Source organism: Streptomyces sp. NPDC019531 (assembly GCF_044903305.1).
In the GTDB taxonomy this organism is placed as follows: domain Bacteria; phylum Actinomycetota; class Actinomycetes; order Streptomycetales; family Streptomycetaceae; genus Streptomyces.
This window is the reverse complement of the sequence record NZ_JBJDQL010000004.1, coordinates 55,858-113,041: the sequence shown is the minus strand read 5'-3', so window position 1 is coordinate 113,041 and position 57,184 is coordinate 55,858. Positions and strand designations below refer to the sequence as shown.

At 70.8% G+C, this 57,184-nt stretch carries 48 protein-coding genes and 1 pseudogene (1 of these 49 cut by a window edge); 31 read left to right on the top strand and 18 right to left on the bottom strand.

Translation table 11 applies throughout. The features are described from left to right. Positions 1-593, top strand: partial view of an ABC transporter permease gene (locus ACI2L1_RS06745; RefSeq protein ID WP_404738227.1) — the 3' portion only. The gene continues 193 nt to the left of window position 1, outside the view; only the last 593 of its 786 coding nucleotides appear in the window; its start codon lies off the left edge, out of view; the stop codon is at positions 591-593. 91 nt (positions 594-684) lie between these two features. On the opposite strand, the gene ACI2L1_RS06740 is transcribed toward ACI2L1_RS06745, so the two are convergent. Together ACI2L1_RS06740 and ACI2L1_RS06735 are read right to left on the bottom strand one after the other, a co-directional pair. Beyond that, complete coding sequence (locus ACI2L1_RS06740; protein WP_404738450.1) at positions 685-1,602, bottom strand: NADP-dependent oxidoreductase; 918 nt, start codon at positions 1,600-1,602, stop codon at positions 685-687. 116 nt (positions 1,603-1,718) lie between these two features. Continuing rightward, complete coding sequence (locus ACI2L1_RS06735) at positions 1,719-2,399, bottom strand: GDSL-type esterase/lipase family protein (protein ID WP_404738226.1); 681 nt, start codon at positions 2,397-2,399, stop codon at positions 1,719-1,721. A gap of 132 nt (positions 2,400-2,531) precedes the next feature. Between ACI2L1_RS06735 and ACI2L1_RS06730 the strand changes: the two genes are divergently transcribed. Further along, positions 2,532-3,518: a WD40 repeat domain-containing protein gene (locus ACI2L1_RS06730; RefSeq protein WP_404738225.1), complete on the top strand. Its 987-nt coding sequence runs from the start codon at positions 2,532-2,534 to the stop codon at positions 3,516-3,518. On the opposite strand, the gene ACI2L1_RS06725 is transcribed toward ACI2L1_RS06730, so the two are convergent. Beyond that, entirely contained in the window at positions 3,498-4,283 is a 786-nt protein-coding gene (locus ACI2L1_RS06725; RefSeq protein WP_404738224.1) for a TetR/AcrR family transcriptional regulator, read from the bottom strand. The two genes, ACI2L1_RS06730 and ACI2L1_RS06725, sit on opposite strands and share 21 nt — an antisense overlap. Before the next feature lie 88 nt (positions 4,284-4,371). Here ACI2L1_RS06725 and ACI2L1_RS06720 point away from each other — a divergent pair, with 88 nt between their 5' ends. The 5 genes and pseudogenes from ACI2L1_RS06720 (at position 4,372) to ACI2L1_RS06700 (ending at position 9,792) form a co-directional block, all read left to right on the top strand. Then, the gene (locus ACI2L1_RS06720; RefSeq protein ID WP_404738223.1) at positions 4,372-5,340 is read left to right on the top strand and encodes an ATP-binding cassette domain-containing protein; all 969 of its coding nucleotides are present in this window, start codon (positions 4,372-4,374) and stop codon (positions 5,338-5,340) included. Next, positions 5,337-6,146 (top strand): ABC transporter permease, encoded by an 810-nt coding sequence (locus ACI2L1_RS06715; RefSeq protein ID WP_404738222.1) that lies wholly within the window; start codon positions 5,337-5,339, stop codon positions 6,144-6,146. Before ACI2L1_RS06720 ends, ACI2L1_RS06715 begins: the two co-directional genes overlap by 4 nt. A gap of 129 nt (positions 6,147-6,275) precedes the next feature. After that, positions 6,276-7,796: a cellulase family glycosylhydrolase gene (locus tag ACI2L1_RS06710; protein WP_404738221.1), complete on the top strand. Its 1,521-nt coding sequence runs from the start codon at positions 6,276-6,278 to the stop codon at positions 7,794-7,796. Between the two features lie 15 nt (positions 7,797-7,811). Then, positions 7,812-8,021 (top strand): annotated as a pseudogene (locus tag ACI2L1_RS06705) (SAM-dependent methyltransferase); the annotation flags it as partial. Positions 8,022-8,181: 160 nt separating this feature from the next. Then, entirely contained in the window at positions 8,182-9,792 is a 1,611-nt protein-coding gene (locus ACI2L1_RS06700) for an alpha/beta hydrolase (RefSeq protein ID WP_404738220.1), read from the top strand. A gap of 80 nt (positions 9,793-9,872) precedes the next feature. On the opposite strand, the gene serC is transcribed toward ACI2L1_RS06700, so the two are convergent. Then, positions 9,873-10,991, bottom strand: coding sequence for a phosphoserine transaminase (gene serC / locus ACI2L1_RS06695; protein ID WP_404738219.1), 1,119 nt, complete (start codon positions 10,989-10,991; stop codon positions 9,873-9,875). An 80-nt stretch (positions 10,992-11,071) separates the two neighbouring features. On the opposite strand from serC, the gene ACI2L1_RS06690 reads away from it, so the two are divergent. From ACI2L1_RS06690 to ACI2L1_RS06675, 4 genes are all read left to right on the top strand, one after another. Further along, entirely contained in the window at positions 11,072-14,014 is a 2,943-nt protein-coding gene (locus ACI2L1_RS06690; protein ID WP_404738218.1) for an FAD-binding and (Fe-S)-binding domain-containing protein, read from the top strand. Between the two features lie 44 nt (positions 14,015-14,058). Further along, entirely contained in the window at positions 14,059-14,535 is a 477-nt protein-coding gene (locus ACI2L1_RS06685; protein WP_404738449.1) for a GNAT family N-acetyltransferase, read from the top strand. A gap of 192 nt (positions 14,536-14,727) precedes the next feature. Continuing rightward, entirely contained in the window at positions 14,728-15,657 is a 930-nt protein-coding gene (locus ACI2L1_RS06680; protein WP_404738217.1) for an EamA family transporter, read from the top strand. Positions 15,658-16,158: 501 nt separating this feature from the next. Beyond that, positions 16,159-17,883, top strand: coding sequence for an ABC transporter ATP-binding protein (locus tag ACI2L1_RS06675; protein ID WP_404738216.1), 1,725 nt, complete (start codon positions 16,159-16,161; stop codon positions 17,881-17,883). Here ACI2L1_RS06675 and ACI2L1_RS06670 read toward each other — a convergent pair whose 3' ends face one another. The 3 genes from ACI2L1_RS06670 to ACI2L1_RS06660 form a co-directional block, all read right to left on the bottom strand. Next, complete coding sequence (locus tag ACI2L1_RS06670; protein WP_404738215.1) at positions 17,884-18,624, bottom strand: class I SAM-dependent DNA methyltransferase; 741 nt, start codon at positions 18,622-18,624, stop codon at positions 17,884-17,886. Positions 18,625-18,703: 79 nt separating this feature from the next. Then, positions 18,704-19,372, bottom strand: coding sequence for a response regulator (locus tag ACI2L1_RS06665; protein WP_404738214.1), 669 nt, complete (start codon positions 19,370-19,372; stop codon positions 18,704-18,706). Continuing rightward, the gene (locus tag ACI2L1_RS06660; RefSeq protein ID WP_404738213.1) at positions 19,369-20,544 is read right to left on the bottom strand and encodes a sensor histidine kinase; all 1,176 of its coding nucleotides are present in this window, start codon (positions 20,542-20,544) and stop codon (positions 19,369-19,371) included. Before ACI2L1_RS06660 ends, ACI2L1_RS06665 begins: the two co-directional genes overlap by 4 nt. 199 nt (positions 20,545-20,743) lie before the next feature. Between ACI2L1_RS06660 and ACI2L1_RS06655 the strand changes: the two genes are divergently transcribed. The 9 genes from ACI2L1_RS06655 (at position 20,744) to ACI2L1_RS06615 (ending at position 31,852) form a co-directional block, all read left to right on the top strand. Next, a complete protein-coding gene (locus tag ACI2L1_RS06655; protein WP_404738212.1) occupies positions 20,744-21,634 on the top strand; it encodes an FG-GAP repeat domain-containing protein in 891 nt (296 codons plus the stop codon). Positions 21,635-21,807: 173 nt separating this feature from the next. Next, positions 21,808-22,599: a TIGR03084 family metal-binding protein gene (locus tag ACI2L1_RS06650; RefSeq protein ID WP_404738211.1), complete on the top strand. Its 792-nt coding sequence runs from the start codon at positions 21,808-21,810 to the stop codon at positions 22,597-22,599. Then, positions 22,596-24,272, top strand: coding sequence for an acyclic terpene utilization AtuA family protein (locus tag ACI2L1_RS06645; RefSeq protein WP_404738448.1), 1,677 nt, complete (start codon positions 22,596-22,598; stop codon positions 24,270-24,272). Before ACI2L1_RS06650 ends, ACI2L1_RS06645 begins: the two co-directional genes overlap by 4 nt. Beyond that, on the top strand, positions 24,269-25,867 hold the full coding sequence (locus tag ACI2L1_RS06640; RefSeq protein WP_404738210.1) for an acyl-CoA carboxylase subunit beta: 1,599 nt from the start codon (positions 24,269-24,271) through the stop codon (positions 25,865-25,867). Before ACI2L1_RS06645 ends, ACI2L1_RS06640 begins: the two co-directional genes overlap by 4 nt. Before the next feature lie 9 nt (positions 25,868-25,876). After that, on the top strand, positions 25,877-27,718 hold the full coding sequence (locus ACI2L1_RS06635; protein ID WP_404738209.1) for a biotin carboxylase N-terminal domain-containing protein: 1,842 nt from the start codon (positions 25,877-25,879) through the stop codon (positions 27,716-27,718). Between the two features lie 68 nt (positions 27,719-27,786). Beyond that, positions 27,787-28,917, top strand: a complete 1,131-nt coding sequence (locus tag ACI2L1_RS06630) for an acyl-CoA dehydrogenase family protein (protein ID WP_404738208.1) — start codon at positions 27,787-27,789, stop codon at positions 28,915-28,917. A 33-nt stretch (positions 28,918-28,950) separates the two neighbouring features. Next, positions 28,951-30,519: a 4-coumarate--CoA ligase family protein gene (locus ACI2L1_RS06625; protein WP_404738207.1), complete on the top strand. Its 1,569-nt coding sequence runs from the start codon at positions 28,951-28,953 to the stop codon at positions 30,517-30,519. Next, a complete protein-coding gene (locus ACI2L1_RS06620) occupies positions 30,516-31,250 on the top strand; it encodes an enoyl-CoA hydratase family protein (RefSeq protein ID WP_404738206.1) in 735 nt (244 codons plus the stop codon). The genes ACI2L1_RS06625 and ACI2L1_RS06620 overlap by 4 nt, the downstream gene beginning before the upstream one ends. Next, entirely contained in the window at positions 31,238-31,852 is a 615-nt protein-coding gene (locus ACI2L1_RS06615; protein WP_404738205.1) for a TetR/AcrR family transcriptional regulator, read from the top strand. The genes ACI2L1_RS06620 and ACI2L1_RS06615 overlap by 13 nt, the downstream gene beginning before the upstream one ends. 100 nt (positions 31,853-31,952) lie before the next feature. On the opposite strand, the gene ACI2L1_RS06610 is transcribed toward ACI2L1_RS06615, so the two are convergent. Then, entirely contained in the window at positions 31,953-33,089 is a 1,137-nt protein-coding gene (locus ACI2L1_RS06610) for a citrate synthase 2 (RefSeq protein ID WP_404738204.1), read from the bottom strand. 126 nt (positions 33,090-33,215) lie between these two features. Between ACI2L1_RS06610 and pdxH the strand changes: the two genes are divergently transcribed. After that, positions 33,216-33,887 (top strand): pyridoxamine 5'-phosphate oxidase, encoded by a 672-nt coding sequence (gene pdxH, locus ACI2L1_RS06605; RefSeq protein ID WP_404738203.1) that lies wholly within the window; start codon positions 33,216-33,218, stop codon positions 33,885-33,887. Between the two features lie 177 nt (positions 33,888-34,064). On the opposite strand, the gene ACI2L1_RS06600 is transcribed toward pdxH, so the two are convergent. The 3 genes from ACI2L1_RS06600 to ACI2L1_RS06590 all read right to left on the bottom strand — a co-directional run bounded on the left by ACI2L1_RS06600 (position 34,065) and on the right by ACI2L1_RS06590 (position 37,281). Next, the gene (locus ACI2L1_RS06600; protein ID WP_404738202.1) at positions 34,065-35,474 is read right to left on the bottom strand and encodes a PAS domain-containing protein; all 1,410 of its coding nucleotides are present in this window, start codon (positions 35,472-35,474) and stop codon (positions 34,065-34,067) included. Between the two features lie 121 nt (positions 35,475-35,595). Then, on the bottom strand, positions 35,596-36,063 hold the full coding sequence (locus tag ACI2L1_RS06595; RefSeq protein ID WP_404738201.1) for a GNAT family N-acetyltransferase: 468 nt from the start codon (positions 36,061-36,063) through the stop codon (positions 35,596-35,598). Between the two features lie 444 nt (positions 36,064-36,507). Further along, positions 36,508-37,281 (bottom strand): SIS domain-containing protein, encoded by a 774-nt coding sequence (locus tag ACI2L1_RS06590; protein ID WP_404738200.1) that lies wholly within the window; start codon positions 37,279-37,281, stop codon positions 36,508-36,510. A 205-nt stretch (positions 37,282-37,486) separates the two neighbouring features. On the opposite strand from ACI2L1_RS06590, the gene ACI2L1_RS06585 reads away from it, so the two are divergent. Then, the gene (locus ACI2L1_RS06585; RefSeq protein WP_057608532.1) at positions 37,487-38,179 is read left to right on the top strand and encodes a metal-dependent transcriptional regulator; all 693 of its coding nucleotides are present in this window, start codon (positions 37,487-37,489) and stop codon (positions 38,177-38,179) included. A 565-nt stretch (positions 38,180-38,744) separates the two neighbouring features. Beyond that, the gene (locus tag ACI2L1_RS06580; protein WP_404738199.1) at positions 38,745-39,668 is read left to right on the top strand and encodes an alpha/beta fold hydrolase; all 924 of its coding nucleotides are present in this window, start codon (positions 38,745-38,747) and stop codon (positions 39,666-39,668) included. 212 nt (positions 39,669-39,880) lie between these two features. Here the strand turns inward: ACI2L1_RS06580 and ACI2L1_RS06575 are convergent, their stop codons facing one another. From ACI2L1_RS06575 to ACI2L1_RS06565, 3 genes are read right to left on the bottom strand one after another with little or no spacing between them, the layout of a single operon-like run. Then, a complete protein-coding gene (locus ACI2L1_RS06575; protein ID WP_404738198.1) occupies positions 39,881-41,470 on the bottom strand; it encodes a transporter in 1,590 nt (529 codons plus the stop codon). A 20-nt stretch (positions 41,471-41,490) separates the two neighbouring features. Beyond that, positions 41,491-42,261, bottom strand: coding sequence for an ABC transporter ATP-binding protein (locus ACI2L1_RS06570; RefSeq protein WP_404738197.1), 771 nt, complete (start codon positions 42,259-42,261; stop codon positions 41,491-41,493). A gap of 24 nt (positions 42,262-42,285) precedes the next feature. Beyond that, positions 42,286-42,948, bottom strand: coding sequence for a bifunctional DNA primase/polymerase (locus ACI2L1_RS06565; RefSeq protein ID WP_404738196.1), 663 nt, complete (start codon positions 42,946-42,948; stop codon positions 42,286-42,288). A 306-nt stretch (positions 42,949-43,254) separates the two neighbouring features. Between ACI2L1_RS06565 and ACI2L1_RS06560 the strand changes: the two genes are divergently transcribed. After that, positions 43,255-44,640 (top strand): transcriptional regulator, encoded by a 1,386-nt coding sequence (locus tag ACI2L1_RS06560; RefSeq protein WP_404738195.1) that lies wholly within the window; start codon positions 43,255-43,257, stop codon positions 44,638-44,640. Positions 44,641-44,810: 170 nt separating this feature from the next. Next, a complete protein-coding gene (locus tag ACI2L1_RS06555) occupies positions 44,811-46,715 on the top strand; it encodes a hypothetical protein (protein WP_404738194.1) in 1,905 nt (634 codons plus the stop codon). A gap of 45 nt (positions 46,716-46,760) precedes the next feature. Here ACI2L1_RS06555 and ACI2L1_RS06550 read toward each other — a convergent pair whose 3' ends face one another. Then, on the bottom strand, positions 46,761-48,095 hold the full coding sequence (locus ACI2L1_RS06550; RefSeq protein WP_404738193.1) for an ABC transporter substrate-binding protein: 1,335 nt from the start codon (positions 48,093-48,095) through the stop codon (positions 46,761-46,763). A gap of 118 nt (positions 48,096-48,213) precedes the next feature. Here ACI2L1_RS06550 and ACI2L1_RS06545 point away from each other — a divergent pair, with 118 nt between their 5' ends. Together ACI2L1_RS06545 and purU are read left to right on the top strand one after the other, a co-directional pair. Continuing rightward, on the top strand, positions 48,214-48,714 hold the full coding sequence (locus tag ACI2L1_RS06545) for a hypothetical protein (protein WP_404738192.1): 501 nt from the start codon (positions 48,214-48,216) through the stop codon (positions 48,712-48,714). 47 nt (positions 48,715-48,761) lie between these two features. After that, on the top strand, positions 48,762-49,631 hold the full coding sequence (gene purU, locus ACI2L1_RS06540; protein ID WP_404738191.1) for a formyltetrahydrofolate deformylase: 870 nt from the start codon (positions 48,762-48,764) through the stop codon (positions 49,629-49,631). A 228-nt stretch (positions 49,632-49,859) separates the two neighbouring features. Here the strand turns inward: purU and ACI2L1_RS06535 are convergent, their stop codons facing one another. After that, the gene (locus ACI2L1_RS06535; protein WP_404738447.1) at positions 49,860-51,227 is read right to left on the bottom strand and encodes an MDMPI N domain containing protein; all 1,368 of its coding nucleotides are present in this window, start codon (positions 51,225-51,227) and stop codon (positions 49,860-49,862) included. Between the two features lie 164 nt (positions 51,228-51,391). Further along, positions 51,392-51,973: a sigma-70 family RNA polymerase sigma factor gene (locus tag ACI2L1_RS06530; protein ID WP_404738190.1), complete on the bottom strand. Its 582-nt coding sequence runs from the start codon at positions 51,971-51,973 to the stop codon at positions 51,392-51,394. Between the two features lie 325 nt (positions 51,974-52,298). Between ACI2L1_RS06530 and ACI2L1_RS06525 the strand changes: the two genes are divergently transcribed. Together ACI2L1_RS06525 and ACI2L1_RS06520 are read left to right on the top strand one after the other, a co-directional pair. After that, positions 52,299-52,679, top strand: a complete 381-nt coding sequence (locus tag ACI2L1_RS06525; protein WP_404738189.1) for an STAS domain-containing protein — start codon at positions 52,299-52,301, stop codon at positions 52,677-52,679. 184 nt (positions 52,680-52,863) lie between these two features. Beyond that, positions 52,864-53,376: an EF-hand domain-containing protein gene (locus ACI2L1_RS06520; protein ID WP_404738188.1), complete on the top strand. Its 513-nt coding sequence runs from the start codon at positions 52,864-52,866 to the stop codon at positions 53,374-53,376. On the opposite strand, the gene ACI2L1_RS06515 is transcribed toward ACI2L1_RS06520, so the two are convergent. After that, on the bottom strand, positions 53,355-54,863 hold the full coding sequence (locus ACI2L1_RS06515) for a class I adenylate-forming enzyme family protein (protein ID WP_404738187.1): 1,509 nt from the start codon (positions 54,861-54,863) through the stop codon (positions 53,355-53,357). The genes ACI2L1_RS06520 and ACI2L1_RS06515 overlap by 22 nt on opposite strands. 139 nt (positions 54,864-55,002) lie before the next feature. Between ACI2L1_RS06515 and ACI2L1_RS06510 the strand changes: the two genes are divergently transcribed. Beyond that, the gene (locus ACI2L1_RS06510; RefSeq protein ID WP_404738186.1) at positions 55,003-56,136 is read left to right on the top strand and encodes an acyl-CoA dehydrogenase family protein; all 1,134 of its coding nucleotides are present in this window, start codon (positions 55,003-55,005) and stop codon (positions 56,134-56,136) included. 61 nt (positions 56,137-56,197) lie between these two features. After that, entirely contained in the window at positions 56,198-57,070 is an 873-nt protein-coding gene (locus tag ACI2L1_RS06505) for an acyl-CoA dehydrogenase family protein (RefSeq protein ID WP_404738185.1), read from the top strand. Positions 57,071-57,184 lie beyond the last annotated feature (114 nt).

The window sequence follows — 57,184 nt, the reverse complement described above, 5'->3', positions numbered from 1 at the left end:
CGTATCTCGTCCCGGGCCTGCTGCTGATGACCATCGGCAGCACCACCATCGGGACGGCGGTCTCCGTCTCCAACGACATGACCGAGGGCATCATCGCCCGCTTCCGGACGATGGCGATCCACCGGGGATCGGTGCTCGTCGGACACGTCGTCGGCAGCGTGCTCCAGTCGATCATCAGCGTGGTCCTCGTAGGCGCCGTCGGCGTGGCCATCGGCTTCCGCTCCACCGACGCCACCGCCCTGGAGTGGCTCGCGGCCTTCGGACTGCTCGTGCTCTTCGCCACGGCACTCACCTGGATCGCCGTCGGCATGGGCCTGGTCAGCCCCAACGCCGAGGCCGCGAGCAACAACGCGATGCCCCTGATCTTCCTGCCGCTCATCTCCAGCACGTTCGTCCCGGTCGACGCGATGCCGGGCTGGTTCCAGCCGATCGCCGAGTACCAGCCCTTCACCCCGGCCATCGAGACCCTGCGCGGACTGCTCCTCGGCACGGAGATCGGCCACAACGGCTGGCTCGCCGTCGCCTGGTGCCTCGGCCTCGCGGTCCTCGGCTACCGCTGGTCGACCGCGAGGTTCAACGCCGACCCGAGGTAACCGCCATGACGGCGCGGGCCGGCTCCCACCCCCAGGGCGGCGTACATCGACAACTCGTCGGAGTGCGCCGCCCGTTCCACGTGCGGTGATGTCATGGCCGGAGCACGATCTTGCCGTGGGTGTGGCCGCGCTCCAGTGCACGGAACGCCTCCCGCACCTCCGCCAGCGGGTGGACAAGGGAGACCGGCACCTCCAGCTCCCCGCGTGCGACGAGCCGGGCGAGTTCGCTGACCACGACCGCGCAGGCTGCCGAGCCCTCCCCGTAGGTCCGCGCACCGACCCTGGCCGCGGTCCGCCAGTCGCGGATCGTGTTGATCCGCTCGGGCCGCACACCCAACTCCAGCGCCAGCTCCACATAGCCGTCGCCGAAGGTGTCGACGAACGCGTCGACGTTCCCGCCCGCGGCCCTCCTGATCCGCTCGGCCACGCCCTCCCCGTACTCGACCGGGACGACACCGCGCTCCTTCAGCCAGGCGTGGTTGCGCCCGCTCGCCAGCCCGATCACCGTGGCGCCGCGCCGCCGCGCGAGCTGCACCGCGAGCGACCCGACACCACCCGCCGCACCGGACACCACGACCGTGTCACCGGGTACGGGGTCCACGGCGAACACGCTCGCGTAGGCGGTCGTACCGGCCACGTACAGGGACCCGGCCACCTCCCAGGGCAGGCCCGGCGGACGGGAGACCAGGTTCACGTCATCGGCCACGACGAACTCGGCGTGGCTCGCCCGCTGGTGGGTGAAGCCCAGCACCTCGTCGCCCACCGCGAACCCGCGCACCTGCGGGCCCGTCTCCACCACCACACCGGCCAGATCACTGCCCTGCCCGGAGGGAAACGTCGCCGGCCAGCGGTCGTGCCGTGCGCCCTCGCGGATCATCACCTCGCCGGGCTGGATCCCGGCCGCCCGCACCTCGACCAGCACCTGCCCGGGTCCTGGCGAGGGCCGCGCCACCTCCTCGACCCGCAGCACATCGATCCCGCCGTACTCGTGGAACCGCACCGCCTTCATCACGAGCTCACCGCGCTTCCTCACGGGGACAGGGCGGCGCCTTCAACGGCCCCGGGGCGGACCGGTATTCCCTCAGAGCGTGTGTCAAAGGCTCTCGGAGCCCGTGTCACACGCTCTCAGCCCGCCGCCTCGTACGGCCCGCCCAGATCCCACGCCTGGTGCATCGCCTCCGCGAAGGCCGCCGCGATCTTGTGCTCGCCGCTCGCGTTCGGGTGGGTGCCGTCGTAGGTGTCGTGGTTGATGTCGTACGACGACGGGGGCGAGCCCTGCAGCAGCGGGGAGCGGGGTTCGTCGAGGTCCGCGATCGCCTTGGCCAGCAGCTCGTTGAAGCGGCTGACCTCGGTCGCGAAGGGCGCGTCCGACTCGGCCCGGATGTTGGGGATCACGGGGAGGACGGTCATCCGGATCCGCGGGTTGGCCCGGCGGGCCTCGGCGACGAAGGCGCGTACGTTCTCCGCCGTCTGCTCGGCGTTGGTGTAGAAACCGAGGTCGATCAGGCCCAGCGACACCAGGAGCACATCCGCGCGGTGCGCCCGGACCGCCTCGCCGATCAGCGGGGTCATGTGCAGCCAGCCCTCGCCCCAGCCGGCCAGGTGGGCCCGCGGGAAGTCGGGGTCGGCGTACTCGTACGACGTGGGCGCGTCGGCCGCCTTGTCGTACAGCGTCTCGCGCGGGCCCACCACGGCGAACGGACCGCCGTACGTGTCGCGCAGGTGCTGCCACATCCGGTAACGCCAGGTGTGCTCGCCCGCGCTGCCGATGGTCATGGAGTCGCCGACGGGCATGAATCGCAGCATGCGCTCATCATCGGTGATTCTTACCGACGGGTAACAGATCTTGCGCATCTCGGGGCTGTGAAGATTGCCACCCGACGCGGCCGTGTCCGCCCGTCAGGCCCGCCCGGCGGAGCCGGATGGCAGGCTTGGGGCATGCGTCGACCCTTCGCCCTCCTCGCCGGGACCCTGCTCGTGGGCGCCTTCACCCTGCCCGCCGCCGCGCCCGCCTCCGCCGACGACGGGGACCAGGGATTCACGATCTCCGACCCCCGGATCACCGAGTCCAGCGGCCTCGCGGCCTCCCGCCGGCACCCGGGCATCTACTGGACCCACAACGACCAGGACACCGGCGCCTACCTCTACGCCGTGGACAGCAGCACGGGCAAGACGGTCGCGAGGATCACCATGACCGGCGTGGGCACCCCGCGTGACGTCGAGGCCATCTCCATCGGCCCCGACAACCAGATCTGGGTCGGCGACATCGGCGACAACGACGGGGTCACCTGGCCGTACGTGTGGATCTACAAGCTGCCCGAGCCGAAGGACCTCAAGGACCAGTCCGTCAAGGCCACGCAGTACGTCGTGAAGTACTCCGACGGCTCACGCGACGCCGAGTCCATGGTCGTCCACCCCAAGACCGGGCGCGTCTACATCATCGACAAGCAGGAGGACGGCGGGCACCTGTACGAGGGCCCCGCGAAGCTCTCCTCCTCCGGCACCAACCTCTTCAGGCCAGTGAAGGCCGTCGACCTGTGGGCCACCGACGCCGCGTTCTCGCCGGACGGTCAACAGCTCGCCGTACGCGGGTACTTCGGCGGTATCTGGTACGACTGGAACGGCGGCGACATCAAGAAGGAGGGGCGGCTCAGCGTGCCCCTCGGGCAGGGCGAGTCCGTCTCCTACTCCCCGGACGGGACCAAGCTCCTGCTCGGCATGGAGGGCGCGAACAGCGAGGTGGAGGCGCAGGACGCGCCCGGCGACGGCGGGTCCGAGTCGTCCACGGGGAGCGGGAGTTCCTCGGCGTCCGGCAGCGACGGCGACGGCGGCTCCGGCGGCGACCTCAAGATCGGCGCCCTGGCCGTGGCCGCGGTCGCGGCCGCCTTCTTCGGTCTGCGGCGGCTATTCCGCCGTTCCTCCTGACGCCCGTCCTCCTGACGCCCGTCCGCCGACGAACACCTCAAGTCCGTCCAGGATGCGCTGGAGCCCGAACTCGAAGTGGTCGAACTCGGGGCTCCAGGTGTCCTCGGCCAGGGACCCGAGGATCGGATAGCGGCCGGTGGCCATGACCTTCTCGATGAACGGCGCCTGGGCCGCGAAGAAGTCCGCGGTCGTCATCCCCGATGTACGCTCCGCCTCCCGCTGGTAGACCTGGGTGCGCGCGGCCCCGACGACGTATCCGTCGACCATGATGACCGCCGACACCAGCTCGGGGTCGGTCAGGCCCATCGGGCGGATCCGGGCGAGCACCTTCTCCATGCCGTCCAGCGCGCTCGGACCGAGCAGCGGACGGACCTGGTTGACACCGAGCAGCCAGGGGTGGCGGGTGTAGAGGGCGAGCGTGGCGCGGGCCATGGCCTCAAGCGCGGAGCGCCATGAGCCGTCGCCGAGGTCGGCCGGGTTGTCGGAGGGACGCTGGACGCGGTCGAGCATCAGATCGAGCAGCTCGGCCTTGCCGGGCACATACCGGTACAGGGACATCGCTCCGGTGCCGAGCTCGGTGGCGATCCGGCGCATCGAGACCGCGTCGAACCCCTCCTCGTCCGCGATCCGGACGGCCGCTTCCACGATCCGGTCCAGGGTCAGCCCCGGCTTCGGGCCCCGACTGGGCCGCGGAGTGCCGTCCCACAGCAGTTCGAGCGTGCGGACGATGTCCCCGCTGCCACTGGTGTCCCCGCTGCTCGTCATGGGTGCAGCTTAGTTCCGCCGAATAATTGAGTACAGCGTACGCGCAATCGGGTACGGTGTACTCAGTTGAGGAGAGAAGGGGGAACCCATGACCGACGACGGATACGCCGTCCACGCCGAGGGCCTGGAGAAGCGGTACGGCGAGAAACGCGCCCTCGACGGCTTCGACCTCGCCGTCCGGGAGGGCACCGTGCACGGCCTGCTCGGGCCGAACGGCGCGGGCAAGACCACGGCGGTCCGCATCCTGTCCACGCTGGTCCGGCTGGACGGCGGCCGGGCCACCGTCGCCGGCCTCGACGTGGTCCGGCACTCGCGCGAGGTGCGGTCGAGGATCGGCCTCACCGGGCAGTACGCGGCCGTGGACGAGGTCCTCACCGGCCGGCAGAACCTGGAGATGTTCGGCCGGCTGTTCCACCTCGGCGGCAAACGGGCCAAGCGGCGGGCCGCCGAACTCCTGGCGCAGTTCGACCTCACCGACGCCGCCGACAAGGGCGTGGGCAAGTACAGCGGCGGAATGCGGCGCCGCCTCGACCTCGCCGCCTCCATGATCCTCGCGCCCGCCGTCCTCTTCCTCGACGAGCCGACGACGGGGCTCGACCCCCGTAGCCGGGGCGAAGTCTGGGAGTCCGTAAGGGCGTTGGTGGCCAGCGGCACGACGGTCCTGCTGACCACCCAGTACCTGGAGGAGGCCGACAAGCTCGCCTCCCGCATCACCGTCATCGACCAGGGCCGGGCCATCGCCGACGACACCCCGGACGGACTCAAGGACCGGGTCGGCGGCGACCGTATCGAGGTCGTGGTCGCCGAGCGGTCGGACATCCCGCGCGTGGTGAAGGTCGTCGCCCGGGTCTCCGACGGTGAACCCGAGGCGGAGGAGGGGGAGTTGCGGGTGCACGCCCCGGTCGTCGACCGGGTCTCGGCGCTCACGGAGGTGGCTCGCACCCTCCAGGACGAGGGTGTGAGGGTCGAGGACATCGGACTGCGCAGGCCGAGCCTCGACGACGTGTTCCTGCGCCTGACCGGACACCGCACGGAGACCAAGGAGACGGCGGCATGAGCACACTGGAGGCCACCCACGGCCGCACCTACTGGGTGCTCGCCGACGTCTGGAACATCGTCCGCCGCGGCCTCACCCACTATCAGCGCCAACCGATCAACATCGCCTGGCAGTTGGGCTTCCCGATCCTCTCCGTCCTGCTCTACGGCTATGTCTTCGGCAGCGCCATGCAGGTGCCCGGCGGCGGGGACTACAAGGACTTCCTGATGCCCGGGATGTTCGTGATGACGATGGCCTTCGGCTTCATCAACACCGCGACCCTCGTGGTGTACGACGCCACGAAGGGCGTGATCGACCGGTTCCGCTCGATGCCGATGGCCTCCTCCGCGGTGGTCGCCGGTCGCGGGGTGACCGATCTGCTCGTCGCCTGCGCCGAGTTGGCGATCATGATGCTCACGGCGGTGGCGATGGGCTGGCGTCCGGACGGCGGGATCGGCTTCCTGGCCGCCTTCGGACTGCTGCTGTGGCTCCGGTTCGCGCTGATCTGGATCGGGGTGTGGCTCGGGCTCATGGTCCCCAACCCGGAGGCGGCGGGCGGTCTCTTCGCGGTCGCCTTCCCGCTGACGATGATCTCCAGCATCTTCGTGGCGCCGCAGCTGATGCCCGACTGGCTGGGCGCGGTGGCCGCGTGGAACCCCATCTCCTCCACGGCGGCGGCGACCCGGGACCTGTTCGGGACGCCGGTGGGCGGCGGGGACTCCTGGGTGGAGCAGCACGCCCTGCTGATGGCCGGGGTGTGGCCGGTGGTGCTGACGGCGATCTTCCTGCCGCTGGCGGTGCGGAGGTTCCAGAAGCTGAGCAGGTGACGTCCGGCGAACGCCGTGACGTCCAGTGTCTTGACGTGTCCATGTGACCTGACTTCCATAGGAGGTGCAGGGTTGTGGGAGCGCTCCCACCAGGTTCCGGGCCCCTGCCTCCCGAGAGGAAGCAGCGACATGTTCCGCAGCTTGCGAAAAGCGCTGTGTGCGGTGACCGCGGCGCTTGTGCTGCCGCTGGCCGGTGTACAGGCGGCCCGGGCCGAGACGGTCCGGGCGGCCGACGCCGGCGCCGGCTACTGGCACACCAACGGCCGTCAGATCCTGGACGCGTCCGGGCAGCCGGTCCGGATCGCCGGGATCAACTGGTTCGGCTTCGAGACCGGCAACTACGTCGTCCACGGCCTCTGGTCCCGCGACTACAAGTCCATGATCGACCAGATGAAGTCACTGGGCTACAACACCATCCGCATCCCGTTCAGCGACGACATCTTCAAGTCGGGCACGGTCCCCAACAGCATCGACTTCTCCAGCGGCAAGAACGCCGACCTCCAGGGGCTGAACTCTCTCGGCGTCCTGGACAGGATCGTGTCGTACGCCGGTCAGGACGGCCTCAAGGTCATCCTCGACCGGCACCGGCCGGACTCGGGCGGCCAGTCGGCGCTCTGGTACACGGCCGCGGTGCCGGAGTCCACGTGGATCGCCAACCTCAAGGCGCTGGCGACGCGTTACAAGGGCCAGGACACGGTCGTAGGCATAGATCTGCACAACGAGCCGCATGACCCGGCCTGTTGGGGCTGCGGAGACACTGCCACGGACTGGCGCCTCGCGGCCCAGAGGGCGGGGAACGCGGTGCTGGGCGTGAACTCCGACCTCCTGATCTTCGTCGAGGGCGTGCAGACCTTCAACGGCGTCTCCGGCTGGTGGGGCGGCAACCTGATGGGCGTGGCCCAGTACCCGGTCCAGCTGAGCGTGGCCAACCGGGTGGTGTACTCGGCCCACGACTACGCGACGAGCGTGGCCCAGCAGAGCTGGTTCAGCGATCCGGCGTTCCCCGCCAACATGCCGGGGATCTGGGACAAGTACTGGGGCTACATCTTCAAGCAGAACATCGCGCCGGTGTGGGTGGGCGAGTTCGGTACGACGCTGGCGTCCACCGTGGACCAGAAGTGGCTGGCGGCACTGGTGTCCTATCTCCGCCCGACGTCGACGTACGGCGCCGACTCCTTCCACTGGACCTTCTGGTCGTGGAACCCGAACTCCGGTGACACGGGCGGGATCCTCAAGGACGACTGGCAGACGGTGGACACCGTGAAGGACGGGTATCTGGCGAGCGTGAAGGCGCCGGGGTTCCCGGCCTCGGGCGGCGGCAGCGACCCCGGTGACCCGGGCGGCGGCACGGCGGCCTGCACCGCCGCCTACACCGTCAGCAGCGACTGGGGCAGCGGCTTCAACGCCGAGGTGAAGGTGACCAACTCCGGTTCTGCGGCGCTCAGTTCCTGGAAGGTGACCTGGACCTGGCCGGGCGCCCAGCAGGTGACGTCCATGTGGAACGCGTCGTACACGCAGTCCGGTTCGACCGTGACGGCGACGAACGCCTCGCACAACGGGGCGGTCCCGGTGGGCGGTTCGGCGAGTTTCGGGTTCGGGGGAGCGCCTGGGGGCGGGGGTGTGCCGAGTGTGAGTTGTACGGCGGCGTGAGGAGAGGGCGCCCGTCCCGCCATCCCCGGCGCGTACGGCCCGCAGGGCATGTACAAGGGCGGCTTCGCGGGCAGGGCCATGTTCACCTACCGCTACAGCTACCGTCCTGCCGTGTGGGAGCGGCTGCTCACCCGGGCCGGCTTCGCCTCGGCCGAAGCGCGGGTTCTCGACGCTCCGCACGCCGGCCACATCGGCACACTGATCGTCCGCGCGGAAGCGACATGAGCGCGGGGTGTCCTCGTCCCGGTCTGTGAGGCTCAGGATCAAAGGAGATTCAAATCTCTCGTTCAGGTGTTTCTCATTCGATCGGTGCTTCGGCAGGATTCGGTCAGGACCGTGAGGCTTTCGGTCCTGACCCCAACCCCCCATGTGCTGAGAGAAGTTCATGAGAAGAAGCGCAACTGTGCTCGGCGGTGCGGCCGTTGTCCTCGCGGGGACCGTCGTGGCCGTTCCCGCGGCGGCCAGTACGTCAGTGCCCTCGGCCACCGCCCTTCCGGCGAAGGTCAGTTGGAAGAAGTGCGGTACCGACGACAACCCGACCCTGCAGTGCGGGTCGGTGAAGGTGCCGCTCGACTACGCCAAGCCGAAGGGACGCCAGATAACCCTGGCCCTGTCCCGGGTGCCGCACACCGCGGAGAAGTACCAGGGCCCGCTGCTGGTCAACCCGGGCGGCCCCGGTGGGAGTGGGCTGACGCTCGCCGCGTTCGTGGCCTCCAGCCTGCCCAAGGCGGTCGCCTCCCAGTACGACGTCATCGGTTTCGACCCGCGCGGTGTCGGTGAGAGCAAGCCCGCCCTCGACTGCAAGCCGGGCTACTTCAACCCGGTGCGTCCCGCGAGCGTCCCGAGAACGCCCGCGATCGAGAAGGCCAACCTGGAGCGCGCGAAGTCCTTCGCCGCCGCCTGTGGCCGCAAGTACGCGAGCGTGCTGCCGTACATCAACACGATCAACGCCGTGAAGGACATGGACTCGATCCGCAAGTCCCTCGGCGCCAAGAAGATCAACTACTTCGGCTACTCGTACGGCACCTACCTCGGCCAGGTCTACGCGAAGCTCTTCCCGACCCACGTACGCCGACTCGTCCTCGACTCGATCGTGAACCCCGACGGGGTCTGGTACGACGCCAACATCTCGCAGGACTACGCCTTCGACGCCCGCCACAAGGCGCTGATGGCGTGGATCGCCAAGTACGACTCCACCTACAAGCTCGGCACCGACCCGGCCAGGATCGAGGCCAAGTGGTACGCGATGCAGGCCGAGTTGGCGAAGCACCCGGTCGGCGGCAAGGTGGGCGCGGCCGAGCTGGAGGACACCTTCATCCCGGGCGGCTACTACAACGGCTACTGGCCCGGCCTGGCCACAGCGTTCGCCGCGTACGTGAACGACAAGAACGCCGCCCCGCTGGTCGAGGCGTACGAGAACCTCGCCGCGATCGACGCCTCCGGCGACAACGGCTACAGCGTCTACACCGCCGTGCAGTGCCGTGACGCCTCCTGGCCGCGCGACTGGAAGCAGTGGCAGAAGGACAACTGGGCCGTCTACGAGAAGGCTCCCTTCATGGCCTGGAGCAACGCCTGGTACAACGCGCCGTGCGCGTTCTGGCCCACGAAGACGCTGAAGCCGGTGAACGTCGCCAACTCCAAGCTCCCGCCGGTGCTCCTGTTCCAGGCGACCGACGACGCGGCCACCCCGTACCAGGGCGGCGTCACCGTCCACCGGCTGCTCAAGCACTCCAGCCTGGTCGTCGAGCAGGGCGGCGGCAACCACGGCATCACCCTGAGCGGCAACGCCTGTCTCGACAAGTACCTCGCCAAGTACCTGACCGACGGCACCGTCCCGCGCGGCCACGGCACCGCCGACGCGACCTGCAAGAAGCTCCCCGACCCGAAGCCGGCGGCGGCCCAGCCGGCCACGGCATCGGCCCTGACAGGCACCGCCACGCCGGCCACCCCGGTCACCGGCGACGACCTGCACGCGCTGCTCGGCTTCCGCGGCTGAGCGTGAGCTGAGCGCGAGCCGACGGACGACAAGGGGCGCCCGGTGTTCACCGGGCGCCCCTCATCGTCGTACCGAAGTGATCAGAGCTTGTCGATCACGTAGTCGACGCACTTCGTCAGTGCCTCGACGTCCGCCGGGTCGATCGCCGGGAACATCGCCACGCGCAGCTGGTTGCGGCCGAGCTTGCGGTAGGGCTCGGTGTCGACGATGCCGTTGGCGCGCAGGACCTTGGCGATGGCGGCCGCGTCGATTTCGTCCGCGAAGTCGATCGTGCCGATGACCTGGGAGCGCTTGGCCGGGTCCGTGACGAACGGGGTCGCGTGCTTGGACTCCTCCGCCCAGGTGTAGAGGCGGGTGGACGAGTCCTTCGTGCGGGCCGTGGACCACGCGAGGCCGCCCTGGCCGTTGATCCACTCCAGCTGCTGGTTGAGGAGGAAGAGGGTGGCCAGCGCCGGGGTGTTGTACGTCTGGTTCTTGCGGGAGTTGTCGATCGCCGTGGGCAGCGAGAAGAACTCCGGAATGTGGCGGCCGGACGCGTGGATCCGCTCCGCGCGCTCGATCGCGGCCGGGGAGAACACGCCGATCCACAGGCCGCCGTCGGAGGCGAAGGACTTCTGCGGGGCGAAGTAGTAGACGTCCGTCTCCGACACGTCCACCGGAAGGCCGCCGGCGCCGCTCGTCGCGTCGACCAGGACCAGGGACCCGGAGTCGGCGCCCGCGACCCGCTTCAGCGGGGCCGCGACACCCGTCGAGGTCTCGTTGTGGGTGAAGGCGTACACGTCGACGCCCGCCTCGGCTGCCGGCTCCGGGTGCGTGCCGGGGTCGGAGGAGATGACGGTCGGCTCGGCCAGCCAGGGGGCCAGCTTGGAGGCCTTCGCGAACTTCGACGAGAACTCGCCGAAGGTCAGGTGCTGCGACTTGTTCTCGATCAGGCCGTGCGTCGCGATGTCCCAGAACGCGGTCGAGCCGCCGTTGCCGAGGACGACCTCATAGCCCTCGGGGAGCTGGAACAGCTCGGAGATTCCCTCGCGCACCTGGCCGACCAGGTTCTTGACCGGGGCCTGGCGGTGGGAGGTACCGAGGAGGGACGTACCGGTCGCGGCGAGGGCGTCCAGCGCCTCCACCCGCACCTTGGAGGGGCCCGCGCCGAATCGACCGTCGGCGGGCTTGATGTCAGCAGGAATCTGGATCTCAGCCACGACTGGAGGGTAGCCGCCCGGGGAAACCTGGTCGAAACGTAGTCCGTCGGGTGAGACGGCGACTTTGGTTTCCTGGACACATGACGGAACTCGAAGCCGAGCTGCGCAGGTCTGTTCGAGGTGATGTCGGATTCGACACCGCGTCGCGGGCCCTGGTCACCATGGACGCGTCCAACTACCGGCGCGTTCCGCTCGGGGTCGTGGCGCCCAGAGACGCCGACGACGTGGCCGCCGTACTGGAGGTCTGCCGGGCGCGGGGGGTGCCCGTGGTGGCGCGGGGCGGGGGTACGTCCATCGCCGGGCAGGCCACCGGGACCGGGGTCGTGCTCGACTTCACCCGGCACATGAACCGGCTGGTCTCCCTGGACCCCGAGGCCCGCACCGCGGTCGTCCAGCCGGGCCTCGTGCTCGACCGGCTCCAGGACGCCGCCGCCCCGCACGGGCTGCGGTTCGGGCCCGATCCGTCCACGCACAGCCGCTGCACGCTCGGCGGGATGATCGGGAACAACTCGTGCGGCTCGCACTCGGTGGCGTGGGGGACGACCGCGGACAGTGTGAGCGAGCTCGATGTCGTCACCGCGCGCGGGGAGCGGCTGCGGCTCGGGCAGGGGTGGGCCGGGGCGCCCGCGGGGCTGCGGGAGCTGGTCGACGGTGAGCTGGCGCGGCTGCGGACCGGCTTCCCCGAGCTGCCCCGCCGGATCTCCGGGTACGCCCTGGACGCCCTGCTGCCGGAGAACCGGGCCGACGTCGCCCGGGCCTTCTGCGGCAGCGAGGGCACTCTCGGCGTCCTCACCGAAGCCGTCGTACGACTCGTCGAGGCGCCACGCGCGCGTGTGCTCGCGGTATTGGGGTACGCGGACGAAGGCGCGGCCGCCGAGGCCGCAGCCGGGCTGCTGCAGCACCGCCCCCTGACGGTGGAGGGCATGGCAGCCGACCTGGTGCCCTCGGCGGTCTCGCTGCCGAGGGGCGGTGCCTGGCTGTTCGTGGAGACCGGCGGGGAGTCACCGGCCGAGGCACGCGCGCGTGCCGAGGGGATCGTGCGCGCGGCCGACGTCCTCGACGCGCTCGTGGTGACCGACCCGGCCGGACAGCGGGCGCTGTGGCGGATCCGCGAGGACGCCAGCGGTACGGCGACCCGGATGCCGGACGGTTCCGAGGCCTGGCCCGGCTGGGAGGACTGCGCGGTGCCGCCGCAGCGGCTGGGGGCCTATCTGCGGGACTTCCGGGGGCTGCTCGGGGCGCACGGGCTGCGCGGGACGCCGTACGGACACTTCGGTGACGGGTGCATCCACGTCCGCATCGACTTCGACCTGCTCACCCCGCCGGGCATCGCCCGCTTCCGGCGTTTCTCCGAGGAACTCGCCGATCTCGTCGCGGCGCACGGCGGGTCGCTGTCCGGGGAGCACGGGGACGGACAGGCGCGGGCCGAACTGCTGCCTCGGATGTACGGCGCCGAGATGGTGGCCCTGTTCGCGCGCGCCAAGGCGGTGTGGGACCCCGACGACCTGCTCAACCCCGGGATGCTGGTCCGCCCGGCGCCCCTCGACACCAACCTCCGCTTCTCCGTGCTGCCCCGGAAACCGGTCGACGTCGCGTTCGGGTACCCGGCCGACGGCGGCGACTTCTCCGCTGCCGTACGGCGCTGCGTGGGGGTCGCGAAATGCCGTACGACATCGGCGACCGGGTCCGCCGTCATGTGCCCGTCGTTCCGGGCCACCGGCGAGGAGGCGCACTCCACGCGCGGGCGTGCCCGGCTGCTGCACGAGATGCTCGCGGGGGAGGCGGGCGGCGTGGTGACCGACGGCTGGCGGTCAGAGGAGGTGCGGGACGCGCTGGACCTGTGCCTGTCCTGCAAGGGCTGCCGGTCCGACTGCCCGGTCGAGGTCGACATGGCCACGTACAAGGCGGAGTTCCTGCACCACCACTACGCGGGGCGACGGCGGCCGGCCGGCCACTACAGCATGGGCCGGCTGCCGCAGTGGCTGCGCTGGGTGGAGCGGCTGCGGATGGCTCCCGTGGTCAACGCCCTCGCTGCCGTACGGCCGTTGGGGGCCCTCGCCAAACGGATCGGCGGGATCGCGGCCGAGCGGCGGATTCCGAAGGTGGCGACGGAGACGTTCAGCCAGTGGCTGCGGCGGCGGAACCGGAAGCGCACGCGGGGGTGGATGGCCGAGGCGCGGGCGGGAGGGGAACCCGAGATGCCCGGGCAGATGGTGTTCCTGTGGCCGGACACCTTCACCGAGCACCTCTCGCCGGACGTCGGCCGGGCGGCGGTGCGGGTGCTGGAGGCGGCCGGGATCGGGGCCGTCGAGCTGCCGACGCGGCCGTGGAACGTGCGGCGGTCGAAGGACGGCGAGGTCGAGGGCGTCGGCGCGTCCGCACCCTGGGGCCGCACCCGCGGCCGCGCCTGCTGCGGGCTGACGTATCTCTCCACGGGCCAACTCGACCTGGCCCGCGCGGTGTTGCGCCGCACGCTGGACCTGGTGGAGCCGTTCCTGCTGCCGGAAATGGACGACGTGGCTCAGCCGCCGGTGTTCGTCGTCCTGGAGCCGAGCTGCGCCGCCGCCCTCCGCACCGATCTCCCCGAGCTGTTGCACGACGACCCGCGCGCCGCCCGTCTCGCCGCACGGGTCCGCACCTTCGCGGAGGCGCTGGAGCAACTCGCCCCCGACTGGCGGCCACCGGCCCTGAACCGTCCGGTCGTCGGCCAGACCCACTGCCATCAGCACGCGGTCCTCGGCGACACGGCCGACCGACGCCTGCGCGAGGCCGCCGGACTCACCGGCGAGTTGACCGGAGGCTGCTGCGGCCTTGCGGGCAACTTCGGCTTCGAGAAAGGGCACTTCGAGGTGTCGCGGGCCTGCGCGGAGGAGCAGCTGCTGCCGTCGGTACGGGAGGCGCCCGAGGACGCGGTGGTACTGGCCGACGGGTTCTCCTGCCGTACGCAGTTGGAGCAGCTTGCGGGAGTGCGGGGGAAACATCTGGTGGAGGTGTTGGCGGAGGAACTCGACCGAAAAACGTGAGCGAGCAGGATCCCGCGCACGCCCGCGCGGTGCGGAGTGAGGTCATGGCCGACACCGCCCTGGGACGGCAGGGCGGGCTCCTGGAGGGAGTGGAGTGGACCCTGCGTCCCGCGCACCCGGCCGACGTCGAGGTCATCGTCGAGTTGCGGGCCGTGGTGATGCGCCCTGACCTGGAGCGGCTGGGGCGATTCGACGAGCACCGGGTGCGGCAGCGGTTCCGGGACGCCTTCGTCGCGGCGGACATGTCGGTCATCGAGGCCGGGGGCCGGTTCGCGGGCTGTGTGGCGCTGCGGCGGGCGGACGACGGGCACTGGCTGGAGCACTTCTTCATCGACCCGCGCCTGCAGGGCCGCGGCCTCGGCTCGGCCGTCCTGCGCACCCTGCTCGCCCGCACCGACGTCGGCGGCGAACCCGTCCGCCTGAACGTCCTCCAGGGCAGCGCGGCCCAGCGGCTGTACGAGCGGCACGGCTTCGTCGTGGAGAGCGAGGACCCGGTCGATGTGTTCATGGTGCGGCCCTGAGTTTCTTGCTCAGCCAACTCCCGACCGCCGAACAGGCCCCGGCCCGGTATCTGACGTCTCACGGCCCGAGACAGCGGCATAACGGGTTTACGCGCCTGACGACGGTCCATTACTCTGAACTCGGAAGTGCATCCGACTGGACAGCGCGGTGCACGCCACCGGACCACTCCGAGCCGAGCATCTGGACCGCCCGTGACCACGCCCGACACCCCCGCCACGGCCGGCGTCTCCACGACCCCGTCCGCCGCCGTCGGCGCGTCCCGCCGCCGCACCACCCTCGGCCCCGTCGGCCTGGTGCTCGCCGGCGCTGTCTCCGTGCAGTTCGGCGCCGCGCTGGCCGTGCTGCTGATGCCGAGGGCGGGGGCGCTCGGCGTCGTGACGCTGCGGCTGATGGCCGCCGCGGTCGTCCTGCTGCTCGTCTGCCGCCCCCGGTTGCGCGGCCACTCCCGGGCCGACTGGGGCACGGTCGTCGCCTTCGGTCTCACCATGGCCGCGATGAACGGCCTCTTCTACCAGGCCGTCGACCGCATCCCCCTCGGCCCCGCGGTCACCCTGGAGGTGCTCGGCCCGCTCGCGCTCTCGGTGCTCGCCTCCCGCCGCGCGGTCAACGCGGTCTGGGCCGGACTCGCGCTCGCCGGAGTCTTCCTCCTCGGCGGCGGTGACTTCGGCGACCTGGACCCATGGGGCGTGGCCTTCGCCTTGGCCGCGGGCTCCATGTGGGCGGCGTACATCGTCTTCAGCGCCCGCACCGGCCGCCGCTTCCCGCAGGCCGACGGCCTCGCCCTGGCCATGGCCGTCGGCGCGCTGGCGTTCCTGCCGCTGGGCATCGCGGAGTCGGGCACGAAACTCCTCGACCCGGTGACCGTGGGCCTGGGCGCGGCGGTGGCCCTGATGTCCTCCGTGCTGCCCTACACCCTCGAACTCCTCGCCCTGCGCACCCTGCCCGCCTCCGCCTTCGCGATCCTCATGAGCCTGGAGCCCGCCCTGGCCGCCCTCGCGGGCTTCCTGATCCTCGACCAGGCCCTGTCGGCGGTCCAGGCACTCGCCATCGCGCTGGTGATCGCGGCGAGCATGGGGGCGGTCCGTTCGCAGGTCGGAGGGGGTGACCCAGGAACTCCCTAGGAATCACCAAGGTATTCACAGCGTTTATCGGCGCCTTTCTTTCTGAGTTTTCGCCTGCATCGCGGAGGGAGCTGTTAAGTTCCTTCTCATCCGGCGCACGTACTGGAAACTCAGGAGGATTAGTATGAGCTTCAGGGTGATCGCTCCCCTCACGCCGCGAGGGAATGGGAATGCGGGCCAGAACGCCGGCCCCAATCCGAACCAGAATCTGAACCAGGTCCCGCCGCCCCGCCAGCCGGGCCGCCGTGGCCCCCGCCCGGGTGAGCCCGTACCGCCTCGCCGGGTCGGCTGACGTAATCGGGAGGGGAGATGCGCAAGCACAAAGGCAGGGCCCGGCGTAATTCGGAGGCCGATTATCCGCGGGCGGTGCCACAGGATTTCGTACTGTCCGAATACGGATTTCCTGTATCGGTTTCCGCGGCCGTACCCATTGCCGAAGAACATGTGCCCGCGGGTCTCCCCTCCCTCCGTCCACGCGTCGCATTTAGTCGTTTCTGGCCGATGACCAGAGGACTGCGCCGCTGGCTCGTCGCCGTCTGGCTGTGCACCGTGCTGGGCGCGCTCGCCGAGACCGCCGCGATCCTGCTGTTCGGCGAACTCACCGACAACGCGCTCCAGAAGGGCTCCCTGGACGCCTTCTGGTCACCGGCCGCCCAGTGGCTCGCCCTCGCCGTGGCCGGCGCCGCCGTCGGCTACGCGGGCGGCTCCCTCGCCGTATGGGTGTCCGAACGGTTCGTGATGAGACTGCGCGAGCATGTCTTCGACCATGTGCAGAAGTTGCCGCCGCACTTCTTCCAACGCCACCGCCAGGGCGACCTGTTGTCACGCCTGACCGGAGACGTCGAGTCCATCGAGCAGATGGCCGTGTCCGGCCTGATCGGCACCGCGTCCGCCGTCTTCAGCGCGGTCTTCTACGCGGCCGCCGCGTTCTGGCTGCGCTGGGACCTGGCCGCCGCCACCTTCGCGCTGGCCCCGCTGTTCTGGCTGGCCGCGCGGAGGTTCTCCGCCGGGGTCAAGTCCGTCGCGCGGGACGGCCGGGTCGCCGACGGCGCGGTCACCTCCGTCGTCGAGGAGTCCCTCGGCAACCTCGTCCTCACCCAGGCCTACGGCCGCCAGGACGCCGAGCGCCGCCGGCTGCGGCAGGAGGCCACGGCGTGGTTCCGGGCGGCGGTTCGCTCGGCCCGTCTGAACCAGGCATACGGCCAACTCGTCCAGGTCATCGAGACGCTCTGTGTGCTGGCCGTGATCGGCATCGGCGTATGGGAGATCTCGGAGGGCCAGATGACCCTGGGCCAACTCCTCTCCTTCGCCGCCCTGTTGAGCTACCTCTACCCACCGGTCCGCAGCCTCGCCCAACTCGGCCTGCTGGTCACCGCGGCCACGGCAGGCGCGGAGCGACTGGTCGAGATCCTGGACGCGAGGCCGTCGGTGACCGACCCGGCGGGCGCCACCCAGCGCAGGACCGGCCGCCCCGACGGCACGGTGGAACTGCGGAACGTCTCTTTCCGCTACCCGGGCACGGAGGGGCTGGCCCTCTCGGACCTCTCCTTCACGGTCCACCCCGGCGAGCTGGTGATCATCACCGGCCCCAGCGGAGCGGGCAAGTCCACCCTCTCCAAACTCCTGCCGCGCTTCTACGACCCGGAGGCGGGCGAAGTCCTGCTGGACGGCGTCCCGCTGCGCGACTTCCCCCTCGACCGCCTGCGCGAATACGTGGCCCTGCTCCCCCAGGAGACCCTGGTCCTGCACGACACGGTCCGCGCGAACATCGCCTGCGGCAGGCCCGGGGCGAGCGAGGAGGCCATCGTCGAAGCGGCACGGGCGGCCGACGCGCACGACTTCGTCATGGGCCTCCCGGACGGCTACGACACCCAGGTCGACCCCAACTCGGCCCGCCTGTCCGGAGGCCAGCTGCAACGCCTGGCGATAGCGAGGGCCATCCTCCGTGACGCCCCGGTCCTGGTCCTCGACGAACCGACCACCGGCCTGGACGCGTTGGCCGCCCGCCGTATCGTCGACCCCCTGCGCCGCCTGATGGCCGGCCGTACGACGATCATGATCACCCACGACCTGGACCTGGCCCCGGACGCCGACCGCATCGTCGTGATCGAGCACGGCCGCATCACCGAGACAGGTCGCCACGACGAGCTGCTGGCCTGGGGCGGCACCTACGCCCGGCTGTACAACTCCGGCCGGGAGGCCGAGGTCTACGACTGGGCCGGCTGATCAGTCCGCGGCCTTCTCCCACACCGACACATGCTTCCCGCTCTCATGCGTGAACGGCGCGCGGCTCCAGTCCTCCCAGCGGTCCCGCAGCCGCATCCCGGCCAACCGGGCCATCAGGTCGAGCTCCGCGGGCCAGACGTACCGGAACGGAATCGTCCAGAACGAGCCCCGGCCGTCCTCGACCTTGACATGGTTCGAGGCCATCGCCTGGGTGGCGACGTCGTAGGTGTCGAAGCCGAGTCGCTTCTCGCCGACGTGGAAGGGCACGGCTCTCTGTCCGGGCGGGAGCTTGCGCAGCTCGGGAACCATGACCTCGACGACGAAGGTCCCGCCGGGTTCCAAGTGGGCCGCGACATTGCGAAAGCAGTCCACCTGGGCGTCCTGACTCGTCAGGTTCATGATCGTGTTGTAGACGAGGTAGGCGAGGGTGAAGGCGCCGGGTACGCGGGCCGACGCGAAGTCCCCGATCGTCACACCGACCGCGTCACCACCGGGCTTGCCCCTCAGCCGCTCCGCCATCGCCCGGGACAACTCGATCCCGCGCACCTCGACCCCGCGTCGAGCGAGCGGCAACGCGATCCGCCCGGTACCGACGCCGAGTTCGAGGGCCCGCCCCTGCCCGGCGAGCTCTGCCAGCAGGTCCACGACTGGCTCCACCGCGTCCGCCGTGAACATCTCCGCCGACGACTTGTCGTACGCCGCCGCGACGGACTCTCCGAAGTACCCGTCGTCATCGATCACCGGGCGACGGTACTGCCGTACGAGGGCGGGGTGCACGCGATTATCCGGTGGGGAGTCGCGGTCTGCCAGGCTGGTGGCGTCATCCCCCCGGAGTCACCAGTCCGCTCTCGTACGCCAGCACCACGGCCTGGGTCCGGCTGCCCAGGTTCAGCTTGGTCATGGTGCGGTTGAGGTGTGTCTTGACCGTCGCCTCGCTGATGGAGAGCCGGTCGGCGATCTCCAGGTTCGACAGGCCGTGCGCGATGAGCTTGAGGACCTCGGTCTCGCGGGACGTCAACATGCCGAGGGCCGAAGGGGGCGTGGCGGCCGGTGCGGACCGGACCTGGCGGACGAACGCCTCGACCAGCCGCCGGGTCACGCTGGGGGCGAACAGCGCGTCACCGCCCTGGACCGCGGTGACCGCGGCCAGCAGTCGCTCGGGCCCCGAGTTCTTGAGGAGAAAGCCGGACGCGCCTGCACGTAGCGCGCCGTACACGTACTCGTCGAGGTCGAAGGTGGTCAGGACCAGGACCCGCGGAAGGGGTCCTCCCGCGCCGGCGAGGATGCGCTCGATCGCCTCGATGCCGCTCATGCCTGGCATCCTGATGTCCATGAGGATCACGTCGGGGCGTGTCCTGGCGGCCAGCCGGACCGCCTCCTCACCGTCCCCCGCCTGGCCCACGACCTCGAAACCCGGCGCGGCGTCGAGCAGTCCGGTGAGTCCGGCGCGGATGAGGAACTGGTCGTCGACGACGAGCACTCTGATCATCTCGTGTCGTCGTCTCCCCATCGTGCGGCGGCCGCCGCGGCCGCCGGGGTCGGCAGGGTCAGGCGGACTGCGAACCCTCCCCCGTCGTGTGGGCCGGCGCTGATCGTCCCGCCATAGAGCTTGACCCGCTCCCGCATGCCCATCAAGCCATGTCCGCGCTTTTCCGGAACCCGGCCGGAAGTCGCCCCGTGTCCGTCGTCGGTGACGCTGACCGACAGTTCGTCCTGCCGGTAGTGGAGACGTACTCGTACCAGCGCGTGATCGGTGTGTTTGAGCACGTTGGTCAGGGCCTCCTGCACGACGCGGTACGCGCATAGTTCGACACCGGGCGCGAGGGGCCGCACAGTGCCCTCGACGTGCAGATCGACGGGGACACCACCGGCCTGTATCCGCTCGACCAGGTCGCCGAGGCGGGCGAGGGTGGGCATGGGGGCGGCGCACTCGGTACCGCCCACCTCGTCGTGCCGCAGTATCTGGAGCACGCGCCGCAGCTCCTCAAGGGCTTCACCGCTGGTGTCCTCGATGATGCGGAGCGCGTTGTGGGCCGTTGCCGTGTCGGAGTGGACGACGAACCGGGCCAGGCCCGCCTGCACGGAGATCACCGACATGTGAGGGGCCACCACGTCGTGCAGCTCACGCGCGATGCGCGCGCGTTCCTCCGTGACCTCGCGACGGGTCCGCTCGGCCTGCCGCACGCGCAGTGTCTGGCTGATTTCGCTGGAGAGACGGACGCGCGTTCCCAGCCACACCAGCATCGAGCAGTACAGCAACGCCTGGTTCACCGCAGATCCCAGGGTCATACGGTCATTGATCGCGGAGGCGTAGATCCATACGACGGTCATCACTGCGGCGCAGCCGACGGCGGTCCGCGCCGGGCGCATCGACGCCACCGTGTACAGGACGAGCATCGAACCGAACGCGGACATCAACGGCCAGTAGCCCAGGGTGATGTAGACGGCTCCGGCGCACTGCACGAGAGCGAAGACCACCAACGGCGCCCGGCTCCGCAGCGCGACCGGCAGATGTATCAGACCGATCAGTGCATAGGCGCCCGCATCGAGTTCGGGCCAGCCCGGTGACACCGACCGCTGCCCCAGCCGGACGGCTGCCCAGGCCGTGGCGAGCGCGAGCAGGGTGTCGACGACGAGCGGCCGGGGCGTACGCATCCGCATCGCCGCAGCGTAGCGCCCCCGTACATGATGAAACGTCAATCTTTCGATGTAGTAAGCGAGTTGCAGTGAAAACGCGGCTACCACCCACAGTGGAGCGGGAGTTACACCCACTGCTGGACGCGGCGCACCCGCCCTCGTCCCTACCGTCTCCATCGTCGGCGGCTGTCGCCTGACATCAGCAGACCCTTGGGGGAGAGACATGCGAAGATCAAGGCACCGGGTTCTGGCGCGGTTGTTGTGCTGTGTCGCGGCAGGCGTGCTCCTGCTGTTCGTGGGCACTCCGGCCCAAGCCGCGATCGCCGACAAACGCAACGACTACAACGGCGACGGAATCAGCGACATCGCCGCGGTGAACGGCCTCACAGGGTGCCTGTACCGCTGGCTCGGAAACGGGAACAACGACTTCGGTTCCGGAGTCCAGCTCGGGTGCGGCTGGGGACCGTACAAGGAGTCGCTGTCCGGAGCGGGCGACCTCACCGGCGATGGTGTCGGGGACCTGGTCGCCATCAACTCTGGCAGCAACTGCCTCTACCGCTGGAACGGCGATGGCAGCGGCAGCTTCGGTGCCGGTACCCAGCTCGGCTGTGGCTGGGGACCGTACGAGGGTTCGCTGGCCGGAGCGGGCGATGTGAACAATGACGGCGTCGGGGACCTGGTCGCCGTCAACTCCGACAACGGCTGCCTTTACCGCTGGAACGGCAACGGCAGCGGCAGCTTCGGTGCCGCCGGCCTGGTCGGCTGCGGCTGGGCATCGTACGCGGGCTATGTGAGCGGCGCCGGCGACCTGAACGGTGACGGGTATGCCGACCTGGTCGGCATCAACACCGAGAACGACTGTCTGTACCGCTGGACCGGCAACGGCAGCGGAAACTTCGGTGCCGGTGTCCAGGTCGGCTGCGGCTGGGAACCGTACGAGCTGCAGAGGAGCTTCAGCGGGCTGGGGAACATCGGCAGCGGCAGCGCGGGCGATCTGGTGGCCATCAACACCCAGAGCGGCTGTCTGCACCGCTGGAACGGCAACGGCAGCGGTGGCTACGGTGCCGGTACGCAGCTCGGCTGCGGCTGGACGCCCTACTGGCTCGCCGCCTGATCCCGTCGAACCCGCGCGGGGGCGTCCCGCACCAGGTGCCGAACCGCGAGCGAGCCCCGGACCGGGAGGCCCGGGGCTCGTGGCACGTTGGCGGAGAAGCCCTTGAACGAGCGACTTCATGAATTAAGGCAAGCACGCTTGCTTGTTTTGGCGCCCCCTGCCATCCTCGCCCCATGGCAGACCCCACGCCCGTCATCGACGACCTGTGCGCGGAGAGCGACGAACTCGACGCGCTCGTGGCCGAGTTGAGGCCCGAGCAGTGGGCGCTCGCGACCCCCGCCCCCGGCTGGACCGTCGCCCACCAGATCGCCCATCTCGCCTGGACCGACCACTCCTCCCTGCTGGCCGTGACCGACCCGAAGGCCTTCTCCCGCGAGGTCGAGAAGGCCCTCGCCGCACCCGGGGACTTCGTGGACAACGGCGCGGAGGAGGGGGCCGCCAAGCCGCCCGCCCGGCTGCTCGCCTACTGGCGTGCCGGACGCGAGGACCTCGCGGGGGCCCTGCGCGCCGCCCCCGACGGCGCCCGTTTCCCCTGGTACGGCCCGCCCATGTCCACCGCCTCCATGGCCACCGCCCGCCTCATGGAGACCTGGGCCCACGGCCTGGACGTGGCCGACGCGCTCGGCGTCACCCGTGCCCCCACCGACCGGATCCGGCATATCGTCCGCCTCGGCGTCCGCACCCGCGACTTCGCCTTCGGTGTGCACGGACTGACCCCGCCGTTCGAGGAGTTCCGCGTCGAACTCGCCTCTCCCTCCGGCGAGTTGTGGGTCTACGGCCCCGAGGACGCCGCCGACCGCGTCACCGGCCCCGCCCTCGACCTCTGCCTTCTGGTCACCCAGCGCGCGCACCGCGCCGACCTTGCCCTGACCGCGGTGGGGGAGGACGCCGACCGGTGGCTCGACATCGCCCAGGCCTTCGCGGGCCCGCCGGGGAAGGGGCGCGCGCCCAAGGGGGCCATCTGATGACCCTCCGTATCGGCAACGCCTCCGGCTTCTACGGTGACCGCTTCGACGCCCTGCGCGAGATGCTCACCGGCGGCGAACTCGACGTCCTCACCGGCGACTACCTCGCCGAGCTGACCATGCTCATCCTGGGCCGTGACCGGATCAAGGACCCCGAAGCCGGGTATGCCCGCACCTTCCTGCGCCAACTCGAAGAGTGCCTCGGGCTCGCGCACGAGCGGGGCGTGAAGATCGTGGCGAACGCCGGTGGCCTCAACCCCGCCGGACTCGCCGAGCGCATCAGGGAGTTGGCGGACCGCTTCGGTCTGCCGGTCCGTGTCGCGCATGTCGAGGGCGACGACCTGACCCGGGAACATCCCGGTGCCCTCGCCGCCCACGCCTACCTCGGCGGCTTCGGCATCGCGGCCTGTCTGCGGGAGGGCGCCGATGTCGTCGTCACCGGGCGGGTCACGGACGCGGCCCTGGTCACCGGGCCCGCCGTCGCCCACTTCGGCTGGGGGCCGAGGGACTACGACCGCCTCGCCGGGGCCGTCGTCGCCGGACACGTCCTGGAGTGCGGGACACAGGCGACCGGCGGCAACTACGCCTTCTTCACCGACGGCGAGCACGATCTGAGACGGCCCGGCTTCCCCCTCGCCGAACTCCACGAGGACGGTACCGCCGTCATCACCAAGCACCCCGGCACCGGCGGCTTCGTCGACGTCGGCACGGTGACCGCCCAGCTCCTGTACGAGACACAGGGCGCCCGGTACGCCGGACCAGACGTCACCGCACGCCTCGACACCGTCCGGCTCACCCAGGACGGCCCCGACCGCGTCCGGATCTCCGGCGTACGGGGCGAGGCCCCACCCCCCACCCTCAAGGTCGGCCTCAACCGGCTCGGCGGCTTCCGCAACGAGGTCGCCTTCGTCCTGACCGGCCTCGACATCGAGGCCAAGGCCGCGCTGGTGCGACAACAGATGGACCCCGCGCTCGCCAAGGTCGCCCACGTCGACTGGGACCTGGTCCGCACCGACCGCCCGGACGCCGGGACGGAGGAGACGGCGAGCGCGCTGCTGCGCCTGGTCGTGCGGGACACGGACCAGGAGGCCGTCGGGCGGGCGATCGGCGGGGCCGCCGTGGAACTGGCCCTGGCCAGCTACCCCGGGTTCCATGTGCTGGCACCACCCGGGAAGGGCTCGCCCTATGGGGTCTTCGAGGATGTGTACGTCCCCCATGGAGCCGTGGACCATGTGGCCGTCCTCTACGACGGGCGACGGATCCCTGTGGCGCCGGCCCAGGAGACCGCCGTACTCGACGATCCACCGCCACCACCCCTGCCCGAGCCGCTGCCGGAAGGTCCGGCCCGCCGGGCCCCGCTCGGCCTCGTCGTCGGCGCCCGCAGCGGCGACAAGGGCGGCAACGCGAACATCGGGGTCTGGGCCCGCACGGACGAGGCCTGGCGATGGCTCGCCCACACCCTCACCGTCGACCGCCTCCGCGAACTCCTGCCGGAGACCGTCGAGTTGAACGTCATCCGCCACGACCTCCCCAACCTCCGCGCCCTGAACTTCGTCGTCGAGGGCATCCTCGGCGAGGGCGTCGCCGCCCAGCACCGCTTCGACCCGCAGGCCAAGGCCCTCGGCGAATGGCTGCGCTCCCGCCACCTGGACATCCCGGAGGCCCTGCTGTGACGATCCTGCAGACCACCCTCGACACCACCGGCCCCGACTACCGTTCCCACCGCGAGGCCATGCTCGCCAAGCTCGCCGACCTGGACGCGGAACACGCGAAGGCGCTGGCGGGCGGCGGTGAGAAGTACCTGGAGCGGCATCGCAAGCGCGGCAAACTCCTCGCCCGCGAACGCATCGAGCTGCTCCTCGACCCCGACACCCCCTTCCTGGAACTGTCCCCGCTCGCCGCCTGGGGCAGCGACTACACCGTCGGCGCCTCCCTCGTCACCGGCATCGGGGTCGTCGAGGGCGTGGAGTGCCTGATCACCGCGAACGACCCGACCGTGCGCGGCGGCGCCAGCAACCCCTGGTCGCTGAAGAAGGCCCTGCGCGCCAACGACATCGCCCTCGCCAACCGGCTGCCCTGCATCAGCCTGGTGGAGTCCGGGGGCGCCGATCTGCCGTCCCAGAAGGAGATCTTCATCCCCGGGGGCGCCATCTTCCGCGACCTCACCCGGCTCTCCGCCGCCGGGATCCCGACCGTCGCCGTCGTCTTCGGGAACTCCACCGCCGGCGGCGCGTACATCCCCGGCATGTCCGACCACGTGATCATGGTCAAGGAGCGGGCCAAGGTGTTCCTCGGCGGTCCGCCCCTGGTGAAGATGGCCACCGGCGAGGAGAGCGACGACGAGTCCCTCGGCGGTGCCGAGATGCACGCGCGTGTGTCGGGCCTCGCGGACTACTTCGCCGTGGACGAGCAGGACGCGGTGAGACAGGCCCGGAGAGTCGTGGCCCGCCTCAACCACCGCAAGGCGTACGGCGATCCGGGCCCCGCCGAGCCGCCCAAGTACGACGCGGAGGCACTCCTGGGAATCGTCCCCGGAGATCTCAAGATTCCCTTCGACCCGCGCGAGGTCATCGCCCGGATCGTCGACGCCTCCGACTTCGACGAGTTCAAGCCCCTGTACGGGACGAGCGTGGCGACCGGCTGGGCCGAACTGCACGGCTATCCGGTGGGCGTGCTGGCGAACGCCCAGGGAGTCCTGTTCTCCGAGGAGTCCCAGAAGGCGGCCCAGTTCATCCAGCTGGCCAACCAGCGCGACATCCCGCTCCTCTTCCTGCACAACACCACCGGCTACATGGTCGGCAAGGAGTACGAGCAGGGCGGCATCATCAAGCACGGCGCGATGATGATCAACGCCGTCAGCAACAGCCGCGTGCCCCATCTCTCCGTCCTCATGGGCGCCTCCTACGGCGCCGGCCACTACGGCATGTGCGGCCGCGCCTACGACCCCCGCTTCCTCTTCGCCTGGCCCAGCGCCAAGTCGGCCGTCATGGGCCCCCAGCAGCTCGCGGGCGTGCTCTCCATCGTCGCCCGCCAGTCGGCGGCCGCGAAGGGACTGCCGTACGACGAAGAGGGCGACGCCGCCCTGCGCGCCATGGTGGAGCAGCAGATCGAGTCCGAGTCGCTGCCCATGTTCCTGTCCGGGCGGCTCTACGACGACGGCGTCATCGACCCCCGCGACACCCGGACGGTACTGGGAATGTGCCTGTCCGCGATCCACACCGCGCCCTACGAGGGTGCGCGGGGCGGCTTCGGCGTCTTCCGGATGTGAGGAAACCCAGTGATCACTTCTGTCCTCGTCGCCAACCGGGGCGAGATCGCCTGCCGCATCTTCCGTACCTGCGGTGAGTTGGGCATCCGTACGGTCGCCGTGCACTCGGACCCGGACGCGAACGCCCTCCACACGCGCGTGGCGGACACGGCCGTACGACTCCCGGGAGCGTCCCCCGCCGACACCTACCTGCGCGCCGACCTGATCGTGAAGGCGGCCGTGGCCTCCGGCGCCGACGCCGTGCACCCCGGCTACGGCTTCCTCTCCGAGAACGCCGACTTCGCGAGGGCGGTCCTGGACGCGGGCCTGATCTGGATCGGCCCGCCCCCGTCCGCGATCGAGGCGATGGCGTCCAAGACGCGCGCGAAGCAGCTGATGGGGCTGGCGCCGCTGGGGGAGGTCAGCGAGGCCGACCTGCCCGTGCTGGTGAAGGCGGCCGCGGGCGGCGGAGGCCGCGGAATGCGGATCGTGCGCCGCCTGGAGGACCTGGACCCCGCCCTGGAGAGCGCCCGCGCCGAGGCCACGAGCGCCTTCGGCGACGGCGAGGTGTTCGTCGAGCCGTACGTGGAGGACGGCCGCCACGTGGAGGTCCAGGTCCTCGCCGACACCCATGGCACGGTCTGGGCCCTCGGCACCCGCGACTGCTCCCTCCAGCGCCGCCACCAGAAGGTGATCGAGGAGGCCCCGGCACCGGGTCTGTCCCCGGAACTCGCGGAGGAGCTGAGCACCCTGGCCGTACGCGCCGCGCGCGCGGTGGACTACGTGGGCGCAGGCACGGTCGAGTTCCTGGTGGCCGACGACAAGGCCCACTTCCTGGAGATGAACACCCGCCTCCAGGTCGAACACCCGGTGACGGAGGCGGTGTTCGGCGTGGACCTGGTGGCGGAACAGATCCGCATCGCCGAGGGCCGCCCCCTTCGCGAAAGCCCCCCACACGCGCGTGGCCACGCCGTGGAGGCCCGCCTCTACGCCGAGGACCCGGCGACGGACTGGACCCCGCAGACGGGCACCCTGCACCGACTGTCCGTTCCTCCCTCCGTACGCCTGGACACGGGCTACGAGAACGGCGACGACATCGGCGTCCACTACGACCCGATGCTCGCCAAGGTCGTCGCCCACGCCCCCACGCGCGCGGAGGCGATCCGCAAACTGGCGGGCGCGCTGGAGAGGGCGACGATCCACGGTCCCACCACGAACAGGGACCTGCTGCTGAACTCCCTGCGCCACAAGGAGTTCACGACGGCCCGCATGGACACGGGCTTCTACGACCGCCACCTGTCCGAACTCACCAAGCCCGCCTCAGACTTGCTGGCTCCGCTGGCCGCCGCGCTCTCGGACACGGTCGGCCGCTCCCGCTTCGGCGGCTGGAGAAACCTCCACTCGGCCCCGCAGCTGAAGCGCTACGAGATGGCGGGCGAGGAGCACGAGGTCCGATACCGCTACACGAGGGAGGGCCTGGAGACAGACGGGGTCCGGGTGATCCACGCGGACGCGGGCGGGGTCGTACTCGAAGTGGACGGCGTACGGCGGAAGTTCGAGGTGTCGAGGTACGGCGACCACCTGTACGTGAACAACTCCGCGCTCAAGGCCCTACCCCGCTTCCCGGACCCGACGACCCAGCATGCCCCGGGCTCCTTGCTGGCTCCGATGCCGGGAACGGTGGTCCGGATCGCCGAGGGCTTGGCCGAGGGCGCCGCCGTGGCGGCCGGAGAGCCTTTGCTGTGGCTGGAGGCGATGAAGATGGAACACAGGATCACGGCACCGCAAACAGGCACGCTCACCGAGCTGAATGTCCTACCTGGCCAACAAGTAACGGTGGGTTCTCTGCTGGCAGTAGTCCGATCCAGTTAGGGGCGCGGGACTGTATCGATATGCGGCTACCGCCGCGTGAGCGCGACCAGCCCCCACGAAGGAGCCACATGCCCACGACCGAAACCGACGAGCACAAGTCCCTCAGAACAGCCGTAGCCACCCTAGGCAAACGCCACGGCCGCGACTTCAACCGAGAACAACTCTGGTCCGAAGCAGCCAAACTCGGCTACCTCGGCGTCAACCTCCCCGAGGAACACGGCGGCGGAGGCGGTGGAATCACCGAACTCTCCATAGTCCTGGAGGAGTTGGGAGCCGCAGGCTGCCCCCTGCTCATGATGGTCGTCTCCCCGGCGATCTGCGGCACAGTGATCGCCCGCTTCGGCACGGACGCCCAGAAACAGGAGTGGCTCCCCGCCCTCGCAGACGGCACCCGCACGATGGCCTTCGGCATCACGGAACCGGACGCCGGATCGAACAGCCACCGCATCACCACCACGGCTCACCGCGACGGAGCCGACTGGCTGCTCACCGGCCGAAAGGTCTTCATCTCCGGAGTGGACATAGCCGACGCCACCCTCATAGTCGGCCGCACAGAGGACTCCCGCACCGGCCGCCTCAAGCCCTGTCTGTTCATCGTCCCCCGAGACGCTCCCGGCTTCACCCGCCGCCAGATCGACATGGAACTCCAGGCAGCGGAGAAGCAGTTCGAGCTGACCCTCGACGACGTACGTCTCCCCGCCGAGGCCCTCGTGGGGGACGAGGACGCGGGCCTCCTGCAACTCTTCGCCGGTCTCAACCCCGAACGCATCATGACGGCGGCCTTCGCGATAGGAATGGGCCGCTACGCCCTCGCGCAAGCCGTGAAGTACGCGAAGGACCGCACCGTCTGGAACACCCCCATCGGCGCCCACCAGGCCATCGCCCACCCCCTCGCCCAGGCCCACATCGATCTCGAACTCGCCCGCCTGATGATGCAGAAGGCCGCGTACCTCTACGACGAGGGCGACGACGTGGCCGCAGGTGAGGCCGCCAACATGGCGAAGTACGCCGCGGGGGAGGCCTGTGTGAAGGCCGTGGACCAGGCGGTCCACACCCTCGGCGGCAACGGCCTCACCCGCGAGTTCGGGCTCGCCTCGTTGATAACGGCCGCGCGCGTGGCTCGTATCGCACCGGTGAGCAGGGAGATGATTCTCAACTACGTCTCCCACCAGACCCTCGGCCTGCCCAAGTCGTACTAGACCGTCTTGGTATCAGGCCGGCTTGGAGGAACCGTGTTCCGCAGCGAGTACGCAGACGTCCCGCCGCTAGAACTCCCCATCCACGACGCGGTGCTGGCCCGCGCCGCCGAGTTCGGTGACGCGCCCGCCCTGATCGACGGCACCGACGGCACCACCCTCACCTACGGTCAACTCGACGCGTTCCACCGCCGGGTCGCCGCGGGCCTCGCGGAGGCGGGCGTCGCCAAGGGGGACGTGCTCGCGCTGCACAGCCCCAACACGATCGCCTTCCCGACCGCGTTCTACGCGGCCACGCGCGCGGGTGCCTCCGTCACGACCGTGCACCCCCTGTCCACGCCCGAGGAGTTCGCCAAGCAACTCGGCGACTCGGCCGCCCGCTGGATCGTCACCGTCTCCCCCCTGCTGGAGACGGCACGGCGGGCCGCCGAACTCGCGGGCGGGATACGGGAGATCTTCGTCTGCGACAGTGCCTCCGGCCACCGCTCCCTGATCGACATGCTGGCCTCGACGGCCCCCGAGCCGGACATCGCCATCGACCCGGTGACGGACGTGGCGGTCCTGCCGTACTCCTCGGGCACCACCGGCGTCCCCAAGGGCGTGATGCTCACACACCGGCAGATCGCCACCAACCTCGCCCAGCTGGAACCGCTGATGTCGGCGGGCCCCGAGGACCGTGTCCTCGCGGTCCTGCCGTTCTTCCACATCTACGGCCTCACGGCCCTCATGAACGCGCCCCTGCGCCTCGGTTCCTCCGTCGTCGTCCTGCCCCGCTTCGATCTGGAGACCTTCCTCGCGGCGATCCAGAACCACCGCATCACCGGCCTGTACGTGGCCCCGCCGATCGTCCTCGCCCTCGCCAAGCACCCACTGATCGAGCAGTACGACCTCTCGTCCCTGCGCTACATCGTCAGCGCCGCCGCCCCGCTGGACGCCGAACTCGCCGCCGCCTGCTCGGCCCGGCTGGGCCTCCCGCCCGTCGGCCAGGCGTACGGCATGACGGAACTCTCGCCCGGCACCCATGTCGTCCCCCTGGCGGCCATGCGCGAGGCACCGCCCGGGACGGTCGGCAAGCTCATCGCCGGAACCGAGATGCGGATCGTCGCCCTCGACGACCCCGACAAGGACCTCGACATCGGCGAACCCGGCGAGATCCTCATCCGCGGCCCGCAGATCATGAAGGGCTACCTCGGCCGCCCCGACGACACCGCCGCGATGATCGACCCCGACGGCTGGCTGCACACCGGGGACGTCGGCCATGTCGACGCCGACGGCTGGCTGTTCGTCGTCGACCGGGTCAAGGAGCTCATCAAGTACAAGGGCTTCCAGGTGGCCCCCGCCGAACTGGAGGCCCTTCTGCTCACCCACCCCGGCATCGCCGACGCGGCCGTCATCGGCGTCTACAACGACGACGGCAACGAGGTCCCGCACGCCTTCGTCGTCCGCCAGCCGGCCGCCCGCGAACTCTCCGAGGGCGAGGTCATGATGTACGTCGCCGAACGCGTCGCCCCCTACAAACGGGTCCGCCACGTCACCTTCATCGTCGGAGTGCCCCGCGCCGCCTCCGGCAAGATCCTCCGACGACAGCTCAGGGAGGGCGCATGACGCTGATCGCCCGTACGCGCGCGCGTGCCGTCGAGACCCTCACCCTCGACTCCCCGCACAACCGCAACGCCCTCTCGGCCGCGCTGGTGGGCGAGCTGGCCCCCTGCCTGGCCGACTGCGCCAAGGACCCTGACGTCCGCGCGATCGTCCTGACCCACACCGGCAACACCTTCTCGGCGGGCGCCGACCTGAAGGACCCCCCGGACCCGGAGGCACTGGTCGGGCTCCTCCGGCAGATCGTGGAGCTCGGCAAGCCGGTCGTCGCCCGGGTCACAGGACACGTCCGCGCGGGCGGTCTCGGCCTCCTCGCCGCCTGCGACATCGCGGCCGCGTCCACGGAGTCGACGTTCGCCTTCACAGAGGTACGGATCGGAGTCGCCCCCGCGGTCATCTCGCTGCCCTTGCTGCCCCGCGCCGACCCCCGCGCCCTGGCCCGCCACTACCTCACCGGCGAGCGCTTCGACGCGGCCGAGGCGGCCCGTATCGGCCTGGTGACGGCGGCGGGCGACGACGTGGACGCCGTACTCGAACCCGTCCTCGACGGTCTGCGCCGGGCCGCCCCCGAAGCCCTGGCCGAGACGAAACGGCTGCTCACGGCTAGGGTGCTGGAGACCTTCGACCGGGACGCGGCCCACCTGACCGCGCTCTCGGCCAGGCTGTTCGCCTCGCCGCACGCGCGCGAGGGCATGACGGCCTTCCTGGAACGACGGGATCCCTCATGGGTCGTGTGACCACGATCGGCGACCGGGCCGAACGCAGGCCCAAACAGGACCGCAGCCGCGCCACCCGGCAGCGCCTCCTGGAAGCGGCCGTGGCCTGCCTCGCCGAACACGGCTGGGCCGGCTCCACGGTCTCCGTCGTCGCCGAACGCGCCGGCGTCTCCCGGGGCGCCGCCCAGCACCACTTCCCGACGCGGGAGGATCTCTTCACGGCGGCTGTCGAGTATGTGGCGGAGGAGCGTTCCACGGCCCTGCGCGCCCTGTTCCCGCAGGGCGCGGCGGACGACCGCCGTGCGGTGATCTCGGCCCTGGTCGACCTCTACACGGGCCCCCTGTTCCGCGCCGCCCTCCACCTCTGGGTGGCCGCCTCCAACGAGGAGCAACTGCGCCCCCAGGTAACGGAGTTGGAGGCACGGGTGGGCCGAGAGACTCACAGAATCGCGGTCGACCTACTGGGCGCGGACGAGTCAAAGCCGGGCGTCCGCGAAACGGTCCAGGGCCTCCTGGACATGGCAAGGGGCCTGGGCCTGGCGAACCTCCTCACGGACGACGAGGCCCGACGGGACAAGGTGGTGACCCAATGGGCAGTACTGCTGAACGAGGCTCTGCTCTAGGCCTTTAGGGGCGCGGGGCTGTATCGATTTGCGGCTCCGCCGCGTGGGCGCGACCAGCCACAACGGACCCGCAGCCGCCCACGCTCCTCAGCAACCCCCTTCAGTGGGCGATCCCCCCATACCCCTCGATGTCCCGAGGATCCCGGGCCGCCGGCCCCACATACCGCGCGGAAGGCCGCACCAGCCGCCCCGTCCGCTTCTGCTCAAGAATGTGCGCCGACCACCCCGCCGTCCGCGCACACGTGAACATCGACGTGAACATGTGCGCCGGCACCTCCGCGAAGTCGAGCACGATGGCCGCCCAGAACTCCACGTTGGTCGCCAGCACCCGATCCGGCCGCCGCGCATGCAACTCCGCCAGCGCCGCCTTCTCCAAAGCCTCCGCGATCTCGAACCGGGGCGCCCCCAGCTCACGAGCGGTACGACGCAGCACACGCGCGCGTGGATCCTCGGCCCGGTACACCCGGTGCCCGAACCCCATCAGCCGCTCACCCCGGTCCAGCGCCTGCTTGACGTACGCGTCGGCGTCCCCGGTCCGCTCGATCTCCTCGATCATCCCGAGCACCCGGGAGGGCGCCCCACCGTGCAGCGGCCCGGACATGGCACCCACGGCCCCGGAGAGCGCGGCGGCGACATCCGCCCCCGTGGAGGCGATCACGCGCGCGGTGAACGTCGACGCGTTCATCCCGTGCTCCGCCGCCGACGTCCAGTACGCGTCCACGGCCGCCACATGCTTAGGGTCCGGCTCTCCACGCCACCGGATCATGAACCGCTCGACGACGGACTGCGCCCTGTCGATCTCCCGCTGCGGAACCATCGGCAGCCCCTGCCCGCGCGCCGACTGGGCGACGTAGGACAGGGCCATGACGGCGGCCCGGGCGAGGTCGGCACGCGCCTGCTCGGCATCGATGTCGAGCAGCGGCCTGAGCCCCCACACCGGCGCGAGCATGGCGAGCGCCGACTGGACGTCCACCCGGATGTCCCCGGAGTGCACCGGGATCGGGAACGGCTCGGCGGGCGGCAGACCGGGATTGAAGGCGCCGTCGACCAGCAGCCCCCACACGTTGCCGAACGAGACATGGCCGACCAGATCCTCGATGTCGACGCCCCGGTAACGCAGCGCGCCGCCCTCCTTGTCAGGTTCGGCGATCTCCGTCTCGAAAGCGACGACTCCTTCGAGGCCAGGTACAAAGCCGGGGTCAAAACCGGGGTCAAAACCGGGGTCGAGGTCGGACATCAGGCGGCTCCTCATGATGTGTGCGACGGATGACGCCACGATAACCCCGAGTGCCACCTTTGGGGAGTCCTGTGGCACTCAGTGCCACCATCGGTGGGTGAGACGTCCGTACGGCAAGATGACCGCGTGACCGACGCAGCAGACGCCGCCGCCCCGGACCCCGCCTCCATGCGCAAGCAGTACCGCGCGCAGGGCCTCGCCGAGACCGACCTGGCCGCGACGCCCGTCGAACAGTTCGCGCGCTGGTTCAGGCAGGCGGCCACCGAGGCGCACCTCTTCGAGCCGAACGCCATGGTCGTCTCCACCGCGGACGCCGAGGGCCGCCCCAGCTCCCGCACGGTGCTCCTGAAGCAGTTCGACGAACAGGGCTTCGTCTTCTACACCAACTACGACTCCCGCAAGGCGAGAGACCTCGCGCAGAACCCGTACGTCTCCCTGCTCTTCCCCTGGCACCCCATGGGCCGCCAGGTCATCGTCACCGGCCTCGCCCGCCGCACCGGCCGCGACGAGACCGCCTCCTACTTCCGCACCCGCCCCCACGGCTCCCAGCTCGGCGCCTGGGCCAGCGCGCAGTCCTCGGTGATCGGGACCCGCGCGGACGTGGACACCGCGTACGCGGACCTCTCCGCCCGCTACCCCGAGGGCGAACAGGTCCCGGTCCCCCCGAACTGGGGCGGCTTCCGGGTGGCCCCCCAGGCGGTCGAGTTCTGGCAGGGCCGCGAGAACCGCCTCCACGACAGACTGCGGTACGTGGCGCAGGCGGACGGAAGCTGGCGGGTGGAGCGGCTGAGCCCCTGAGGCGGCGGCCGCAGCCGCACGGCTGCCCAAGCGCTCCGCTGGAAGTGCCGCGATGGGCCGTCGATCGGCTGCGGTGCCGTCGTGGCTGCTCGCGCCCGCGCGGCGGAGCCGCACATTGATACAGCCCCGCGCGCCTTCGGGGTGTTGCCGAACCGCAGTCGACTTCGCCCAGCCCGCTTAGACCCGCCCCACCACCCCGCCCAGATCCAGCGCGGCGGCGATCCGAACCGCCACGTCCTCCGCGTACACCGCGTCACTCCGCTCGAACTGCCCCCTGCCGGGGCCCCGCAGGAACGTCACGGCCCCCAGCGTCCGCCCCCGGCTGCGCAGCACCGCGCACAGCGCGTGCACCACGTCCGAGGGCCACTGCCGGCTCTCGGCCCACTCGCGGGCCCGGTCGGCCGACACCGTCCCCACGCTCGCCCGTACCGACCCCGCCCGGTCCACGCACTGCAACGCCGGATGGCCCTCCCCGTACCGCAGGGGCAGCCCGGCCGCGCCCGATGCCTGCAGACTCGGCCCAGGGGCTCCGGAGGGCGTCGCGGCGACCCGCACCAGACGGACCGGCCCGGACTCCTCGCCGTCGGCGACCGCACCCCCTGCCACCCGGTCGATCAGCGCGTGGTCGGCGAATCCGGCGAGCGCGAAGTCGAGGTGGACGACCGCCGCCTCCGCCGGGTCCTCGCACTCCGCCGCCGCCCGCGCCGCCCGGTGCAGCTGATTGGACCGGAAGCGCAGCAGCGAAGCCTCCTGCTCGCTCTGCTTGGCCTCGGTCACGTCCTGGAACAACCAGCCGACACCCAACGGCACCGGCTCCTCCGCGAGCGGCGAGGCCAGCCGTACGAAGCCACAGCGCCAGCAGCGCCGCTTCTCCCCGTCCGGCGTGCGCACCCCGACCCAGATCTCGGCCGGGGCCGGCGGCGCGCCCTCGGCCAGCACATGGGTGAGCGCGCTCTCCAGCTCCTCCACGCCCTGCCCGAGCAGATCCCCGAGGGGCCGCCCCAGCACGGACGTACGCCCGACGCCCAGCGACCGGGCCGCGTGCGCGTTCACCACGGCGGGCCGCAGATCGGCGTCGACCAGTACGACACCCCACGAGGCGTCCTCGAACAGGGCCTCGCTCAGCGCGATCGACCGCTCCAGGTCGATCTGGGTGTGCACCTCGCTGAAGGCGCAGTACAGTCCGGCGGGCTTGCCGTCGGGTCCCCGTACGGCGGCGGACTGGGTCCGTACGAGCACCCGGCCGCCGTCCTTGGTCAGCAGCGCGAACTCGTGCACCTGCCGCCCGGGGGCCTGCATGGCGGCCATCAGCCGCGCCTCGACCTCCTCGGCGTCGGCCCGCCGTACGGCCCACCCCGCGAACCCGTGCCGCCCCACGGCCTCGGCCGCGGTCCAGCCGAGGATGCGCTCCGCCTCACGGTTCCAGTGGGTGACGACACCGTCCGCGTCGAAGGCGCACAGGGCCGCGTCCATCCCGTCCAGCAACGCGGCGAGCAGATCGGAACCGCCCGAGCCCTCCGGGCCGTCCGGCCCGGGCCCGTCGGGCCCCAGCTCGTCGGTGGTCCCACTACGCCGGGAAGCACTCACCTGGACCCCCTGCCGGCTGCTTCACTCACTAACAATCATTGAACTCGAACGTGACGCAGCACACACCGGGTTCCCGCAAGATTGAGGGAATCGTTGTACGCCGGAAACGCCCCGAATCCCCCTAAAAGGATCTCCGGTCCGGCTCCAGCCGCAGGTCGATCCACTCGTCGCTCTCGCCGTCCAGCACATACCGGTCGACCTCGACGAACCCGCGCGCCTGCGCGAACCGCGTCCCGTCCCCATTGACGGCCAGCACACATGTCTCGATCACCCGGGCGCCGAGCACGTGCGCGTGATCAACACCCTTCTCGTACAGAGCCGTCCCGAAACCCCGTCCGCGGTAATCGGGCAGCACGCGCGCGATGACGGTCGCCACGGCGTCCTCCCCCTCCGGCGGCCGCACGGTCGAGCACCCCACGAGCGTGTCCCCGAGATACGCGTTCTCCAGCCGGTACCGCCGAGCGCGCTCCCGTACGTCTTCGAGCCCCATGGCGGCGGGCGGAACGATCACGTTGTGCACGTACCGCCACTGCTCGGCCATCTCGTCGCCGACGACGGGTTCGATCCGCAGATCAGTCACGGTCGTCACTTCCCCTCCGCGCGTACAGCTCTGTCTCGATCTTCATCCTGGGGTCGGCCAGGCCACCTATGAGCATCGTGGTCTCGTTGTCATGCTCGGAACGCTAATCGTTCTCGGGATCACCGACCGCGTTTTCGTCCGGGCCGAGGGACGGCACGGCTCTCAGAACCAAGTTCCGGAAAACCTGTTGATCGGTGCTCGACCGCTTCCTAAGGTGTGGAGCACCGAAGGAAAGGAGGTGGTTCGGAGCATGTATGCACACCGGACGTCGGAGGTGGCTGCGGGCTAGCGCCCGTCACCCACCGAGTGCGGTGCCGGACCCGCGTGCACGAGATGCACGCAGCCGGCCAATCCAACGCAGTCACCCGACCCGCGAGCTCGCCGGTACGTCCGGCCGGCTTCCTCGCCGCAAGGCTGAGGGACCAGAGCTCGCGGGTCGCCTGCGTTCTGCTACTAGCGGTAGAAGATCCGCTCCCCGTACTCCTCGAACACCCGCTCGTTCCACTCCAGCCCGCCGTCCACGTTCCCCGAACGCAACAGCGGCGGCTCGATCCCCCGCTCCGCCAGCACACCCGCCGCGGTCGCCATCACCGCCTGGAGCAGCGCCGAGGTCACCACCGTGGACGCGGGCGCGAACGGTGCCGGGACCGAGTCCAGGGACAGTTCCGCGTCACCGGGGGCGATCTTGGAGTCGAGGACGACGTCGCACTGGTCCTTGAGGAAGGTGCCCGAGCTGTGGCGGGGCTTGGTCGACTCGGTGTAGGCGACCGAGGTGACGCCGATGACCTTCACGCCGAGGGCGCGGGCGCTCATCGCCATTTCCACGGGCAGCGCGTTGCGGCCGGAGAGGGAGATGATCACGAGGGCGTCGCCCGCGCGCAGCGGCGAGCAGCTCAGGACCGCGCTCGCGAGACCGTCCACGCGTTCCAGGGCGGAGCCCAGCGTGGCGGGCATGACGTCGACGCCCACGACTCCCGGCACGGTCAGCAGGTTCATGAGGGCGAGTCCGCCGGCCCGGTAGACGATGTCCTGCGCGGCGAGCGAGGAGTGTCCGGCGCCGAAGGCGAAGAGGCGGCCACCGGAGGCGACGGTGTCGGCGAGGAGCGTCCCGGCCGCCGTGACGGCCTCGCCCTCCTCGTCGCGGAGCCGTTGCAGCAGCCCGATCGCGGCGTCGAGGAACTGTCCGGACAGCTTGCCGTGGCCGGTCGCGGAGCCCGTCTCGCCCATGCGTCATCAACCCTTCGTCGCCGTGTCGCGGATCACCGTGCGGTCTGGACCAGTGGGATGTCAATACGGCCGCGAGCCGGGTCGTAACCGCTTGGTTTCAACGGCACGGCACGCTTGTCAGTGGTATCCGGCAGAATTGACGTCAGGGCCAGCGCACGCGCCGGGAAGCTGTCGTGCTTCCGGCAGATCTCATCAAGGGGCACGTATGTCCGGACTGATCGACACCACGGAGATGTATCTCCGCACCATCCTCGAGCTGGAGGAGGAAGGTGTGGTCCCCATGCGCGCCCGGATCGCCGAGCGGCTGGACCAGAGCGGACCGACGGTCAGCCAGACCGTGGCGCGGATGGAGCGTGACGGCCTGGTGTCCGTCGCGAGCGACCGGCACCTGGAGCTGACGGACGAGGGCCGGCGGCTGGCCACGCGCGTGATGCGCAAGCACCGGCTCGCGGAGTGCCTGCTGGTCGACGTGATCGGCCTGGAGTGGGAGCAGGTCCACGCGGAGGCGTGTCGCTGGGAGCACGTGATGAGCGAGGCGGTGGAGCGCCGGGTGCTGGAGCTGCTGCGCCACCCGACAGAGTCGCCGTACGGCAACCCGATCCCGGGTCTGGAGGAGCTGGGCGAGAAGGACGGCGCCGATCCGTTCCTGGACGAGGGCATGGTGTCGCTGGCCGAGCTGGACCCGGGTCTCGACGGCAAGACGGTCGTCGTACGCCGTATCGGCGAGCCGATCCAGACCGATGCGCAGCTGATGTACACGCTGCGGCGGGCGGGTGTGCAGCCCGGTTCGGTGGTGAGCGTGACGGAGTCGGCCGGCGGGGTGCTGGTGGGCAGCGGCGGCGAGGCGGCCGAGCTGGAGTCGGACGTCGCCTCGCACGTGTTCGTCGCCAAGCGCTGAGCAGTCGCGCGGGGCGCGCGCAGCGGTCTGGAAGGGTCTCAATTCCCGGGATCTGTGGGGGTGTTTGTGGCCTTCCCGGGTGCCGTGGGATCCAAGATTCACTGTGCGGAATCGCAGCGCTTCGACGCTTCCCGTGCGAGGCTGTCGCGTGAGGCATATGACCTGAGGGGGCGGGCGGATGTGCCGTAGACATGGGGATGGCCCCGGCACCTTTCGGTGCCGGGGCCTGTCCTCCCCTGTGCTGACCCGGAGCCCCGAGCTCCCAGGGTCATTCCCCTCGGACCGATTTCCCCGAGCGGTCCGCCTCCCGCTGAAGATCTCCCCTCAGCTGCGGCGATCATTCCTTGAGCGGGGTCACTCGAACGAGGGGTGTTGTGGCCCGAGACCTCATTTTCGAATACGTATTCGATAGTCTGTGGGTGACAGGGCGCACCGCACGTGCGCTACAGGGATGTAGGACGCGACAGACAGGACGCAGGACAGACACGGCAGTCAGACGCGGTCCACAGGATCGGCCGGCTCGCATGGGGCGCGAGCGGGTCCGAGCGGAGCTAGGGGGGTGCCAATGGCGCGACGCATCGACGTGACCGGAGCGGGCGGTGTCCGTCTCGCGGCCTGGGAGTTCGGTGACCCTCCCAAGTCCGACCCGACGAAGGACGCACCGACGGCGGGTGTACCGACGGCGGACGCACCGGAGAAACGACCTCCCGGGGTGCTGTTACTCCACGGCCTGATGGGCCGCGCCTCGCACTGGGCGTCCACCGCCCGCTGGCTCTCCGAGCGGTACCGGGCCGTCGCGCTCGACCAGCGCGGTCACGGCCAGAGCGACAAGCCCCCTCGGGCCTCCTTCACCCGCGACGCGTATGTCGAGGACGCCGAGACGGCCCTCGAACAGCTGGGCCTCGCCCCGACCGTTCTCATCGGCCACGCGATGGGCGCCCTGACCGCCTGGCAGCTCGCGGCCCGGCGGCCCGACCTGGTCCGCGGGGTGATCATCTGCGACATGCGGGCCTCCGCTCTCGGCGGTGCCTCGCAGCGGGAGTGGGGCGAGTGGTTCAAGGCCTGGCCCGTCCCGTTCGCCACGCTCTCCGACGTCCGCAAGTGGTTCGGCGAGGACGACCCCTGGGTGGAGCGGCCCAACCCGGCGCGCGGCGAGTTCTACGCCGAGGTGATGGCCGAGTCCTCCGACGGCTGGCGGCCCGTCTTCGAGCCCGAGCAGATGCTCCAGTCCCGTGAGACCTGGGTCCACGACGCTCACTGGGAGGAACTCGCCCAGGTCAGGTGCCCCACCCTGGTCGTCCGCGGCCTCGACGGCGAGCTGGGCCGAGCCGAGGCCCAGGAGATGGTCCGCGTCCTGCCCCGCGGCGAGTACGCGGAGGTCGCCGACGCCGGCCACCTCGTCCACTACGACCAGCCGGAGGCATGGCGGGCGGCCATAGAGCCCTTCCTGGACGGTTTGGACGACCACGACGGCAAGGGCGGCGCCTGAGACCGCCCGAAGGGCGAGCCCGAGAACGCGACCACTCGGTGGGAGACCATCCGGCCCCGTCCCACTCCGGCCCCGGGCGCCCCTCAGTGACAGGGAGCGCCCCCGCCGCCCCACACCTCGGCGACCAGCTTTCCACGTCGACCGCCCCTCGTGCGCGGCCTCCCGGCCCGCACCTGGCCCGCCCCCCCCGGCGCCCGCCCCCGCACCATGCGTCAGCCCTTGCTGACCGCCAGCAGGATTTCCGGCAGTTGGCGGGCCGTCCGCGGGGCCGCCAGTCGCAGTCCCGCCAGTGTGATCGCGGTGCCATAGACCGCGCCGACCGGCAGCAGTACCCAGCTCCACTCGTCGCCGTCCGCGCTGACGTTGGCCCAGATCGTCAGGGCGATCACGGGAGCGCACAGCAGCGCGGCCGAGACCATTCCGCCCACGACGGCGGCAGCGGCGAGCCCCGACTGCCCAGGGGCCACGTTCTTGTAGCCCTCCTGCGGAATGGAGTACGGGAAGCGGGCCGACGTCCACGCCCCCGTCGCCAGCATCGCCCCGAGCAGTGCGAAGGACATGCCGAGCACCTCGGGCAGTTTCGGCCAGTCGTCGATCAGCGCGGTGGTGAGGACGGTGACGAGCGTGGCGTACGGCAGCGTGATCACCAGCAACGCCAGTGCACGCGCGCGTAGTTCGACGTAGGCGTCCCGCGTCGAGGAGATGGTCATCGCGACCATCCAGAACGCGGAGGTGTCCTGCCCGAACTGGTTGTACATCTGCACACCGAGCATTCCCGCGGCGAAGCACGAGAAATAGATGGACCCCGTGCCCTGCACCGCGTTGAACACCGGCACGATCAGCCCGATGGCCAGCGACGTCACCCACGCGGCCTTGGTCTTGGGGTCGCGCCAGACATAGCGCAGGCTGCGTTCCATCACGGTGCCGGTGCGGCCGGCCGGCAGCAGCCGGGCGAGCCCCGTGGAACTCCGCTCACGGGCCGCCCCTTCGGCGGAGGGGAGCGTGGAGCCGTCCGGCGAGGTCATCAGCCGGGTCAGATGACGCGACCAGAGAGCGAGCAAGCCCACCAAAGCGCTGGCGGACAGGGCGAGTTGGAGGACAGCGACGCCGTACGACCCCTCGCTCGCCGAGTCGACCGCCCCGATCGCCGAGGCGGGCGGGATCCACTTCAGCACCTCGGCAGGCCCGTCCAGCTGCCCCAGACCGCCCGAACCGAGGCGCTGCGCCCCGAAGTTGACCACCTGCGCGCCGACGGCGATCACCAGTCCGCTCAGTACCGCCAGGTCGCGTCCCTTGCGGCTGGTCAGCAGACGGATGTTGCCCACGGCGACGGCCCGCGCGAGGGCCACGCAGACCAGCAGCGCGAGCACGACACCGACGACGGAGAAGACGTATGCCGTCCCGCCGTGCGCGACCGCGACGACGGACCCGACGAGCATGCAGAGCGTGAACACCGGCCCTATGCCGACCAGCGAGGCCACAAGGAGCGCCCGCACCAGGGGCCGGGGCCGCAGCGGCAGCATCACCAGACGGGTCGGGTCGAGGGTCTCGTCGCCGCCGGGGAAGAACAGCGGCATCACCGCCCAGCCGACCGCCAGCACCGTGACCAGCGGGACGACGACGGACGCGGCGTGCTCGTTGCCGCGCAGGGCGACGAGTCCGAGCAGTTGCAGCACCGAGACCAGGAGGACCGCGATCGCGGAGGCGACGTAGGCCGCTCGCCGCCCGCCGGACTGCCGCAGCCCGTTCCTGAGCAGCGACAGCTTCAGTCGTACGACGACCGGGGTGATGTCCGCCGTCATGGGGCCCTGCCCGGCCGCCGTCATCGCGCCCCGCCGCCCAGCCAGTCGAGATCGGCCCCGGCGTCCTGCCCCTGCGCGCCCACGAGTTCGAGGAACGCCCGCTGCAGCGAGGGCGCGGCACCGCGCACCTCGTCGAGCGGGCCGTGGGCGCGGATGCGGCCGGCGGCCATGACGGCCACCCAGTCGCACAGCGACTCCACGAGCTCCATCACATGCGAGGAGAAGACGACCGTGGCGCCGGATGCGGTGTACCGCTCCAGCACCCCTCGGATGGTCTGTGCCGAGACGGGGTCGACGCCCTCGAACGGCTCGTCGAGGAAGAGCACTTCGGGATTGTGGAGCAGGGCGGCCGCGAGCCCTAGTTTCTTCCGCATTCCCGTCGAGTAGTCGACGACCAGCTTGTGCTGGGCCCCGGCCAGATCGAGCACGTCGAGCAGCTGAGAGGTGCGCCGGTCGACCTCGGCACCGGGCAGCCCCCGCAACCGCCCCGAATACGCGAGCAGTTCACTTCCCGACAGCCGCTCGAACAGCCGCAGCCCCTCGGGAAGCACCCCGATCCGGGCCTTGACGGCCACCGGATCCCGCCACACGTCGTGCCCGACAACGTGGACGGACCCCTCATCGGGCCGCAGCAGCCCGGTCACCATGGAGAGAGTGGTCGTCTTCCCGGCCCCGTTGGGCCCGACAAGCCCGATGAACTTCCCGGCAGGAAGCTCCAGATCAATCCCCGCAACGGCAACTTGCTGCCCGAACCGCTTCCAGAGCCCACGCACACTCACAGCCGACGTCATGAACGCCAACTCTAGGGGCGAACGTCACCTGTCCCTGCCGCACGCATAGGCAAGCGGCGAGATCAACTCCTCGGCGTCCGGCAGCCAACGGTTCGCGGCGGTGGGCCGACAAGCCCACTGCACGGCCCCGGAAGAGCCGTACCGGGTCGGAGGCGCCGCGACGTACGACCCCTCGCCCAGCACCACGAGGTCGAGAGACGTGGGAGTCCACCCCAGATTGCGCACGAGATCGGGCACCTTCACCGAGGCACCCGGCAACACGAAGAAGTGCATCCGACGATCAGGGGTCAACGTCACGGGACCGAGCGTCAACTCCATACGCTCCATCCGGGCCAGCGCGAGGAACCCGGCCGTGTCCCGAACGGAGATCGCGTCGAACGTCCGCCCCGTCGGCAGCAGAATCGAAGCCGTCGGCTGCTTCTGCCACATCCTGCGCGCCACCGTCGCACTGCCGGTGGCCTGCGTCGCCCAGTCCTCCCGCGCGGGATGCGCCCCGGGAGCGGCGCACGGCATGTCACCGCAGGAGCACCGCTGCACCCCGTCGACGGCTTCCAGCCAGGTGCCGGGAAAGACGTCCCAGTGGCGTTCCTCGGCGTACCGTACGGCTGTCTCCAGCAGCGATTCCCCGCGCTGCTTCGGAATCTGAGCGGTCTCGGGGCCCGCGATCGTCTCTTCCACGCTCAACACAACTCCCGCGCCCACCTCGGGTTACGGCTGCAACGCGCGCGGGGGAGGAGCATTGATTCGGCATCTGGGGCGCATGGATGCACGTGTGGGGGCGCGCGGGAGGAACCGGGGCGTGAGCTGGGTACCCACGAAAGGGGCAGGCTTCTGCCTTCACCCCGGCAATCCTCGCATGCCTCGCATTTTAGCCGTCTCAGTGGGGCATTGATCTTCACGGCCGGATCTCTTCGTTCACACCGACCTGGTCCGGGAGTGGAAGACACATCAACTCGGTGCGTGGGCAGGCACCGCAGCCACAGGGGGTACGCCATGGCCGCAAGGCCTCTCGTCGCGCGGCAGCCGAACGAACGGCTGCAGGCGCTCATCCAGGAGGCGGAGTGCTCGAACGCCGGGCTCGCTCGCCGGGTCAACATGTGCGGCGCCGAGCACGGCCTCGACCTGCGCTACGACAAGACGTCCGTGGCCCGTTGGCTGCGCGGACAGCAGCCGCGGGGCCGGGCACCCGCCATTATCGCGGAGGCCCTCGGGCGCAAGCTCGGCCGTACGGTCACGATCGACGAGATCGGCATGGCCAACGGCAAGAACCTCGCCTCCGGGGTCGGCCTCCAGTTCTCGCCGACGGTACTGGGCGCCATCGAGCAGGTGTGTGAACTGTGGCGCAGTGACGTGGGCCGACGGGACTTCCTGTCCGGCTCCTCGGTCGCCGCGTCCGCGCTGGTCGAGCCGAGCCGTGACTGGCTGATCTCCTCGCCCGACTCACAGGTGGCGCGGCAGGCGGGCCCGCGGGTGGGGCAGTCCGACGTGGCGGCCGTGCGTGCGATGACCCAGGCACTCGTCGACCTCGACCACCAGTACGGCAGCGGGCATGTGCGCCCGGTCGTCGTGCACTACCTCAACAGCGTGGTCTCCGGGCTGCTCGCGGGGTCGTACCGGGAGGCGGTCGGGCGTGAACTCTTCGCCACCGTCGCGCGGTTGACCGAACTCGCCGGGTACATGGCGATCGACACCGGGCAACCGGGACTGGCCCAGCGGTACTACATCCAGGCACTTCGGCTCGCGCAGGCGGCGGGCGACCGCGGATACGGCGGCTATGTGCTCGCCGCCTCCATGAGCCACCTCGCCGCACAACTCGGGAACCCGCGGGAGATCGCCCAGTTGGCGCGGGCGGCGCAGGAAGGGGCGCGGGGTCGTGTGACACCGCGCGCGGAGGCGATGTTCCACGCTGCGGAGGCCCGCGGGCACGCGCTGATGGGCGACGCGCGGGCTGCCCAGGCGGCGTCCGGGCGGGCCGTGCATGCGCTGGAGGCGGCGGATCCGACGTCCGGCGACGACCCGGCGTGGATCGCGCACTTCGACGAGGCCTATCTCGCCGACGAGTTGGCCCACTGCCACCGCGACCTCGGTCAGGCCGACGCGGCGGCGCGGTGCGCCCAGGAGTCCCTGGACGGGCTCCCCGAGAACAAGGCGCGCCGCCGGGCCATCGGCTACGTCCTGCTGGCCACCGCGCAGGTGCAGCAGCGCGAGATCGAGCAGGCCTGCAACACCGGTCTGAAGGCGGTGGAGTTGCTGGACACCGTCCGCTCCAACCGGGGTGCGGAGTACCTCGACGACTTCCAGCAGCGTCTCGATCCGTTCCGGGACGAGCCGGTGGTCAGGGAGTTCGGTGCCCGCCTCGACCTCCAGGCGGCCGCATAGAGGAGGGCATGTACAGCGGATACGGGCCCGGAACTGTCACGTGATCTCCCGGGATTTGTTACTGCGGTCACAGGGGCGCAGGTCAGGCCCTGTGCTATGTGGCACCGGGCTCGGAGGACCCGGTAGCGTGAGCCGACGATTCCGAAGTTCCCCCATAAGTAGGAGTCCCGGTGACGCAGAGTGGACAGGGCGAGCAGCCCGCTGCGCGCGAAGCGCGCGAAGGCATCGTGCTGCCCTCCGACGGCGGGGAACCCCTGCTGCCGGGCCAGACGGGCGGACACGGCGGCCCGCAGCCCGGCTACGGCGGCCCCCCGGAGGCAGGCCGTCCCGGCCCGGCACCCGACGCGGCGTACGGCCAGCCGCCCGGCGGCCAGGCCTGGGGCACCCCGTGGGGCCCGGCCCAGCAGCAGAGCCCGGCCCAGCCACCTGCCCAGGACTGGTCGCAGCCGCCCGCCCAGACCTGGGGCACCCCACAGCAGCCCGCCGGCGTACCGCCCCAGACTCAGGCCCAGGCCCAGCAGCAATCTCCGCAGGAGGGCCGGCCGCCCGCGCCGGGCCACGACACCAACGAGCCGACTTCGTACTACCTGCCGCCGGTGGGCCGGCCGCTCCCGTCGGCTCCCGCCCCGCAGTCCCAGCCGCTGCCGCCGCAGGAGGGTCAGGTGGCGGCCTATGGCGCTCCTGCGACGGGTGCGGGCGCCCCGCAGCAGTCGCCCGCGCCGGGCTACGACAGCAACGAGCCGACCTCCTACTACCTGCCTCCGGTCGGCCAGCCCCTCCCGTCGGCTCCCGCCCCGCAGTCCCAGCCGCTGCCCCCGCAGGAGGGTCAAGTGGCGGCCTATGGCGCTCCCGCGACGGGCGCGGGCGCCCCGCAGCAGTCGCCCGCGCCGGGCTACGACAGCAACGAGCCGACCTCCTACTACCTGCCCCCAGTCGGCCAGCCCCTCCCGTCGGCCCCCGGCACGGCGGCCTCCGCGCCCCTGCCGCCCGCCGACGAAGGTGCCACCCAGTTCATCCCGCCGGTCGCGGCCGCCCCCGCCGCCCACGAGGGAGCCACCCAGTACCTCCCGCCCGTCCGCCCCGGTGCGCTCCCGCCCGAGGTGTCCGCCGAGGCGGCCCGTTTCCCGGGGCAGGCCCCGTACGGTGCGCAGCCTCCGCCGACCGGCCCCGACGCCGAGGCCACGCAGTACATCGCGCCCGTACCGGGACAGGCCCCCGGCGCACCCTACGGCGGGGAACGGCAGCCGCCCTCCGAGTTCGACAACCTCTTCCGCAGCGGACCGGGCGGTGACACAGGGGCCGGGGCGACCCAGCAACTGCCGCGCTTCGCGCAGCCCGAGCCCGCACTGCCCGGGTACGCGGCCCAGCAGCAGTCGTACGCCGCGCAGCAGCCGCCGTACGTCCCGCCGGGCGGTGACCTCTACGACGACGGCGACCGAGACGGCGGTCGACGCTCGCGCGTGCCCGTCATCGCCGCCGTGGGCATCGGCATCGTCGTCCTCGGTATCGGCGCGGGCGCGCTCCTCGCCGGGGGCGGCAGCGACGACCAGGGGGAGAAGAACCAGACCGTCTCGGCCACGGCCCCCGCGACCGACGGGTCCGCGTCGCAGCCCGCCGACCCGGCGCAGGCGCAGGCTGTCGAGCTGGACAAGCTGCTCGCCGACAGCGGCAACAGCCGCTCCTCGGTGATCAACGCGGTGGCGAACGTGAAGTCGTGCAAGAACCTCGACACGGCCGCCGAGGACCTGCGGGCGGCGGCGACCCAGCGCACCGGCCTGGTGACCCGGCTGGGGGCGCTCTCGGTCGATCAGCTGCCGAGCCATGCCGAGCTGACCGCCGCTCTCACCAAGGCCTGGCAGGCATCAGCGTCCGCCGACAACCACTACGCGGCCTGGGCCGACCAGGCGGCGGGCAAGAAGGGCTGCAAGAAGGGCCAGGCCCGCACCACGGGGCAGACCGCGGCCGGCAACCGGGACAGCGGCACCGCCAGCACCGAGAAGGCCAGGGCGGCCCGGCTGTGGAACGCGATCGCGAAGAAGTACAGCCTGACCGAGCGTTCGGCGACCCAGCTGTAGGCGCCTGGGGGACCTGGGTGGGGGCGCCGTACGCGCTCCCACCGGTCAGTCGATGTCGGCGTTACGGAGCGTCTTGGTCACGTCGGTGAAGCCCTCGCGGGCCGCCACGAGCTGGCCCTTGCGTACGACCTGGAGTGTCACGTTGGCGTTGACCATGCGCGGGAAGCCGACCGAGGCGAGGTCGTCCGCGGAGCTCCAGCTGGCCCGGGTGTTCCACTGAAGGGTCGGCGTCAGACCGCCGGTCGGGATCTTGAGCCCGTCGTTGAGGGCGCCGCGCACGTTGCCGGCGGACACCTCGCCGCCGCCGAGCGACTCGACGACCTTCTTGAACACCGTGTAGGCGATCCAGGTGGTCTGCACCCCCGCGTCCGCCGAGTCGATGCGGTTGTCGCCGAAGGCCTCCTCGTTGATGACCTTCTTCATCGCGTCCCAGCGGGCGTCGCTCTCCACCGGGTACCAGCCGGTGATGTACGACCCCTCGTACGGCCCCGACGCCCCGCCGGACGCGTCGACCACCGTCTGGTCGACGCTGCCCATCGCCATGGCCGTGCGCACGTCCGGGTAGTCCTCGCGGGCGCGCCGGAAGGAGTCCATGAAGGTGCTGGTGCGGTCACCGAGCGCGGGCACCACGCACCCCTCCTTCGCCGAGCCCGTGCCGCCGGCGGCCGATCCTTGGAGCGCCTTCTTCGACTCCGCCGAGTACTCCGTGGAGTCGTCGGCCGCCCGCACGTCGCTCGCGGTGCGATGCCCGCCGGTGGTCAGCCCGGAGTTCAGCAGCACGGGCAGCTCGTCGCCCGCGATGGTGTCGGGCCGTACGAGGGCGACGTTGCCGCAGGCCGCGGCGAGCTCCTTGCCGAGCCCCGCCAGCAGCGTGGGCTGGCCGCCGTTGACGGGATAGGACAGCGGGCTGGTGAACTCGGCGTTGGTGACGCCGTAGCCGCCTATGTAGGGGATGCCCGCGCCCTCCAGGGGCGGGAAGAACGAGTCGCCGTACTGGCTGAAGGAGCCGAGGACCGCGACGACGTTCTCCTTGACCGCGCGCCGGGCGCACTTCGCCGCGGCCACGCTGTCGTTGTGGTCGTTGCAGGTCAGGACGGTGAGCTTACGGCCGTTGATGCCGCCCTTGGAGTTGATCCAGCGGGCGTAGGCCTGTGCGAAGGCGGGCATGCCGGGCTTGTTGGTCGCCTTGGTGTCCGACGGGGCCCAGGTCATGACCTTGATCGGGCCGTCCCCGGAACCCCCCGTGGTACCGGGGACGACCCCGCAACCGGCGGCGAGCGAGGCGCACGCCACCAGCGCCCCCGTCGCGAGGACGGTGGCTCTGATGTGCCGGTGGTGCCTGGGGAGGAAAGTGCTTCGCATGGTGTGCCTGCCGGTCATGGGCACACACGCTTCCGCCACACCGCCAACTTGGGTGTGACCCTTGATCAACGAGGGGTGACGTGAAGGTGAACAGCGGGGGGTCTGTGCGGCCCGTGTGAGGCAGAACGTACGATCGGTGACCGTGCAAGGTTCGGAGAACTCTTCCCGTCGCGGCCGTCGCTCCTCCACCATGGGCGACATGCCACTCAACGACATGCCGTGGTGGCGCTGGCGCAGCAATGTGCGCTCCGCGCTGCACATGCTCTCCGACCCCACCTTCCAGCAGAACGTCTGGCTGGCCGGCGTCGAGGGGTACGGGGACGTCACCGACGCCGTGTACCGACTCGTCGAGGACACCTGGCTGGACAACTGGTCCGCCGAGAAATACGTCGGCACGATCTTCCGGGACTCCCAGGAGGCGGCCCTCGTCGACACCGCCGTCCTGCGGGTGCTGCGGATCATGCACCAGGTCGGTCCCGACGCCCCCGTCTCCGTGTACATGCAGAACCCGGGGTGGCCCGACGCGGTGCGGGCGGCGCGGGACGCGCATGTGCGGATGGCGACGGCCGACGGGGAGGACCCCGAGGCGCCGCCGCGCACGCTCCAGGTGCTGCAGATCATGACCCGGTCCGCGTGACGGAACGCGGGGTTGCCCGTACCGGTGGATATGCGACCCTGTCCTGCATGAACGATCAGTCCACCCCCGCCGAGCAGTACGTCCTGACCCTGTCCTGCCCCGACAAAAAGGGCATCGTGCACGCCGTGTCGAGCTATCTCTTCATGACCGGCTGCAACATCGAGGACAGCCAGCAGTTCGGCGACCACGGCACGGGTCTGTTCTTCATGCGCGTCCACTTCTCGGCGGAGGCTCCGGTCACGGTGGACAAGCTGCGGGCGTCCTTCGCGGCGATCGGTGACTCCTTCCACATGGACTGGCAGATCAACCGGGCCGAGGACCGGATGCGGGTCGTGCTGATGGTCAGCAAGTTCGGGCACTGCCTGAACGACCTGCTGTTCCGGGCGCGGATCGGAGCCCTTCCGGTGGAGATCGCCGCCGTGGTCTCCAACCACACCGAGTTCGCCGAGCTCGTGGCGTCGTACAACATTCCCTTCCACCACATTCCGGTGACGCGGGAGAACAGGGCCGAGGCGGAGGCGCGGCTGCTGGAGCTGGTGCGCGAGCAGGACGTCGAGCTCGTGGTGCTGGCCCGGTACATGCAGGTGCTGTCCGACGAACTGTGCAAGCAGCTCAGCGGGCGGATCATCAACATCCACCACTCGTTCCTGCCGAGCTTCAAGGGTGCGAAGCCGTACCACCAGGCGCACGACCGTGGGGTCAAGCTGATCGGGGCGACGGCGCACTATGTGACCGCCGACCTCGACGAGGGGCCGATCATCGAGCAGGAGGTCGAGCGGGTGGGGCATGACGTCACGCCGGACCAGCTGGTCGCGATCGGGCGGGATGTGGAGTGCCAGGCGCTGGCTCGGGCGGTCAAGTGGCATGCGGAGCGGCGGATTCTGCTCAACGGTCGGCGGACGGTTGTGTTCGCCTAGGAGCTCGGGGGTTCGGCGGAGGGCGGCTGCAGGTTGTCCGTGGCTGGTCGCGCAGTTCCCCGCGCCCCTGAAAGCGCTCACCTGATCGCCCCTTCAGGGGCGCGGGGCTGTATCTAGCTCACCTGATCGCCCCTTCAGGGGCGCGGGGCTGTATCTATCTGCAGCTCCGCTGCGGGGCGCGAACGGCCCCCACTCGCCCGCAGCCGCCGACGAAACCGCGACCCGCCCCTACATCCGGCTCAAGCTGGCCGCCGCGAACAACACATCCTTGATCGCCTCCCGATCCCCGAGCTGACCAGCCGCAGCTTCCGCAGGAGATACGTGCCCCGCGGCCAACTGGCAGAACTCGACCCCGTCCAGCGCCACATGAGCGACCTCGTGGTCCGGCGAACCCACCGCCCCCGGGGAGTCCAGGGGAATCAGCCACTCGCCGCCACCCAGGCCCTCGATCTCCAGCCGCAGGCTGCGGCCGGGGTCCCCGGCCGTGACCAGGTGCCGGCCGTGGACGGGTGACGCCAGCCCCTTTTGCCGGCGTTCCGCCAACACCGCGGGCAGCATCCGTGCCGCCAGGTCGATCATGCCGTTGAGGTGACGGGGGGACGGCGGCTCGTAGGGGTAGTCGACCGCCTCCGCGATGTCCTCCGCGTGCACCCAGCACTCGAAGGCGCGGTCGAGCATCGCGTCGTGCAGCGGCAGCCAGAAGTCGCCGTAGGCCACCGTGAGTTTGCCGGAGGTGCCGCCGGTGAAGGACACCGTGCGCACGAGGTCGTGGCTCTGCTCACGCCACGGCGCCCGTACGGAGCGCGTCGGCGGGAAGTGCGACGCGCGCCAGTACGCCTCGGTGCGGCCGGCCGGCGTGGGCGCGTCCGCGGGGACCTCGCCCATCGGGTCGTCCAGGCCCAGGGCGACCGCGACGAGGCCGTCGACCGACAGCAGGTGGGCTATGACCCCGGCGACCGTCGTACGACGGCTCGTCGCCTCGTCCGCGTCGAACCAGCGCAGCCTCACCGGGGCGTGCCACTCGGCGTCGCCGAAGTCCTGGAGCAGGGCGTCGAGACGGGCGGTCTCGGCGTCGTACGCGGTGGCCCACTCGGGCAGCGGAATGCGCGGCGGGCGCCGGACGAGGCAGCTGTCGAGGACGCGGGTGCGCAGGCCGGGGTCCAGATCGAGGCTCTCCGGGCGCTGCAGCAGACCGACGGCCTCGCGCAGCCGCAGCGCCTCGTCGGCGCAGGAGCCGCAGACACCGAGGTGATCCTCCACGGCGGCCGTCTCCGCCCCGGAACACGCCGCCAACGCCCACGCCCCGAGCATTGACTTCAGCACCTGGTGCTCCATGACGAGCGGAGCGGACGGGGCTGCCTCGGCCGGCGCGGGCAGGGGCCGGCCGGTGTCCTCCACGGAGGCGCGGGGGAGCGGTATGCGGGGTGACGGGTCGGGACCGGCGCCACCGGGACCGTTGCTACCGGGGTCTCCGGGGTCGCCCGTGCCGGCGGCGCCCGGGTCGCCCGGGTCGGGGTCGTTCGGCCCGTCTTGATCGCGCCCGACCGCACCCGGCTCGTTCAGTTTGCTCCGGCCGTCGTCATCCGTGCCGTCGATTCCGTCGCCGTTGGCCCCGGTATCGCCCGGGTTCCCGGCAGCCCCACGTCCTCCGTCGGCCCCGGCTTCCCCGGCACCCTCGGAAGACACCCCGCCCGGCCCCGGACCCTCCGGCACCCCCTGTCCCTCGTCCCCGTCATGGTCGTACGCCTCGAAACGGCCGCTCACGCCGCGCCTCCGTATCCCGGCGGAACTCCCGCGTCGTGGGCGGTGGACAGGAGCTGGAGGCCCAGACGGAGGCGGCGGCGGGCCTCGTCCTCGGTGACACCGAGGTCGGCGGCGGTCTGGCGGTAGTCGCGGCGCTGGAAGTAGGCCAGCTCCAACGCGGCTCGCAGTGGGGTGGGCATGGCCTGGACTATGTAGTCGGCGCGGGCGGCGACCGAGGCGCGGCGCACCTTGCGCTCCAGCTCCTCGGAGTCGGCGGCCGCGCCCTCGCCGCCCTGCGTGAGCGCGGCGGTCTCGGTGGCGCGCAGCCGCTGCACGGCCAGGCGGTGGGTCAGACCGGCGACCCAGGAGCGCAGCGGGCCCTGTTTGGGGTCGTAGGCCTCGGGGTGTTCCCAGACGTGGGCGAAGACGTCCCGGGTGATGCCGTCGGCGGCGCGCTCGTCCCCGAGCACACGGTGGGCGAGTCCATGCACAAGTGAAGCGAAACGGTCGTAGAGCTCGCCGAGGGCGGCCGCCTCACCGCGTGCGAGTCGCTGCTGCATCTTGCGGTCCCAGCGGGGCGGTGCGTCCTTCTTCGCCATGCGGCCCCCTCACCCCTGGAAGTGTCCGAGTCAAGCCTGCGCCCACCGTCTCCTCGAATGTAGTCGGCACCTCCGAGAGCGCACGCCCCTTTGTTCCAATGCGCGCCCCCGAGGGGCCGCAGGTGGTAATAGACCTTCCGCTACTCGGCCCCTACCCGGTCACTCGCCGATCAGACCCGATCGAACAGGATCGAAGCCGACTAAAACAAGCCTCTTTGGAACGATTTCCGTTTCTCGGTCTGAGTTTCAGGGAACGGCCGCTGGGCAGCCGCGCTGCAAGGAAGCGTAGGTATGGCTTCCGTTTGCTTTCCGGCGAGCGAAGGGCTTGGTGGTGGCGTTCAATGTGACCGGCGACGAGCAGGGCGACTGGACCGTGCTCAGTGTGTCGGGCGAGCTGGACCTGGTGACCTCGCCGGTGCTCCGCCAGCGCGTCCACGACGTGGTGGCCGAGGGGCGCCACAGTCTCGTCCTCGACCTCTCCGAGGTGTACTTCTGTGATTCCAGCGGCGTCGGCGTGCTCATAGCCTCCCGCCGCCTCATCCGCTCCTGCCGGGGCGATCTGCGCCTGATCCTCCCGGACCGCGGCGCCGCCGAGGGCTCCCACGTCAACCGCGTCCTCGGCGCCCTGGGTGTCCGCCGCCTGTTCGAGGTCCACCCGGACCTGGACTCGGCGACCGACGCGGAGGCGGGACCACTGTCCGCCTGAGGCCGGCACCCCTACCCCCTTGTGTCCGCACGGCTGTGACCTGGGGCACCCCGACTGCCACACCGTTGTCCCGAAATTCACCCGGTCTTGGCACAAGCACCGCCTTCCGGCCCCCTGGGCGACGCTCTCGTCGTACGCTCCGTGCGAGATGCACCCGATGTGATGTGAGGCGGCCCGAGAAGACATGGTCAGCAGCGAGTACGAGAGCAGGATCGCCGGCCGGTTCGCCACCTTCGACCAGGACGGCAACGGCTACATCGACCGCGAGGACTTCAACACGGCGGCCAAGGCGCTGCTCACGGAGTTCGGTACGGCGGCACGCTCCGACAAGGGGCAGGCGCTGTACGCCGGCGCGGAGGCGTTCTGGCAGGGCATGGCCGGGATCGCGGACCGGGACGGCGACCAGCGGATCACCCGCGACGAGTTCGTCAACGGCGCGCTCAAGCGGCTGCGCGACAACCCGGACCGGTTCGCCGAGATCGCCCGACCCTTCCTGCACGCCGCGATCGACGTCGCCGACCAGGACGGCGACCGACGCGCCACCGTCGAGGACACCGCGCGCGTGCTGCGCATCCTGGGCGTCAGCGAGGACATCGCGCAGGCGGCCGCGGCCACTCTGGACACCGACGGCGACGGCAAGGTCGGCGAGGCCGAGATCGTGCCCGCCTTCGCGCGCTACTTCACCGTCCCCGAATAGCGTTCCCTGAGCTTGTACTTCAGGACCTTCCGCAGGGTCTCGTTGCGCGGGAGGGCGTCCACCACCTCCAGCTGCTCCGGCAGCTTGTGCGTGGAGAGCCCTTCCGTACGCAGATACGCGGTCACGGCGTCCAGGGTCAACTTCTCGGCCCCCTCGGGCTGTTCCACCACGGCACACACGCGTTCCCCGCGCTCGGCGTCCGGCAGTCCGACCACCGCCACGTCCCCGACGCCCGGATGTGCGGCCAGCAGGTCCTCGATCTCCTTCGCCGAGATGTTCTCGCCCTTGCGGATGATCACGTCCTTGAGCCGCCCGGTGAGCACCAGGTGGCCGGTGGCGGTCACGTGTCCGAGGTCGCCGGTGCGCAGGAATCCGTCGGCGTCGAAGGCCTGCGCCGTCTGCGCCGGATCCAGATACCCCTGACAGACGGCCTCCCCCTTCAGCCGCACCTCCCCGTCCACGATCCGCACGGACATCCCCTCCGGCGGCCGCCCCTCGGTCGTCGCCAGGTTCTCCACCGTGTCGTCGGGCGCCCCCATGGTGATCATCGGCACCTCGGTCATGCCGTACCCGTGCGTCAGTTGCACCCCCAGCTCCCGTACGACGGCGTGGTAGACCTCTGGCGGCTTGGGCGCCCCGCCACCGGCGAGCAGCCGTAGCGAGGGAATCACGGGAACGCCGGGCCGCTTGCGCTGCTCGGTGAGGAACATCGAGTAGAACGCCGTCGAACCGCCCGCCACCGTCACCCCGTGCTTCCGGTAGCCCTCCAGCGCGTCCGGCAGCGCGAAGTGCTCGAACATCACCGCCGGGAAGCCGTACAGCAGCAGCATCACGGTGTAGTCCGGGCCCGCGATGTGCGCGTACGGGAAGGCCATCGACCCCACGTCGTCCGCCGTCAGCCGCAGCGCGTGCGCGAGACAGGAGCCGCCCGCGATCAGCGAACGGTCCGTGTGGAGAACGCCCTTGGGGTCGGAGGTGGTTCCCGAGGTCCAGTAGATCCACCGCACGGACGTGCCGTCGGCGGGCGGGGCGGGCAGGACGGCCGGATCGCCGTCCGGGAGGTCGTCGTACGCCTCGAAGACGCCCTTCGCGCCGAGTCGCCGGGCCATCTCCGTGTGGTCGAAGCCGCGCCAGACGCCCGGCACCGCGAAGAACTCGGCCTTCGACTCCCTGAGGGCGAAGCCGACTTCGCGGTCCCGGTAGAAGGGGATGACCGGCGACTGCATGGCGCCCAGACGGGCCAGCGCGAAGGAGAGCAGGGCCGTCTCGATCCGGGTGGGCAGCTGCCAGGCGACCACCGTGCCGGGGCGTACGCCCATGTCGTACAGGCCGGCCGCCACCCGCTCGGCACGCGCGCACAGGCCGCCGAAGGTGAGCGTGCGGTCGTCCTGGAGGAGGACCGGGCGGTCGGGGGTCAGGTCGGCGCGGCGGGCGAGAAGGTCCCAGAGGGTGCGGGATGCGCTGAGCGCGTGGGCGGTGTCGGTCACGGCGGCCCCCTTGTGGAGCTGACGGGTAGTCAGATCGTGGCCAGAGCGTAGGGCGGGACGCCTTGTCGGTCCAGGGGTGGGAGACCTACCCTTCCGATGCGAGCGGTATCTGACGGGTTATCAGATGTGGAGTGCCGCCATGGATCTCGCGTACACGCCGCAAGAGGAGGAGTTCCGGGCGCGGCTGCGCGAGTGGCTGTCCAAGGCGCTCCCCACCCTGCCGCCGAAGCCGTCCCCCGAGGACTGGCCCGGGCGCAGGGCCTACGACCTCGGCTGGCAGCGCATGCTGTACGACGCCGGGTACGCGCATGTGCACTGGGACGCCTCGCCGACCACGCGGCTGATCTTCCTGGAGGAGACCGAGACCGCGGGCGCGCCCTATGTGGGCGCCGGGTTCGTGGGGCTGCTGCACGCGGGGCCGACCATCGCCGCCGAGGGCACGCCCGAGCAGCGGGAACTCTGGCTGCCGCCGATCCTGCGCGGCGAGGAGGTGTGGTGCCAGGGGTTCAGCGAACCGGACGCCGGGAGCGACCTCGCGGCGCTGCGCACGCGCGCGCGTAGGGACGGCGACGACTATGTGGTGACCGGCTCCAAGATCTGGACCTCGCACGCCGAAGTGGCCGACTGGTGCGAGCTGCTGGTCCGGACGGATCCGGAGGCTCCGAAGCACCGCGGGATCACCTGGCTGGCGATGCCCATGTCCGCGCCCGGTGTCGTGGTGCGCCCCTTGCGGACGCTCGCCGGGTCCGCCGAGTTCGCCGAGGTGTTCCTCGACGAGGTCCGGGTGCCGGTCGCGAACCGGGTGGGGGCCGAGAACGACGGCTGGCGCGTGACCATGGTGACGCTGTCCTTCGAGCGTGGGACGGCGTTCGTCGGCGAGGTGGTCGCCTGCCGGCGCGTGCTGGGCGAACTCGCCCGTACGGCACGGGAGAACGGGCGCTGGGACGATCCGGTGCTTCGGCGTCGGCTGGGGCGGTTGAACGCCGAGTTCCGGGCGTTGTGGCGGCTTACGCAGTGGAACGTGAGTGAGGCGGAGGTGAGTGGTGGGGTGCCGGGGGTGGGGGGTTCGGTTTTCAAACTGAGGTATTCGCATGCCCGCCAGGAGTTGTACGACGCGGCGGCTGAGGTCCTGGGCCCGGAGTCGCTGGACCTCGAACGGCCCTGGGTGCTCGACCGGTTGTCCTCGCTGTCGTACACCATCGCGGCCGGGACCTCGCAGATTCAGCGGAACATCGTGGCCGAGCGGATTCTTGGGCTGCCGAAGGGGCGGTGAGTGCGGCTTGAGGTGGTTCGCCGGGTGGCACCGCGGCCCGCGTTTGAGAAGGAGCTGTGACATGCGGTTTCAACTGACCCGGGATCAGCGGGCCTTGCAGGCTGGTGTGCGGGAGTTGCTGGCTCGGCGGTTCGGTGGGGAAGCCCTGCGGGCCGCTGTGGATTCGTCTGGGCTGGATCGCGCGCTGTGGCGGGAGTTGGGGGCCGCCGGGTTCTTCGCGCTGCGGGTGCCGGAGGCGGATGGCGGGGTCGGACTCGGGCTGCCCGAAGCCGTGTTGGTCTTCGAGGAGGCCGGGCGGGCGCTGCTGACCGGGCCGCTGGTGGCGACCCACCTCGCGGCGGGTGTGGTGGACGGGGCCGCCGAGGGGGAGGTCGTCGTGACCGACGTCGACCGGGGCGGGCTCGTGGAGTGGCTGGACGAGGCAGACGTCGTCCGGGGGGATGCCGCCGGGGCCGTACCCCTGAAGTCGGTGGATCCGCTGACACCGCTGCACCGGGTGCCCGGAGCACGCGCGCGTGCCGCCGACCCCGTCGCCCTGCTTCTCACCGCCGCAGAGCAGCTCGGGACCGCCACGCGCGCGTGTGAGCTCGCGGTGCAACACGCGCGGACACGGACGCAGTTCGGGCAGCCGATCGGGGCCTTCCAGGCGGTCAAGCATCTGTGCGCGCAGATGCTGGTGCGGGCGGAGACGGCCAGGGCGGCGGTGTACGCGGCCGCCGTGACCGCGGACCCTGCCGACATCGCCGCGGCCCGGCTGCTGGCCGACGAGGCCGCCGAGCGGGGCGCCCGGGACTGTCTTCAGGTGCATGGCGGGATGGGGTTCACCTGGGAGTGCGAGGTGCAGCTGCATCTGAAGCGGGCCTGGGTGCGGGCCCGGCGGGGCGGCGGCAGTGCGGAGAGTGAGGAGTTGCTCGCCGTCGATCTGTTGGCCTGAGGCGTCCACGGCCTGCCCGGTCTCGGGAGCGTACGGAGCGATGTCGCGGATTGTGGCATACCGGAATCACGGAGCGTTGATATCTGGTTGTGTCCTATGTGTGACTCGTCACGT

Bases quoted from the DNA above. Each gene is read 5' to 3' on its own strand.
- ACI2L1_RS06560 (WP_404738195.1), top strand. From the start codon at position 43,255: ATGGCCGCAAGGCCTCTCGTCGCGCGGCAGCCGAACGAACGGCTGCAG.
- ACI2L1_RS06505 (WP_404738185.1), top strand. From the start codon at position 56,198: ATGCGGTTTCAACTGACCCGGGATCAGCGGGCCTTGCAGGCTGGTGTG.
- ACI2L1_RS06740 (WP_404738450.1), bottom strand. From the start codon at position 1,602: ATGAAGGCGGTGCGGTTCCACGAGTACGGCGGGATCGATGTGCTGCGG.
- ACI2L1_RS06700 (WP_404738220.1), top strand. From the start codon at position 8,182: ATGAGAAGAAGCGCAACTGTGCTCGGCGGTGCGGCCGTTGTCCTCGCG.
- ACI2L1_RS06520 (WP_404738188.1), top strand. From the start codon at position 52,864: ATGGTCAGCAGCGAGTACGAGAGCAGGATCGCCGGCCGGTTCGCCACC.
- ACI2L1_RS06510 (WP_404738186.1), top strand. From the start codon at position 55,003: ATGGATCTCGCGTACACGCCGCAAGAGGAGGAGTTCCGGGCGCGGCTG.
- ACI2L1_RS06620 (WP_404738206.1), top strand. From the start codon at position 30,516: ATGACGCTGATCGCCCGTACGCGCGCGCGTGCCGTCGAGACCCTCACC.
- ACI2L1_RS06585 (WP_057608532.1), top strand. From the start codon at position 37,487: ATGTCCGGACTGATCGACACCACGGAGATGTATCTCCGCACCATCCTC.
- ACI2L1_RS06675 (WP_404738216.1), top strand. From the start codon at position 16,159: ATGACCAGAGGACTGCGCCGCTGGCTCGTCGCCGTCTGGCTGTGCACC.
- ACI2L1_RS06725 (WP_404738224.1), bottom strand. From the start codon at position 4,283: ATGACGAGCAGCGGGGACACCAGTGGCAGCGGGGACATCGTCCGCACG.
- ACI2L1_RS06590 (WP_404738200.1), bottom strand. From the start codon at position 37,281: ATGGGCGAGACGGGCTCCGCGACCGGCCACGGCAAGCTGTCCGGACAG.
- ACI2L1_RS06710 (WP_404738221.1), top strand. From the start codon at position 6,276: ATGTTCCGCAGCTTGCGAAAAGCGCTGTGTGCGGTGACCGCGGCGCTT.
- ACI2L1_RS06660 (WP_404738213.1), bottom strand. From the start codon at position 20,544: ATGCGGATGCGTACGCCCCGGCCGCTCGTCGTCGACACCCTGCTCGCG.
- ACI2L1_RS06720 (WP_404738223.1), top strand. From the start codon at position 4,372: ATGACCGACGACGGATACGCCGTCCACGCCGAGGGCCTGGAGAAGCGG.
- ACI2L1_RS06655 (WP_404738212.1), top strand. From the start codon at position 20,744: ATGCGAAGATCAAGGCACCGGGTTCTGGCGCGGTTGTTGTGCTGTGTC.
- ACI2L1_RS06550 (WP_404738193.1), bottom strand. From the start codon at position 48,095: ATGACCGGCAGGCACACCATGCGAAGCACTTTCCTCCCCAGGCACCAC.
- ACI2L1_RS06665 (WP_404738214.1), bottom strand. From the start codon at position 19,372: ATGATCAGAGTGCTCGTCGTCGACGACCAGTTCCTCATCCGCGCCGGA.
- ACI2L1_RS06735 (WP_404738226.1), bottom strand. From the start codon at position 2,399: ATGCTGCGATTCATGCCCGTCGGCGACTCCATGACCATCGGCAGCGCG.
- ACI2L1_RS06615 (WP_404738205.1), top strand. From the start codon at position 31,238: ATGGGTCGTGTGACCACGATCGGCGACCGGGCCGAACGCAGGCCCAAA.
- ACI2L1_RS06530 (WP_404738190.1), bottom strand. From the start codon at position 51,973: ATGGCGAAGAAGGACGCACCGCCCCGCTGGGACCGCAAGATGCAGCAG.
- ACI2L1_RS06715 (WP_404738222.1), top strand. From the start codon at position 5,337: ATGAGCACACTGGAGGCCACCCACGGCCGCACCTACTGGGTGCTCGCC.
- ACI2L1_RS06650 (WP_404738211.1), top strand. From the start codon at position 21,808: ATGGCAGACCCCACGCCCGTCATCGACGACCTGTGCGCGGAGAGCGAC.
- ACI2L1_RS06580 (WP_404738199.1), top strand. From the start codon at position 38,745: ATGGCGCGACGCATCGACGTGACCGGAGCGGGCGGTGTCCGTCTCGCG.
- purU (WP_404738191.1), top strand. From the start codon at position 48,762: ATGAACGATCAGTCCACCCCCGCCGAGCAGTACGTCCTGACCCTGTCC.
- ACI2L1_RS06610 (WP_404738204.1), bottom strand. From the start codon at position 33,089: ATGTCCGACCTCGACCCCGGTTTTGACCCCGGTTTTGACCCCGGCTTT.
- ACI2L1_RS06570 (WP_404738197.1), bottom strand. From the start codon at position 42,261: ATGACGTCGGCTGTGAGTGTGCGTGGGCTCTGGAAGCGGTTCGGGCAG.
- ACI2L1_RS06630 (WP_404738208.1), top strand. From the start codon at position 27,787: ATGCCCACGACCGAAACCGACGAGCACAAGTCCCTCAGAACAGCCGTA.
- ACI2L1_RS06685 (WP_404738449.1), top strand. From the start codon at position 14,059: ATGGCCGACACCGCCCTGGGACGGCAGGGCGGGCTCCTGGAGGGAGTG.
- ACI2L1_RS06730 (WP_404738225.1), top strand. From the start codon at position 2,532: ATGCGTCGACCCTTCGCCCTCCTCGCCGGGACCCTGCTCGTGGGCGCC.
- ACI2L1_RS06575 (WP_404738198.1), bottom strand. From the start codon at position 41,470: ATGACGGCGGACATCACCCCGGTCGTCGTACGACTGAAGCTGTCGCTG.
- ACI2L1_RS06690 (WP_404738218.1), top strand. From the start codon at position 11,072: ATGACGGAACTCGAAGCCGAGCTGCGCAGGTCTGTTCGAGGTGATGTC.